Origin of the sequence: Sphingomonas sp. S2M10 (genome assembly GCF_012650175.1) — a bacterium.
Taxonomy (GTDB): domain Bacteria; phylum Pseudomonadota; class Alphaproteobacteria; order Sphingomonadales; family Sphingomonadaceae; genus Sphingomonas.
This window is the reverse complement of the sequence record NZ_JAAILI010000089.1, coordinates 55,546-98,660: the sequence shown is the minus strand read 5'-3', so window position 1 is coordinate 98,660 and position 43,115 is coordinate 55,546. Positions and strand designations below refer to the sequence as shown.

Here is a 43,115-nt window from a genome sequence, read left to right as displayed (position 1 = left end):
TTCCTCAGAGCGCAACGTGCCGGACCGAGCGGGAAAGCTGGCTTTATCAGTGCTTCCCCAAAGGAGCAGGCCGCAGGAGGCGACAATCAGTGATGTCACTTCGTGACATTTACCGCTGAAAGCTACAGAAAGCACGTGGAGCAGATCGTTCCTGCATGTTATCTGGACAGGCGCGGGCTACATCCGTTGGGCAAAGAATAGACGCTCCGCCGGGAGGTCTTCGATTTGCTGCACGGAGATCGTGAATGATTGTTAGCGCTATCATGCTTTCCGTCGCAGCGGTGGACGCGAAGGTAATTGCTAAATTTGACGACTCCGCCGCAGCTCGTGAAGGCATAATAGCTGAGCAGATTATGCGCCAAGCAACAATCAAGGCCGAAGCCTTTGCCGACGCTTTGGTGGAAGCGGAGAATCTAACGTCCTGGAGTTCTCAGGATCCAACAAGCTCGTACCCTAGCAGTCGTTTTAAATGGCGAGCGCGACATGCTGCGGATGGTCGAGAAGTTGTGGTATATTTTGCGCCAGACAAGCGGTCGGTGTGCCGAATCCGTCGGCAACGAGGAGGTTTGTCCGAAGCCCACTGGCGAGCGATCCGATGGTGCGCCGCCTCGCTTGGCATCACGCTGCCTGCAGGGCGCCAACCGCCGGTCCAAGCCGATTGACGACGGTCGCTGAGCTCGGCCGCTGTGGCTGAATTTGGGCGCGACCAGACCAATTAGCCGGCAACTCCACGCCGAAGGCGTAGCGAGGCCCGGGGGCGTCGAAGCCGTGCAGCTGAGCTTTCCATTTGAAGTGCGAAAACAGCTTAGCAGCACGGTCTCCGCAGAGCCATCTTCCGAGCGCGGCGCTCCCCTGCTGTTGTCTTGAGCAGTAGGCTCCTGACCCTGGACCCGCTCAGCACGCAGGGGGCCCGGTCACCCCGCTTCACGCGAACAGCGACAGCGCCCCGCTCTCCAGCGCTTCTGGGATCGACAGCCGCTCGCCGGTGTCCTGCGAGTGGGCGGTCGGCTCCGGCACGAGGTTCCACGGCGTCACCACCGCATCGCACCAGGCCGTGAACAGGCCGGAAGACCAGGCCCGGATGCTCTCTTCCGCCTCGGGCAGCATGCCCATGGCGAGCGTGGGTTCCTGTTGCATCGTCATCGTTCCCGCTCCCTGTCAGCAAGGTCGATCCCGCACTCCCCCGAGTCCCACGTCTTATACCGCAAGACCTGCGAGAATGCACGGTACTGCGATCGTTTAGCCTGCACCCAATCCCGCCGCGAACGCGATTCTGAGCGCCTCGGACAGGCTCTTCGCCCCCAGCTTCGCCATCACGTTGGCGCGATGCACCTCCACCGTGCGCGCCGAGATGCCGAGGTCATAAGCGATGGTCTTGTTGGGGTAGCCCTGGGCCAGCCCTTCCAGCACCTCACGCTCGCGCACGGTGAGCGCGCCGAGCAGCGTCTCGGCGTCCGCGGCGCGTGCCTTGACGTCCTCGGCCGCCTCCAGCCGCTCGAAGCCGCGGTGGATCGCGTCGATCAGCGCGCGGCTCTCCATCGGCTTTTCAAGGAAGTCGACCGCGCCGGCCTTCATCGCCTTCACCGCCAGCGACACATCACCATGACCCGTCAGCACGATCACCGGCAGCGCGATGCCGCGGGCGTGGAGTTCCTGCTGCACCGCCAGCCCGTCCATTTCCGGCATGCGCACGTCGAGCAGCACGCAGCCGGCTTCGACATGCCGCGCTTCCTTGAGGAAGGCGATGCCCGAAGGCCAGGTCTGCACGGCGAAGCCATGGGTCTTGAGCATGAAGCTGGCGGAGCGGCGGACGCCATCCTCGTCGTCGACGATATGGACGAGGCGCTTGTCGGTCACGAGGGCGTTCCTTCTTCTACATGGACGAGGGTGAAGTGAAAGGCGCTGCCGCCGCCGGCGCGCGGCTCCAGCCAGATGCGGCCGCCATTGGCCTCGACGATGGTGCGGCAGATCGACAGGCCGAGGCCCATCCCGTCGGCCTTGGTGCTGTGGAAGGCGCGGAACAGGTCCTCCGCCACCTCGGCTGCCACGCCGGGGCCGCTATCCGCCACCGTCACGCGGACGAAGCCGGGCGATTCGATCCGGCTGAGAACCGTCAGCCGCCGCTCCGCCACCCCCGCCATCGCCTCGATCGCATTGCGCATCAGGTTGATCAGCACCTGCTGGATCTGGATACGGTCGACCAGCACCGGCCCGGCGGCGGGATCGAACCGGAACGCCGCGACGACGCCCTTCTCGCGCGCGCCGATCAGCGCCAGCTTGCAGGCTTCGTCGACGAGATCGGGGACGTGCTCGACGCTCTTCTCCACCTCGCCGCGCGCGACGAACTCGCGGAGGCGCCGGACGATGGTGCCCGCCCGAAGCGCCTCCTGCGCGGTATCGTCGAGCGCCTCGCGGATCATAGGCAGATCCTCCGGGTCGCCCGCGTCGAGCAGGTTCGATACGCCGCGCACGTAATTCACCACCGCCGTGATCGGCTGGTTGAGCTCGTGCGCCAGCGTCGAGGCCATCGTCCCCATCGCACTCACCCGCGCGGCGTGGATCAGCCCCGAGCGTAGTTCCTCGATCCGCTGCTCGGCGCGCTGCTTGTCGCTGAGATCGCGGATGAAGCCGGTGAAGACGCGCTCGCCTTCGGTCATCGCCTCGCCGACCGACAGCTCGATCGGGAAGGTCGATCCGTCGCGCCGCCGCCCGGTGACCATGCGGCCGGTGCCGATGATCCGCCGCTCGCCGGTGTCGAGATAGCGGCGGATATAGCCGTCATGCTGCCGGCCGTCGCCCGTCGGCATCAGCAGGCTGACATTCGCGCCCACCACCTCGTCCTCGGCATAGCCGAACATCCGCTCGGCGGCGGCGCTGAACGAGACGATGTTGCCGCGCTCGTCGATGATCACCATCGCGTCGAGCACGGTCGCCAGGATCGAGCGGAGATGGTTGGCGGCGGCGGTCGCCTGGCGCTCGCTGGCGCGCTGCTCGGTGATGTCGCGGATCACCTTGCCGAAGCCGCGCAGCCGCCCGTCGGGGCCGCGCAAGGGCGTGATCAGCACCTGGGCGAGGAACTCGCTGCCGTCCTTGCGCAGCCGCCAGTCCTCTTCCTCCAGCTTGCCGTCGCGCAGCGCCGCGTCGAGATCGGCGCGCGGCTTGCCCGCCGTCACGGCCGAGGCCGGGTAGAACAGGCGCATGTCGCGGCCGAGCACCTCGTCCTCGCGCCAGCCCTTCAACCGCTCGGCGCCTTCGTTCCAGAAGGACACGCGGCCCTTGGGATCGACGGTGTAGATCGCATAGCCGACCGCACCGTCGATCAGCAGGTTGAGCTCGGCGGCGAGTTCGTCGGCGCGATCGGCACGTCTTCGGGCATCGGCCTCCTCGGCACGCAGGCGGCGGCGCAGCGCGCGACTGTACGAGGCGAGCAGCAGGATCGCTGCGGCCCAGGCCAGCAGCACGCCGACCAGCACATAGCGCTCGCCGCGCGATACCAAGGGCGCCAGCGCGAGGCCGGAGACAAGCAGCAGCAGCGTCGCCATCGCTTCGGGGATGCGCCGCCGCAGCCGATCGCCCAGCGTCACCGGCGCCGGCACGTCGAACGGCGGCAGCGGGAAGTTCATCGCGCGAGGGCGCCGAGCAGTTCGAGCCGGCCGACCGGCTTCTTCACCACCTGCGCGAACCCGGCCGCGCGGGCCTCGTCGTCGAGCTCGGCATGGCTCTGGCCGATCAGGATCGCCCGCCCCTTCCAGCCGCGCAGCGCCAGTTGACGGAGCAGATGGATGGCATCGCCGTCGGACAGTTCGCGCGCGATCAGCAGCGTGCGGATCTGCTCGAGCGTCGCCTCCGCCATCGCGGCGGCGGCGGAGGCGAAGGCGCGCACCTCCATCCCGCAGCCCTGGAGCAGCAATTGCAGCGCGCGGCGCGAATCGTCCTGCGAATCGACCAGCAGCACGCGCTCGCGCGGGGCGCGGCTCGGCATGGGTACGCCCTCCTTCATGCGCGCACCAAAGGCGGCAGGAAGGGGCACGAAAGGCAGACGCTGGAACGCATGGGGCCAAACTATGCAGCCCGCATCTGCAGCGTCATGCGGATAGCTACGTATTGGCGCTCGGCTCAGCGCGAATAGCGTTCCTCGGCCCAAGGATCGCCGCGCAGGTGATAGCCGTTGACTTCCCAGAATCCCGGCCGGTCGCGGCCGATCAGCTCGATGCGCGAAATCCACTTCGCGCTCTTCCAGAAATATAGATGCGGCACCACCAGCCGCGCCGGGCCGCCATGGTCGCGGTGGAGCGGCTTGCCCTCCCAGCGATGCGCGATCAGCGCGTCGGGGGCGGCGAAATCGGCGAGCAGCAGGTTGGTGGTATAGCCGTCATAGCCGTGGAGCATCACGGCCTCGGCCTCGTCGCGCGGCTCGACCATCTCCAGCAGCCGCGCCGTCGCCACGCCCGCCCAGCGATTGTCGTAGCGCGACCAGCTGGTGACGCAGTGGATGTCGCTGACCCGCTCGTCGGTGGCGAGCGCCTCGAAGGCCGGCCAGTCGAGCGTCAGCGGCCGGGCAACCATGCCGTCGATGGTCAGCCGCCAGCGCTCGGGCCGCACCTCGGGCTGGCGGCCGAGATCGAGCACCGGCCAGGTGGTGACGAGATGCTGGCCCGGCGGCAGCCGCTCCGCCTCGGGGCGCGACGTGCGGCCGGTCAGGAACTTGCCCGCCTCGGCCCAGGCGCGCTTGGATCGGGTGAGCTTGCTGTCCTCGTCCATCGGGCGCTTCCCTCGTCAGGCCGGCTTCCGCTCGCCGGCGATGGTCGGCAATAGCTCGGAGACGGTCGGGTGGATATGCACCGCGTGCGCCAGGTCGGTGGCGGTGCCTTGCTTGACCATCAGGTCGAGCACGCCGTGGATCGCCTCGTCGCCGCCGGTGCCGAGGATCGCGCCGCCCAGGATCCTGCCGCTGTCCGCATCGCTGACCAGCTTCATGAAACCGAGCGTCTCGTCCTTCTCCACCGCGCGGCCCACCCGCGTCATCGGCCGGTTGCCGACCTCGATCTTGTGGCCCGCTTTCTTCGCCTCCGCCTCGCCCATGCCGACGCGGCCGAGCGGCGGATCGATATAGAGCGCATAGGCGGGAATGCGGTCGGTCACCTTGCGGTCGGTGCCGTCGAGGAGATTGTCGGCGACGATCTCGAAATCGTTATAGGCGGTGTGGGTGAAGGCGCCGCGACCGTTGCAGTCGCCCATTGCCCAGATGTGCGCGACATTGGTGCGCAGCCGATCGTCGACCTGGACATAGCCGCGCGCATCGGTTTGCACGCCCGCCGCGTCCAGCCCGAGATCGTCGGTGTTGGGCACGCGCCCTACCGCGAGCAGCACATGGCTGCCGAGCACCTCGGGGCTGCCCTCCTGGCAGTCGACGCCGACCAGCACGTCCTCTCCCTGGGCCGCGAAGCGGATGCATTCGGCGCCGGTGCGCACCGCGATGCCTTCGGCTTCCAGGATGTCGCGCACCGCGTCCGAAATCTCCGGATCCTCGCGGCCGATCAGCGTGGGGCCCTTCTCGACGATCGTCACCTCGGCGCCGAAGCGGCGGAACATCTGGCCGAACTCCAGCCCGATATAGCTGCCGCCCACCACCACCAGATGGCGCGGCACCGCATCGAGCTTGAGGATCGTGCTGTTGGTGAGGAAGGGCACCTCCTCCACCCCCGGCATGTCCGGGACCAGCGCGCGGCCGCCGACATTGAGGAAGATGCGATCGGCCTCCAGCACCTCGTCGCCGACGCGCACCCGGTGCGGCGATTCGAACCTGGCCTGGCCGAAGAACAGCGTGCAATGCGCCATGCCGTCGATCCAGCCTTGCAGCGAGGCGCGCGAGTCGGCGGAGATCTTGTCCGCCCGCGCCCGCACCTTGGCGAAATCGATGCCCACCTCGCCTTGGATGGTCACACCGAAATCGGCCGCCCGCCTTGCCATGTGCGCCGCATAGGCGCTGGCGACCAGCGTCTTGGTCGGCTTGCAGCCGGTATTGACGCAGGTGCCGCCGAGCAGATGCCGCTCGACCAGCGCCACCGACATGCCGGCATCGCTCAGCCGCCCGGCGAGCGGCGTTCCGGCCTGCCCTGCACCGATCACGATCGCGTCGAAGCGGCGGCTCACAGCGATGCCGCCACGAACGCCGCGATCCCGATGGCGGCGAGATCCTCGACCAGGGCGGCGGGCAGATCGGTGCCGAACGCCCGCCCCAGCGCCATGCGCGCCGCATGACCGCCATAGGTGCCGAGCACGGCACCCAGCACGCCCGCCGCGACGCAGAGCGGCAGCGAGGAAGCCGCCAGCCCGATCGCCGCACCGCACAGCGCGCCGGACAGGAGCCGTCCGACAAAGCCCGGCGGCGCCTTGCGGCTGGGCGTGGTGGGCAGCTTGTCCGCCACCAGCTCGCCGATCGCCAGCAAGGTGAAGATCCACGGCGTTCCCCACCATTCCATCCAGCCGAGCCAGCTACCCGCCAGCGGCAGCCAGCCGGCAGCGGCCGCCCAGGCGATCGCCGTCGGCGCGGTCATGGAACGCAGGCCGGCGACACCGCCGATCAACAGGGCAAGAACGAGGGGTGGCATCGGCAGGTCTCCCAACAGCGGGACGATTGGAACGCGATTCGGCAGGCGGGCGCAACTGGACTTCCGTATGGGTCCCGCCGCCAACGAAACGAACCGCTACGGGTTGCAACCCGCCACCGATTGAAGGATCAGGCGCGTCAACCAAGCCCATCAGGAGAACCGGCCATGAAGACCCGCGCCGCGGTCGCTTTCGAAGCGAAGAACCCGCTGGAGATCGTCGAACTCGATCTGGAAGGCCCCAAGCCCGGCGAGGTGCTGGTCGAGATCATGGCCACGGGCCTGTGCCACACCGATGCCTACACGCTGGACGGCCTCGATTCGGAAGGCCTGTTCCCCTCGGTGCTCGGCCATGAAGGCGCCGGCATCGTCCGCGAGGTGGGCGCCGGCGTCACCAGCGTGAAGCCCGGCGATCACGTGATCCCGCTCTACACGCCCGAATGCCGCCAGTGTAAGTCGTGCCTGTCGGGCAAGACCAACCTGTGCACCGCGATCCGCGCGACGCAGGGCAAGGGCCTGATGCCGGACGGCACCACCCGGTTCAGCTACAAGGGCCAGCCGATCTTCCATTACATGGGCTGCTCGACCTTCTCGAACTTCACCGTGCTGCCCGAGATCGCGGTGGCGAAGATCCGCGAGGACGCGCCGTTCCAGACCAGCTGCTATATCGGCTGCGGCGTCACCACCGGCGTCGGCGCGGTGGTCAACACCGCCAAGGTGCAGGTGGGCGAGACGGTCGTGGTGTTCGGCCTGGGCGGCATCGGCCTCAACGTGATCCAGGGCGCCCGGCTGGCGGGCGCCGGCCAGATCATCGGCATCGACATCAATCCGGATCGCGAGGCATGGGGCCGCAAGTTCGGCATGACCCATTTCCTCAACACCAAGGGCATGTCGCGCGAACAAGTGGTAGCCAAGGTGGTCGAGCTGACCGACGGCGGCGCCGACTACAGCTTCGACGCGACGGGCAATACCGAGGTGATGCGCACCGCGCTCGAATGCTGCCATCGCGGCTGGGGCGAATCGATCATCATCGGCGTGGCCGAGGCGGGCAAGGAAATCGCGACGCGGCCCTTCCAGCTGGTCACCGGCCGCGTCTGGAAGGGCACCGCGTTCGGCGGCGCCAAGGGCCGGACCGACGTGCCGAAGATCGTCGACTGGTACATGAACGGCAAGATCGCGATCGACCCGATGATCACCCATGTGCTGACGCTGGAGGAGATCAACAAGGGCTTCGACCTGATGCATGCGGGCGAGAGCATCCGCAGCGTCGTCGTCTACTGAGAGGAGAGGAAGTCATGTTCAGTCACGTGATGCTCGGCGCCAATGATATCGAGGCGTCCAGGACCTTCTACGACGCGGTGCTCGGCGCGCTCGGGATCGCTCCCGGCCGGACGGATCCGAAGGGTCGCGTCATCTACATGCACCCGGACGGCCTGTTCATGCTGACCAAGCCGCTGGACGGCGAACCCGCCTGCCATGCCAATGGCGGCACGCTCGGCTTCAAGGCGGCGACCACCGAGGCGGCGGATGCCTGGCATGCCGCCGGCGTTGCTCATGGCGGCACCGCCTGCGAGAATCCGCCGGGCTGGCGCGAAGGCACGTTCGGGCCGCTCTACCTGGCTTATCTGCGTGATCCCGCCGGCAACAAGATCTGCGCGCTGCACCGCAAGCCGGCCTGAGCGTCGGCGTGTCGAACTGGATCCTCACGCTCACCTGCGCCGATCGCGTCGGCATCGTCGCAGGGGTCAGCGGCTTTCTGGCCGAGCGCGACGGATTCATTCTCGACAGCCAGCAATATGCGGATCTGGAGACGGGGCGCTTCTTCCTGCGCCTCGTCTTCAAGGCGGGCGGGCCGCGCTTCCCGGACGGCGAGACGCTGCGGGCTGCCTTCGCTCCCATCGCCGATCGACTGGGGCTGGACTGGTCCCTGACTCCGAGCACCGCACGTCCGCGCATGCTCGTCGCGGTGTCGAAGGGCTCACACTGCCTTGCCGATCTGCTCCACCGCCGCGCCAGCAACGCGCTCGCCGCCGAGATCGTCGCGGTGGTCTCCAATCACGATAGTCTGCGTGGACTGGCCGAGTGGCACGGCGTGCCTTTCCACCATCTGCCCGTCAGCGATGCCGACCGCGCCGAACAGGAGGCCGCCATCCTGGCGCTGATGGCGCAGAGCGACGCCGATTATCTGGTGCTGGCCCGCTACATGCAGGTGCTTTCGCCGGCACTCACCGGGCTATTGGCCGGCCGCTGCATCAACATCCATCACAGCTTCCTGCCGGGCTTCAAAGGCGCGCGCCCCTATCACCGTGCCCACGCCCGCGGCGTCAAGCTGATCGGTGCGACGGCACATTTCGTCACCGCGGATCTGGACGAGGGTCCGATCATCGAGCAGGCGGTGGAGCGTGTCGATCACCGTGCGACGGTAGACGATCTGGTGCGCATCGGCCGCGACATCGAAGCCCGGGTACTGGCCCGCGCCGTGCACGCGGTGGGCGAACACCGGGTATTTCTCAACCAAGGCAAGACGGTGGTGTTTCAATGAGCTTCGAAACGGTTTCGACCAACAAGGCCTTCGGCGGCACGCAGGGTGTGTATCGCCACGCCTCCACCGCTACCGGCACGCCGATGACCCTCTCGGTCTATGTCCCCCCGCACGAGGCGGGCGCGAGGCTGCCGGTGCTCTGGTATCTCTCGGGCCTTACCTGCACCCATGCCAATGTTACCGAGAAGGGTGAATATCGCCGCGCGTGCGCCGAGGCCGGAGTGATCTTCGTCGCCCCGGACACGAGTCCGCGCGGCGAAGGCGTGCCGGACGCGCCCGAATATGATTTCGGCCAGGGCGCCGGCTTCTATGTCGACGCCACGCAGGCGCCCTGGTCGCAGCATTTCCGGATGCGGACCTATATCGAGGACGAGCTTCCCGCCTTGATTGCCGCCGAATTCCCGATGGCGGACATGGCCTCCCAGGGCATCACCGGCCATTCGATGGGCGGGCACGGCGCGCTCACCATCGGCCTGCGCAATCCCGATCGGTTCCGCAGCGTCTCCGCCTTCGCCCCGATCGTCGCGCCAGGCCAGGTTTCTTGGGGGCAGAAGGCGTTGGGCGGCTATCTCGGGAACAATCCGGCGGCATGGCGCGCGCACGACGCGGTCGCGCTGATCGAGGACGGCGCCCGCCTGCCCGATCTGCTGGTCGACCAGGGCGAGGCAGACACGTTCCTCGCCGAACAGCTCCGCCCGCAACTGCTCGCCGATGCCTGCGCGGCGGCGGGCATGCCGCTGACACTGCGGCTCCAGCCGGGCTATGACCACAGCTATTATTTCGTGTCCACGTTCCTTGCCGAACATGTCGCCTGGCATGCCGCGCGGCTGAAAGCGTGATATAGGAATACCACACCGGCGCGGCGCGGGGCTGCGCCGGTTCCACATGGGGGAGGTTCCCGGCGTGAGCTTGAAGTCGTTGTTCGCCGTTGCCGTCGCGCCGCTGGCGCTGCTGTTCAGCCCGATCGCCTTCGGCCAGGCTGCGCCCGCCCCCGCGCCGGCAGCGCAGCCGCGCCCTGCCGATCCCGCGCTGTGGATGGTGCGGGATGCGGATACCACCATCTATCTTTTCGGCACCGTGCACGTGCTGAAGCCCGGCCTGAGCTGGTTCGATTCGGCGGTGAAGACCGCCTTTGACAAGAGCGATACGCTGGTGCTCGAGCTGATGGATCCGGAGCCCGCCGCGATGCAGTCGCTGCTGGTGAAGACGGCGCTTGCCCCCGCCGGATCCAAGCCCGTCGCCGACCAGCTGCCCGCCGACAAGCGCGATGCCTATCTGAAGGCGATGGCCGATATCGGCGTGCCGCCTGCCGCATTCGATACGCTCCAGCCCTGGGTGGCGGGCATCACGCTCAGCGTCGCGGGGCTTCCCAAGCTCGGCTATGATCCCGCGAGCGGCGCAGAAAAGGTGCTGACGCTCGCCGCCCGGGATAACGGCAAGCCGGTGATCGGCCTGGAAACCGCCGAGCAGCAGCTCGGCTATTTCTCGAGCATGCCGCCCACGCTGCAGCTCGCCTTTCTCGGGTCGGTGGTGGACGACTACCCCAAGCTCGGCACCGAATTGGGCAAGATGGTCGATCAATGGGCGGCGGGCGATCCGGAAGCGCTGGGCGCCACGATGAACGAAGGCATGCGCGACACGCCCGAACTCGCCAGGATTCTGCTGACCGATCGCAACGCGCGCTGGGCGAAATGGATCGAGGCACGGCTCCAAAAGCCGGGAACGGTGTTCTTGGCGGTGGGCGCCGGCCATCTGGCCGGTGCCGACAGTGTCCAGGCGTTCCTTGCGAAGGATCAGGTGAAGGTGGAGCGCATCCGCTACTGATCGCTTTGGGCGGGGCGCGTTTCCTCTCCGGTGCGGCGCCCCCGCCGCATCCCCTTTTGGAGCAATGCGAATGGCATCGAATCCCCGTCCCCTGATCGGTCTGCTCGCGGGCGTCACCGCCGGCCTGGTCGCCTCGGCCGCGATGGCGGCGTTCCAGAACCAGGCGGGCAAGCTGATCCCGAAGGAAGACCAGAGCGACGGCGATCCGGCGACGGTGAAGGCGGCCGACGTGGTGGTGGAAGCGGCCACCGGCGACAAGGTGCCGGAGCCGTATCGCGAAGCATCGGGCCAGGCGGTGCACTACATCGTCGGCGGCGTGCTCGGCGGGATCTACGGGCTGATCACCGAATATCGCCCGGAAGCGGCTTCGGGTTTCGGTGGCGCCTACGGTGTGGTCACTTCCGCACTGCTCGACGAAGGCGCGGTGCCGGCGCTAGGCCTGGGCAGCGGCCCGACCGAGACACCGGCGTCGATCCACGCATTCGGCGCGGCCTCGCACCTCGTCTACGGCGTGGTGCTGGAAGGCGTGCGGCGGATCATCGCCGGCGCGCGGTGACCCAGAGACCCCTCCCCCTTGCGGGGGCGTAGCGGGTCGGCCATGCCCCCGGGCATGGCCTGAACAGCGCGGGGCGCTGTTCACCCGCTACGGGGCCCGCTGCCGAAGGCAGTGGGAGGGAGAGGCGCGATTTTCGGCGCAAATCGCGCGGCGGCTGCGCCGCCGCTCACCCTCTCCAAGCTGCGCTAGGCGCGTGCGCGCCAAGCGCCGCTATCCTCCCCCGTGAAGGGGTAGGATATAGAAGGGCACCCCAACCGCCTTGCACGAACCCCTCATTGCTATACCCTCCACGATTGCGGACGAGACTGGACCCATCCGGCGCGCGCCGCGACCCGCAATTGCAGGGGAGGATGTCACTCTATGACGATCGTCTATTTCGCCATCGTCTGCGGCCTGATCGCCGTGGCCTATGGCTTTATCACCAGCCAGCAGGTGCTGCGCGCACCCGCCGGCAACGCCAAGATGCAGGATATCGCCGCCGCGATCCAGGAAGGCGCCAAAGCCTATCTGACGCGGCAATATACCGCCATCGCCGTGGTAGGCGTGGTGGTCGGCATCGTGCTGTTCCTGACCCTGGGGCCGATCCCCACGGTCGGCTTCCTGATCGGCGCGATCCTGTCCGGCGTCGCCGGGTTCGTCGGCATGAACATTTCGGTGCGCGCCAATGTGCGTACCGCCGAAGCGGCGCGCGGCAGCCTGCAGGGCGGGCTCACCCTCGCCTTCCGCTCGGGTGCCATCACCGGCATGCTGGTGGCGGGCCTCGGCCTGCTCTCGATCGCGGTGCTGTTCTGGTATCTGGTCGAGGTGGCGCAGCATGCGCCGGGCGATCGCATCGTCGTGCTCACCCTTTCCACGCTGGCTTTCGGCGCCTCGCTGATCTCGATCTTCGCGCGGCTGGGCGGCGGCATCTTCACCAAGGCGGCCGATGTCGGCGCCGATCTCGTCGGCAAGGTCGAGGCGGGCATCCCGGAGGACGACCCCCGCAACCCCGCCGTGATCGCCGATAACGTCGGCGACAATGTCGGCGACTGCGCGGGCATGGCGGCCGATCTGTTCGAGACCTATGTGGTCACGCTCGGCCTCACCATGGTGACGATCGCGCTCCTCATGCGCGGTATCGATGCGGCGCTGCTTACCCGGCTGATGGCGCTGCCGCTGCTGGTCGGCGGCGTTTGCATCCTCACCTCGATCCTCGGCACCTATATGGTGCGGCTGGGCGCCAACCAGTCGATCATGGGCGCGCTCTACAAGGGATTCTGGACCACCGTGATCCTGTCGGTGCCCGCCATCTACGGCGTCACTTATTATGTGCTGGGCGGCCGGATGCAGGACTCGATCGCGTCGCTGGGCGAACCCACCGCGCTGCTCGACGGCAGCACGCTTTCGGCCGACGCGGTCGCAGCGGCTGCGGCGATGCCGACCGTGACCGGCATGGGCCTGTTCTGGTGCATGATGATCGGTCTGGCCGTGACCGGGCTGCTCGTGTGGATCACCGAATATTACACCGGCACCAATTTCCGGCCGGTGAAATCCATCGCCAAGGCCTCGGTCACCGGCCATGGCACCAACGTCATCCAGGGCCTCGCGATCAGCCTCGAATCGACCGCGCTGCCGACGCTGGTGATCGTCGTCGCGGTGATCGCCACCTATCAGATCGCGGGCATCCTCGGCGTGGCCTTCGCCGCGACGTCGCTACTGGCGCTGGCCGGCATGGTGGTCGCACTCGACGCCTATGGTCCGGTGACCGACAATGCCGGCGGCATCGCCGAGATGGCCGGGCTCGAGGACGAGGTTCGCCACAAGACCGACGCGCTCGACGCGGTGGGCAACACCACCAAGGCGGTGACCAAGGGCTATGCGATCGGCTCGGCGGCGCTTGCGGCCTTGGTGCTGTTCGGCGCCTACACCACCGATCTCGATCATTATCGCGACGCGCTGGGGCTGACCGGGCCGGTCAACTTCTCGCTCTCCAACCCCTACATCATCGTGGGCCTGCTGCTCGGCGCGCTGCTCCCCTATCTGTTCGGCGCGTTCGGCATGACCGCCGTGGGTCGCGCCGCCGGATCGGTGGTGGAGGACGTCCGCGCCCAGTTCCGCGACAATCCGGGTATCATGGCGGGCACCAGCCGGCCCAATTATGCCCGCACGGTGGACATCGTCACCAAGGCGGCGATCCGCGAGATGATCGTGCCCTCGCTGCTGCCGGTGCTGAGCCCGATTATCGTCTATTTCCTGATCGCCGCGGTGGCGGGCAAGGAACAGGGCTTCGCCACGGTGGGTGCGATGCTGCTCGGCGTGATCGTCTCCGGGCTGTTCGTCGCCATCTCGATGACCAGCGGCGGCGGCGCCTGGGACAATGCGAAAAAGTACATCGAAGACGGCAATTACGGCGGCAAGGGCAGCGATGCCCACAAGGCCGCGGTGACCGGCGACACCGTCGGCGATCCCTACAAGGATACGGCAGGCCCGGCCGTGAATCCGATGATCAAGATCACCAACATCGTGGCGTTGTTGTTGCTCGCAGCCCTCGCAGGCGGCGGCACGCATTGACGCAAAGATCCTCCCCGGAACGGGGAGGGGGACCATGCGAAGCATGGTGGAGGGGGAGCACAGCGAGGGACTCGCCCGTGGAAGCCCCCCTCCACCACCACCTTCGGCGGCGGTCCCCCTCCCCGTACCGGGGAGGATCTTGTACGCTTGCCCCCATCTCCCCACATCACACACGAGGACGCGCGCCCATTCCGCGCCGCCTTCCCTTTTTCCTTCCAGCGCTGTAAGGGCGACGCACTTTTACGCGCGCTAATCCCTGAGAGGCATTTTTTGGCCAAAGAAGAACTGCTTGAAATGCGTGGACAGGTTGTGGAGCTTCTCCCCAACGCCATGTTCCGCGTCCGGCTCGAGAACGATCACGAGATTCTCGGCCACACCGCCGGCAAGATGCGCAAGAACCGCATCCGCGTGCTGGTAGGCGACGAGGTGCTCGTCGAGCTGACGCCCTACGACCTGACCAAGGGCCGCATCACCTACCGCTTCAAGTAAGCGGGTGCCGCCCATGCGGCTCGTGCTCGCTTCCACTTCGCCGCGACGGCTCGATCTGCTCACCCGGATCGGCGCCGCGCCCGATCGCGTCGCCGCCCCGGACGTGGACGAGGATGTCCGCTCCGGCGAGCTGCCGCGACCCTATGTGCTGCGCGTCGCCACCGCCAAGGCGCATGCGGTCGACCGTGCCCCGGACGAGATCGTCCTCGCCGGCGACACCACCATCGCCGTCGGCCGCCGCATCCTCGGCAAGCCCGAGGACGAGGCCGATCTGCGCCGGATGCTGGCGCTGCTCTCCGGCCGCCGCCACCATTGCCTCTCGGCGATCTGCGTGATCGGCGTAGACGGCAAGGCCCGCACCCGCGTCTCCGACACCGTCGTCGCCTTCAAGCGCCTGAGCGACGCCGATATCGACTGGTACGTCGCCAGCGGCGAAGGCATGGGCAAGGCGGGCGGCTATGCCATCCAGGGCAAGGCCGAGGCGTTCGTGCGCTTCCTCTCCGGCAGCCATTCGGGCGTGGTCGGCCTGCCGGTGTTCGAGGCCCGCGCACTGCTCGCCGGCGCCGGCTATCCCCTTGGCTGAGTGGCTGTACGAGGCGGGGATCGGCGAGAACCGCGCCGCCCTCGTTTCACGTGGGGTGATCTGGAAAGCGCGGATCGAGCTGGCGGGCACGAAGCCCCAGGTCGGCGCAATCTGCGCCGCGCGGCTCACCGACAAATCCACCGGCAAGGTGACGCTCGACCAGGGCGGCGAGGCGCTGTGCGACCCCCTCCCCAAGGGCATCACCCAAGGCGCGGCGCTGCGCGTGAAGATCGTCCGGGAGGCTATCCCCGAGCCCGGCCGCGCCAAGCTCCCCAAGGCTGTCCCGGCCCCGCCTGAGGGCCCCCTGGGCGACGGGCCGGATCTGCTCGCCCGCATCACCGCCAGCGACCATCCGGTGCGCATCCTGCGCCCCCACGAGGCCGATGCGCTGGAAGAGGCCGGCTGGTCCGAACTGCTCGACGAAGCCTATACCGGCGAGATCGCCTTTCCCGGCGGCGCGCTGCGCATGTCCCCCACCCCGGCCATGACCCTGTTCGACGTCGACGGCTCGGGCCCGCTCGAGCCGCTGTCGATCGCCGCCGCGCATGCCGTGGCCCGCGCGATCGAGCGATTCGGCATCGGCGGCTCCATCGGCATCGACTTTCCCACGCTCAGCAGCAAGGGCGCGCGCAACGCCGTCGCCGAGGCGATCGACGCTGCACTCCCCCAGCCCTTCGAGCGCACGGCGGTCAACGGCTTCGGCTTCCTCCAGATCGTCCGCCGCCGCACCCGCCCCTCGCTGCCCGAGCAGCTCCACGCCGATCCGGTCGGCGCCGCCACCCGCGCCGAGCTGCGCCGGCTGGAGCGTCTTCCCCCGCCGGTGCCGGCTACCCATATGGTGGACAGTCGAATCGCCCGCCGTCTGGCGCGCGAGCCCGGCTGGACCGAGACGCTCGCCCGCCGCATGGGCGGCGCGGTCGAGTTCGTGACCCCCAAGGAGTGACCCCCATGCCCCGCGACGCCTGCCCGATCTGCGGCAAGCCCACCGCCCATGACTTCAAGCCCTTCTGCAGCCGCGGCTGCAAGGATCGCGACCTGCTGCAATGGCTGGGCGAGGGCTACCGCGTGCCGGGCGAGCCGGCGCAAACAAATCTGCAATCGGGGCTGGACAGCCAGGAATTCCCCGACTAACAGGCGCGCTCCCCGGCGGCTCCGCCGGTGTGCCCGGGTAGCTCAGTTGGTAGAGCATGCGACTGAAAATCGCAGTGTCGGCGGTTCGACTCCGTCCCCGGGCACCATCCACCTCTTCGCAGACATCCACGAACCACCTGTCGCTTCCCCGCCAATGGTCGGGATGCGCCATCCCGGTCGCGCCGCGGCGATGCTGACGTATTTGTCGGGGCGGGCAAGATCCGACGCGTTGTGACGACCGTCGTGCCCCCGTCCGGCGAAGAGCCTGTAGATCACCCGGTCTCGATCGCGACGCACGCGTTGCTGCCTGCTTGAAGTCCTTGCCCGAAGTCCCGGCGCTCGGCAGTCGGCGGCTGCAATCTGGTCTAAAGCGCTCATGCATATGGCTTTCCACCAAGTGCATGGCTAATCTGCCGACGCAAATATGGGGAAGAGACGATGCGGTTGGTGCGTTCGGGCGTTTCGGGGGTCGTGCTGGCGGCATTGCTCGCCGGGTGCGGCGGCGGCGGCGGTAATTCTTCGGGCAATGTCGTCCAGCCCGGCGCCAGCACGAGCAGCCCCACTCCCACCGCGAGCGCCTGCTCGCTGCGCGCGCGCCAGGACTGGATCCTCGCTACGATGCGCGAGTGGTATCTGTTTCCCGAAACCCTGCCCGTGAACCTCGACCCGGCAGGCTATAACAGCGCCGACACGTATCTAGACGCACTCACCGCGACCGCGCGCGCGCAGAACCGCGACCGCTATTTCACCTATCTGACCTCCATCGCCGAGGAGGATGCCTATTATTCCAGCGGTTCCAGCGCCGGCTTCGGCTTTCGCCTGAGCAGCGACGGCGCGCGCACCATCACGGTCACGGAAAGCTTCGAAGGTGGCAGCGCGCTGCAGGTCGGGGTGGATCGCGGAACGCAGATTCTCGCGATCGGCACCAGCAGCAGCGATCTCCGCGAGGTGAGCGACATCATCGCGGCGCAAGGGACCGCGGGCATCCAGGCCGCGCTGGGACCGGACACCAACGGCACCGCGCGCACGCTGCGGGTGCGGGATCCGAACGGCAGCATCCGCACGGTCACTCTGGTCAAGTCGGACTTCACCCTCACCCCAGTGTCCAGCCGGTACGGCGCGCAGATCCTCACCGACCCGAACGGGGGGGGACGCGTGGGCTATGTCAATCTGCGGACCTTCATCAGCACCGCCGATCCGGCACTGCGCAGCGCCTTTGCGACGTTCAAGGCGCAGGGCATCGACAAGGTGATCGTGGATCTGCGCTACAATGGCGGCGGGCTCGTCTCGATCGCCGAATTGTTCGGGGACCTGCTGGGCGGCGCACGCGCCACCACCGACGTGTTCGACTATACCAGCTTCCGCCCGGAAAAGTCGGCGAACGACAGCGTGCGCCTGTTCGCTCCCAAGCCCGAATCGATTACGCCGGTGCGCATCGCCTTTATCGGCACGCGCGCCACCGCCTCGGCCAGCGAACTGGTGATCAACGGCATGATTCCCTATTTCCGCGCGAATGTGGGGCTGATCGGCACCAACACCTACGGCAAGCCGGTCGGCCAGGTCGCGATCGACAAGAGCGAATGCGATGACCGGTTGCGCGTGATTGCCTTCGCCACGCAGAACGCCAATCGCCAGGGCAATTATTTCAACGGCCTCGCCAGCAATGTCGAGGCGAGCTGTTCGGCGGTCGACGATGTCTCGCAGCCGCTGGGCGATGTGCGCGAAGCCTCGGTGAAGGCGGCGCTGGATTTCGTCGCCGGGCGCAGCTGCAGCGCCATCGGCATGGCGGGTCTGGCGCGAGCGGCGGCGGCGCCGAGGGCGTTGCTGACGCCCGAACGCCCGACGACCGCGCAGCGTGAGGTGCCGGGCCTGTTCTGATCCCCGGGGCCGGACCCGACTGGCCAAAGCTCCGGGCAACCCAAGGTAAACAAAGCTCAATCCGCAACCATCCCCCGGCTGGCCGGTTACCCCTGCACGGCCAGGAGGGAAGCTATGAAGACGATGATGCTGTGCGGCGCACTCGCGTTGCTCGCGATGACGGCTGCCACAAGATCGGAAGCCACGCGCGGGGCCTCTCTGCAGACCGAGCCCATGGCACCGCCGCAAATGGCGATGCCGCGCGATGCGATGGGTTATGCCCGTCAGGCCGGCGCCGGCGATCTGTACGAGATCGAATCCTCAACGCTCGCACAGCAACGGGCGGGCAGCGGCGCCGTTCGCCAGTTCGGGCAGATGATGATCGAGCATCACGGCATGACGACGCAGCAGCTTACCGACGCCGCCCGTACCGCCGGCATGACCCCGCCGCCGCCCGTCCTCGACGCGCGCCAGCGGAAGATGATCGACGAGCTGCGCGGTCTCTCCGGCGCGCGGTTCGACTCCGCTTATCTGCGCCAGCAGCGGACCGCGCACCAGGAGGCGCTGGCGCTCCATGCCGGCTATGCGGAAAACGGGGACAATGCAGCGCTGCGCACGGTTGCCGCCGCCGCCGTGCCGATCGTGCAGCGCCATGTCGATCTGCTTGCCCGGCTGCCGAAGGATTGACGCCATGCTGCCCCCCATGCGTCTGACCGCATCCGCACTAGCAGCGGGTGCGGCGATCCGGCCCATGTGAGCCGTAAGGTTAGGAACAGGCGTCCGTCCTAAGAATGCCCGTCATGCAATGCCCATCCGACATGCCCGCCGCCGTCCGCATCCTCGTCGTGGAGGATGATGCCCAGCTGAACGCCCTGCTCGCGCGGCAGCTGGCGGCGCTCGGCTATGGCGTGGAGACCGCCGAGGACGGGCGCCCCGCGATCGCCATCCTGGCGCGGGAGAAGTTCGACGTGGTGCTGCTCGATCGGATGATGCCGGTCATCGAGGGCGTGGAGGTGCTGCGCCGCATGCGCGCCGAAGGCGTGGCGACACCGGTGATCCTGCTGACGGCGCTGGGGCTCACCCAGGAACGGGTGGAAGGGCTGGAGGCAGGCGCCGACGATTACGTCGTCAAGCCCTTCGAGATCGACGAGCTCAATGCCCGGATCCGCGCCGTGCTGCGGCGGCGCAGCGCGACCGGCGGCGACACCGCCACGCTGCACGCGGGCGACGTGATGGTCAGCGTTCTGCGCCACCGCGTCACGCGTGCCGGCAAGCCGATCGAGCTGCAGAAGACCGAGCTGAAGCTGCTGGCCGAACTGGTCCGTGAGGCGGGCAGCGTGCTGTCGCGCAAGATGCTGATCGAACGCGTCTGGGGATATGATTTCGTGCCGGCCACCAACATCGTCGACGTTCATATCCTCAAGCTGCGCCAGCGGCTGGAGATGCCCGGCCTGCCCGATCCGATCGCGACGGTGCGCGGCGTGGGCTATATGTTCCGCGCCTGAGCGGTGACGCCACGGCGCCTTCATTCGCTCGGCCGGATCGCGATCGCCTTCGCGCTCGGTCTGTCGGCGGCGACCGCGCTCGCCGGGGTGGGCGTGTACCTCGCGCTGCTCGACGCGATCGACCGCCAGGTGGACCTGCGCCTTCAGGCCGAGGCGCGCGAGCTGCTGGATGGCCGGGCCGGGCCGGCGGAGATCGCGCGGCGCATCGCCCGTGAGCGGAGCGAGCGCGAAAGCGCGGACATCGGCTTTCTGCTGCGTGACCCGCAGGGCCGGATGCTCGCCGGCAACATCGCACCGGCACAGCCGCTGCCGATCGGCGTCTCCACCGTCCGGCGCGATGCCGCGATCCCGGGGCTGAGCCGCGGCAGAGCCTGGGTGCAGCGACTGCCGGGCGGCGGAACGCTGGCGCTGATTGCGGAAAGCGAGCCGATCGACCAGCACGACCACGGCCGCCTGCGCATTCTCGCCATCGGTTTCGGCGCGGTGGTGGCGCTGCTGCTGATCGGCACCGTCGCGCTGATTCGCGCGATCCGCATCAACATCGCCGCGATCGCCCGTACGGCGGAAGCGATTATCGACGGAGACCTGCGCGCGCGCGTGCCGGTCGATCGTCCCCGCAGCGCCTTTGGCGAATTGGCAGTGACGTTCAACCGGATGCTGGACCGCATCGGCGAACTGATGCGCGGCATGCGCAGCATCTCCAACGACATCGCCCATGACCTGCGGACGCCGCTGGCGCGATTGCACGGCCGCCTGGCGGCGCTGGCCGAGACGCCCGAAGCCTTGCCGGTGCGGGACGCGCTGGCCGAGGCCGTGGCGGAGAGCGAAGAGATCCTCGCCATCTTCGCCGCAATCCTGCGCATCACCGAAGTCGAGGGCGGCGAACGCCGGGCAGGGTTCCAGCGGCTGGACCTGGCGGCGCTGGCGGCAGAGGTGGCAGAAGGGCTGGAGCTGCTGGTGACCGAAAGCGGCCGCAGCTTCGCGCCCCCGCGCTCGCACGCCATCGTGCCGATCGATGGCGATCCGCGCCTGCTCACCCAACTGCTCGTCAACCTTATCGAGAACGCTGTCACCCATACGCCTGCGGGAACGGCCATCCGCCTAGAGGTGCGCACGGAGGGCCGGTCAGCCCTGCTTCGCGTTGAGGACGACGGCCCGGGCATCCCCACAGCCGAACGCGAGCGTGCGCTGCGCCGTTTCGGTCGGCTCGACGGCAGTCGGCACCTGCCCGGCCATGGCCTCGGCCTGCCGCTCGCCGTGGCGGTGGCCGGGCTGCACCACGGCCAGTTCCTGATGGAGGATGCCGATCCGGGCCTTCGCGTCACGGTGCGGCTGCCGCTGGCGGAGTGCTAGGTGAGATCCGTGTAATAGGTCGACGCAGCCCCCGCGAGGGACACCCGCCCCCCGCCAAACGGAATAGCGATGCGCTTGACATTCGCAGCGCCGCCAATGACCCTCAGCGCTTCGCCGACATTATAGCCGAAGGTGCTTTCATCGTACCACGCGCGCGGACCATGCGCGCCTTCGTCGATCAATGTTCCCTGAACGATGTTCCATTTCGGCCGGGCGACGCGCTTGGGGACGCCGTTATCCGTGATGAACACACCTGCCGTCGTACCTTTAGCGGTTTTGTCATAGTTCAAACCCGTCAGTGACCCGCCCTTGATGATGTTACTTTTGGTGTCCGGGACACCCGCAACATAGCTTCCGCCGATCGCCACGAAAAACTGCACCGCATCTCTGACGACCGGGCGATAGTAGATGTTGCGGGAAGCGCCGTGAAATATCTTCAATCCGGCGTAGCGGACCTGGCTGATGACGGGGTCGTTGATGATGCAATCGCTGCCAAAGTGATCGATGCCTTCCGCAACCCGCGATATGCGCGCATCGCTGATGGTGTGGAATCGCGAACTGTGATGGCAGATGTTGATCCCGTCGGTCTGATCGTTCACCGCTGCAATCGCGATCGCACCGAAGACTAGATTGTCGATCCGGGGCGAGAGGATCTTGAGCCCTTCCGATGCCAGCCCGTTATACCGTTCATTATCGACCTCGATGCCGGTCATCTGCGCGTCGGCAGAGCGCCATGCCGTGTTCGTGTGGAAGCCGTGGATGTTGCATTCGCGGATGCCGCTCTCCCCGTTGACGGTGCCGAGCGTGATGCCGATCCCCGTCGGAAAGCCGAAGATCTCGATGCCGTTGGCGTTGAAATTATTGACGTTCCGCGCGGCAATGCCCCGGAGATACCGGCCATCGGACACCTCGCTCTCGAGGATCAGATTTTCGAGCAAGATGTTCGAGATTGGCTCGAACCCACCCGACAAGGCTCCCCGCGCGTCGAACAAGAGCGCGTTGCCGTCATAGGACTTGAGCGTCTTGTTCGTGAAGGTCGCCGCGGGCATGTAGAATGTCGGCTTGTCGCCGCGCTCGCATAGAATCCGCACATTGTCGGCCGTGATCGGCACATGGCCCATATTGTACCTGTTCCCAGGGCGGACATGGAGCGTGACGTTCCCCCGAGCGACGGCGGCCGACAGCGCCGCCGCGTTGGCCGCTGCGTTGTTCGACGTGCTGACGCCTACGTCTTCCAGGTAGGTGCGGACGATATGGCGCTGCCGGGTGCCCGATCTATCGTTTTGCAACCAGAGCAGTGCAGCCATTTGTTGTCCTTCGTTGCAGTTGGCCCCGCGCGCCGGAATCCAAGCTTCCGCTTCGTAGCGGCGTCAGCGGCACACATAATCATCCCTGCGGCATGTCCGACCACGCTGCCTCCCGCCCGACCGCGACGATGCAGCGTTCCGTCGCAGTCCGCCGTTCGGCGCGGTTCACATATCCCAGTGATCTTGAGGCTTGGAGGCGGCGCTTGTGCGACGGACGACGAGCGCGGCGCGGGATCCTTCGCGGCGACGTCAGGCATTGCTCGCCCTCGCGAAGCGCCACGCCTCGTCATGCTCGTCCGACATGCCATGCCGGGCGCACCGAAACAGCGCTGTGGCAATGTTGCGAAACCCCTGCCGGGTCCGATGCGGAAGCGAGGTTCGGCCACATCACCCTCCCATCTGTGCGCCACGGCCAATGGAACCACATGCCGGCGATGCTACGGCTTCGCAATCGGTGTGGGCGAATGGATGGGTTATGGGCGGCTGGTGGAGCTGAGGGGAATCGAACCCCTGACCTCTGCAGTGCGATTGCAGCGCTCTCCCATCTGAGCTACAGCCCCGCCGCCGGATCCCGGGCTGGCCCGGGAGGCGCTCCCCTTAGCGAGCCGAAACGGGCGATGCAACCGGCTTGTCGCATCCTCCCGCCGCTTTTGTATCGCCGCCGACGAATTGCCTGCCCGACAAGTTGAATGTGCGGAACCCATCCACCCCTTTGCTCGCTTGGATGACGCGTGACGGCAAGCATGCCGCAGCCGCCGAAATCTCAGCAGGAGAGATACGATGGACGACCGCAACAATCGCTACGGCCCCTATGGCCCCACCGGCTATAACGACAGCAGCCGCCAGGGCGACTATGGCCGGGATTACGGCTCCGGCCGCGATTACACCTATAGCAGCGCGCGCGACTATGCCGCCGCCGGCGAACTCGGCCGCGGGCGCGACCGCAACCAGCGTGACGACGATGGCAATCGCGGGCGCTCGAACTGGCGCGATCAGGATCGCTCGAGCTATGGCGCGCAGGGCTATGGCCAGCGCGACCAGCAGCGCGGCGGCTGGGACGGCGGCGACAATGACTGGAGCGACACCGGTTCGCGCAGCTACAGCAACTATGGCGGCTATTCCGCCCAGGACCGCGACCGCGATTACGGCCAGCGCAATTACGGCAACAGCGACTGGGGCAGCCGCGACAGCTTCGCCCGCAGCTATGGCCAGCAGGATCAGGGCCGCGCGCGCTACGATCGCCAGGACCAGGGCCGCAGCGTCTATGGCTATGACCGTGATCGTGGCGGCAACGACCTGCGCGGCTATGACCGCGACCGCGGTTTCTTCGACCGCGCCGGTGACGAGGTCCGCTCGTGGTTCGGCGACGAGGAGGCCGAACGCCGCCGCCGCCAGGACCAGCGCTATGACGAGCAGCAGGCGCGGAACGAGGGCGCCTCGGACAGCCATTATAGCGAATGGCGCCGCAGCCGCCTCCAGGAATTCGACCGCGACTATGACGAATATCGTCGGGAAAACGCCCAGCGTTTCCACAACGAGTTCGACAGCTTCCGGACCGAGCGGACCGGTCAGCGCGACGCGCTTCGCCGCGTGACCGAGCATATGGAAGTGCTGGGTTCGGACGGCAGCCATGTCGGCACCGTCGACAAGGTGCGCGGCGACCGCATCATCCTGACCAAGAACGACACGGATGCCGAGGGTCGCCACCACTCGATCCCGTCGCGGTGGATCCAGACGGTCGACGACAAGGTGACGCTGCGCAAGACCGCGGACGAAGCCAAGAGCCATTGGCGCGACGAGGAACAGTCGGGCGCGATGTTCGGCGAGGACAAGACCAAGTCCACCGTCACGACCACCGATCAGAACACCACCGGCGACCGGTCGCAGGACTGGAGCACGACGGGGAATCTGAATTCGAGCTTCAAGGGCACCTATTAAGGTCCGTTGACGCGACGAAAGGGGGCCGTCCGGCGATGCCGGGCGGCCCTTTTTCTTGGAAGGCGCCCCGTCCCCCTGGCTGGCGGGGAATCGTATTTGGCCGTCCACCCTCACCCTTCCGCCGCTTCGCGGCTCCCTCCCTCTCCCAAGGGGAGAGGGACCTTCACCCCCTCTCCCCTTGGGAGAGGGAGGGGCCCATCGCGCCAGCGATGGGAGGGTGAGGGTGGTCTAAACGCAAATGCGGTTGCCCCGCGCTGGCGGGGGTAGAAACTAGAAAAGAATGGGGCCGCCTGGCAGTGCCGAGCGGCCCCTTCTTCACCCGATCAAAGGTCGACGCGGTCGGCGTGCATCACCTTGGTCCAGGCCTTGCCGAACGCCGCGACGAATGCCGCCTCGGCATCGTCGGTCGCATAGGCTTCGGCCAGCGCGCGGAGCTGCGCGTTGGAGCCGAAGATCAGGTCCACGCGCGTGCCCGTCCACACGGCCGCGCCGGTCTTGCGGTCCTTCGCCACGAAGCTGCCGTCGCCCTGCGCTTCCCACTTGGCGGTGAAGCTGGTGCTCAGCAGGTTGCGGAAGAAGTCGTTGGTCAGCGTTTCCGGACGATCGGTGAACACGCCATGCTTCGAGTCGCCATGGTTGGCGCCCAGCACGCGCAGGCCGCCGACCAGCACCGTCATCTCGGGTGCGGTCAGCGTCAGCAGCGCGGCGCGATCGACCAGCAGTTCCTCTTCGGACCAGCCCATCGTGTCGCCCGCATAGTTGCGGAAGCCGTCCACCTTGGGCTCGAGCGGTTCGAAGCTGTGTGCGTCGGTCTGCTCCTGGCTGGCATCGGTACGGCCGGGCGCGAAAGGCAGCGCCAGATCATGCCCCGCCTTCTTCGCCGCAGCTTCCACCGCCGCGGTGCCGCCAAGCACGATCAGATCGGCAAGCGACACCTTCTTGCCGCCGGTCTGCGCCGCATTGAACTTGGCCTGGATACCCTCCAGCACGCCGAGCGCCTTGGCGAGCTCGGCCGGCTCGTTCACCGCCCAGTCCTTTTGCGGGGCGAGGCGGATGCGCGCGCCGTTGGCGCCGCCGCGCTTGTCGGTACCGCGATAGGTGCTGGCCGAGGCCCAGGCGGTCTTCACCAGCCGCGCGATCGACAGGCCCGAGCCGAGAATCTCGGCCTTGAGCGCCGCCACATCGGCGTCGTCGATCAGCACATGGTCCACCGCCGGCACCGGATCCTGCCAGATCCGCGGCTCGGCCGGTACTTCGGGGCCGAGCAGACGGGCGTGCGGGCCGCTGTCACGGTGGGTCAGCTTGTACCAGGCTTCGGCAAAGGCATGGGCGAACTGGTCCGGATTCTCGTAGAAGCGCCGTGAGATCGAGCCATAGGCGGGGTCGAAGCGGAGCGCGAGATCGGTGGTCAGCATCGTCGGGCGGTGCTTCTTCGACGGATCATGCGCGTCCGGGATCACCTCGCCTGCATCCTTCGCCACCCACTGGTGCGCGCCGGCCGGGCTCTTGGTGAGTTCGTATTCATACTCGAACAGGTTCTTGAAGAACCCCATGCCCCATTGGGTAGGCGTCTCGGTCCAGGTGACTTCCAGGCCGCTGGTGATCGTGTCACCGGCATTGCCCTTGCCATAGCTGTTCGCCCAGCCGAGCGCCTGCATCTCGATCCCTGCGCCTTCCGGCTCCGGGCCGATATACTGGCTCGGGTCCGCCGCGCCATGGGTCTTGCCGAAGGTATGACCGCCGGCGATCAGCGCGACGGTCTCCTCGTCGTTCATCGCCATGCGCGCGAAGGTCTCGCGGATGTCGTGTGCGGCGAGCAGCGGATCGGGATTGCCGTCCGGGCCTTCCGGATTGACGTAGATAAGGCCCATCTGCACCGCCGCCAGCGGGTTGGACAAGCTGCGCTCGCCCGAATAGCGGCCGCCCGGCTTGTCGCTGGTCTGCAGCCATTCGCGCTCGGGGCCCCAGTTGATGTCGCGCTCGGGCTCCCAGATGTCGGCACGGCCGCCGCCGAAGCCAGCGGTCTTGAAGCCCATCGATTCGAGCGCGCAATTGCCGGTGAGGATCAGCAGGTCGGCCCAGGACAGCGCCCGGCCATATTTCTGCTTGATCGGCCAGAGCAGCATGCGCGCCTTGTCGAGATTGGCATTGTCCGGCCAGGAGTTGAGCGGGGCGAAACGCTGGGTCCCCGAGCCTGCGCCGCCGCGCCCGTCGCCGACGCGATAGGTGCCGGCGCTGTGCCAGGCCATGCGGATGAACAGCGGGCCGTAATGGCCGAAGTCCGCCGGCCACCAGTCCTGCGAGTCGGTCATCAGCGCGAAGATGTCGGCCTTCACCGCCGCCAGATCGAGCTTCTGGAATTCGGCGGCATAATCGAAGTCCGCGCCCATCGGGTCGCCGGCGGGCGGGTTCTGGTGGAGCACGGTGAGGTCCAGCTGGTTGGGCCACCAGGTCCGGTTCGTCATGTCGAACAGGACCGCGTTACCCTCCATCTTGCCGCCATGCATCGGGCATTGGGATTCGGCGTTCATTCGGGCATCTCCTTCAGCGTTCGGGCTATGATCTCCGCACAGCCTCTCACGGCCAGAGCGATCGATGAAATGGATTAGTCCGAGAACACTGATCGATCTTTCCGTTCGTGTCAGTATATCCGATCGGATAGGCCGCAGCCATGGTCGCGCGAGCGAAACGATGCGGCGCTATCGGGGTTGGACATGGGTGGAATGCCTGCCCGAACTGGTTACAATCGCAACCATCTAAGAACACCCACCGGAGAGCCTGCAATGACCGACGCCACCGAAGCCGATCTGACCGGCGGTACGCCCCGTGCCCGTCCCGAGGGCGATGTCGAGAAGATCGGCGACCGCAAGCTCAAGCCGGCGACGATGATGATGGGGCACGGCTATGATCCGATGCTCTCGGAAGGCGCGCTGAAGCCGCCGATCTTCCTCACCTCCACCTTCGTCTTCCCCAACGCCGCCGCGGGCAAGCGCCATTTCGAAGGGGTGACCGGCAAGCGCCCGGGCGGTGCCGAAGGACTGGTCTATTCGCGCTTCAACGGCCCCAACCAGGAGATCCTCGAAGACCGGCTCGCCATCTGGGAAGAGGCCGAGGACGCGCTCGCCTTCTCCTCCGGCATGTCGGCGATCGCCACGCTGTTCCTGTCGATGGTCAAGCCGGGTGACACCATCGTCCATTCGGGCCCGCTCTATGCCGCGACCGAGACGCTGATCGCGCGCATCCTCGGCCGCTTCGGCATCCACTGGCTCGATTTCCCGGCGGGCGCGACGCGCGAGGAGATCGATGCGGTGCTTAGCAAGGCCGCCTCCGGCAATGTCGCGCTGATCTATCTGGAGAGCCCCGCCAACCCGACTAACGCGCTGGTCGATGTGGAAGCCGTCGCCGCCAGCCGCGACGCGATCTTCAAGGGCGATACCAAGCCGCCGATCGCGATCGACAACACCTTCCTGGGGCCGCTCTGGGCGCAGCCGCTCAAGCAGGGCGCCGACATCGTCGTCTATTCGCTGACCAAATATGCCGGCGGCCATTCGGATCTGGTCGCGGGCGGCGTGCTGGGATCCAAGGCGCACATCAACACGATCCGGCTGATGCGCAACACGATCGGCACGATCTGCGACCCCAACACCGCCTGGATGCTGCTCCGCTCGCTGGAGACGCTGGAACTGCGGATGAGCCGGGCGGGCGAGAATGCCGCCAAGGTCTGCGAATTCCTGGCGGCGCACCCAAAGGTGGAGAAGGTCGGCTATCTCGGCTTCCTCGAACGCGGCGACGATCACCGCCAGGCCGATATCTATCGCCGACACTGCACCGGCGCGGGATCGACCTTCTCGCTCTACCTGAAGGGCGGCGAGAAGGAGGCCTTCGCCTTTCTCGATTCGCTCAAGATCGCCAAGCTGGCGGTCAGCCTGGGCGGCACCGAAACGCTGGCCTCGCACCCGGCGGGGATGACGCATTTGTCGGTGCCGGAAGCGCGCAAGCAGGCGCTGGCGATCACCGACAATCTGGTGCGCATCTCGATCGGGGTCGAGGATGCCGACGACCTGATCGCCGACTTCGAGAATGCGCTGAAGGCGGTGTGATCCCTAATTCCCCTCCCGCTTGCGGGAGGGGACGCTTACTTCAGCCCCCGCGCCGCGTCCTCGACCAGATCCGCCATCAGCCGCTGATCCTTCAGCGACGGATGGAAGTGGCAGGCGGTGAACTCCAGTTGCGGCACCGCCACCGGTGTTGCGCCGGTTGCCGCCGCCACTGCACGCACGTCCGCAATGAAGGCGGGCGCGCCCATCAGCAGGAAGCGGGCACCCGGGTTCGCGCCCTGGAGCTTCCGCACAAAGGCGCCGTACCTCGCCTGATAGTCGGCATGCAGCGCGGCGTCGTCCTTCCACGCCTCGCCCGCATGGACCGGCGTCGAGAAATCGTTGGTGCCGAGGTTGATCACGATCAGCTGCGGCTTCCAGCCATCCTGAGTTGCGGGTGCAGGCTCGCCGGGAATGGCGCGCGCATAGAGCACCGGCAGCGTCTCGCCGGGATTGCCACCCGCATAGTTGCGCACCACGCCGCGCCCCGAAAAGGCGATCACGCGATAGTCGGCATCCCATTTCTTGGCGAGCAGCGGCCCAAAGGCGAGTTGGGTGTTGGTGGTGTCGTGCACCACCCCGCCGGTACAGTCGCGCACCGCGGCGGTGTCGCCATAGCCGACGCTGTGCGAATCGCCGATAAACTCCACGCTGCGCGCATGCACCGGCGGCGCCAGCGGCGTGCCGTCGGTGGTGATGCCGATCATGCGGCTATAGCCGCTTTGCGTCTCCGTCAGCTTCTCGACACGGATCACGTGCTCGCCGTCCGCCAGTCCGTCGAAGCGACGCTGCACCTTGCCCGGCTTCTTGAGCACCGCGCGCTCGACGCCGTCGATCAGTACGGCGAGATGATCCTCGCCGGCCTCGACCGACACCGTCACCGACGTGCCCTTGAACCGCCCTTCGAAATAGACGCCGGGCCAGCCGAACCGCCCATCGGTGGCAACGCGGCCGCCGGCGTGCAGCGGGACGGCGGTTTCAGCGGGCGCGAGCATCAGCGCGGCGACAAGGGCTAGGCGAAGCATGGTGCCTGCCTAGCAACGCACCGCGCCCGCGTCAGCCCCAGAGGCGGTCGCGATACGCCTCGAAGCAGCGTGCGCCGCAGCGCAGCCGGATCAGCGCGCCCTCGGCCATCGCGGTGGCGCGGCGCGGATCCTCTTCCACGGCCGGGCGGATCGCCTCGCGGTTCCAGTCCTCGCTATGCTTGATGTCGAGCACCGCGTGCAGCGTGAAATAGCGGGCTTCCTTGGGGCTCAGCCCGACGCGCTTCAGCCCCTCCGCGGTCGCCGCCGAACGGCCCGGCGCGGTCAGCTCGATCACGCCCAGCGCGCCCACCGAATGCCAGGCATAACGGCGGCTGCTCGCCATCGCGGTCATCGCATTGGCCAGGCACAGGCTTTCCCAAACGGTGTTCTCGATTACCGGGGTGACGGCGAGCGTCTCGACCAGCGCATCGAGCATCGGACCATGCATGCCCTTCTCGGTGCCATGCCCCATCTCGTCCCAATAATTACGGGCGAGTTCGAGCTTGGGCCGGGTCGGCAGCTTGACCTGCGTCATCGCGACGAGATCATCGAACCCCGCCTCTCCGGCAGCTTCCTGCTCGAAGAACCATCGGAGCTGATCCCGGTCCGCCGCTTCGGCGAGCCAGGGGAACAGCGGATCGCCCTGCCCCGGCCCCGTCGCCTTCAACCCTTCGAACCAGTCGATAAAGCCGTCGACATCGGTCGGCGCCTCGGCGGCTTCGTCGACAACTTCGGCCCGCAGCTCTTCGAGGAACGCGCCCTGCAGCCGCTCCATGCGCATGTCGCGCTCGAAACGGCGCTGCCAGTCATCGGACGGAAAGCCGGGTTCGAGCCGCTCCCGGTTCCAATGGGCGAGGCCGCGCTGGAAGCTGTCGGTCAGAAACTGCGAACGAATGCGTGGCGCGAAATCGCGCGCGAGCGTTGCCATGGGAAAACTCTCTCCTGCTTGGCCGCTTAAACCCCCCGCCGAACGGGGGAGTTCCGGTCGATTCACGCAGATCAAGCACTTGGCTGTCGCAACATTGTCATCTGCGCTGTGCGTGCGTCGGGTGCATGCGCACCGCCCGACTAGGTAATTGCAACAATTGCACCTGCCTCGGTAGGTCGGCATCGCCGCCGACGAAGCAGCCCTGAGAGGATCCATGACGCGTATCGCCCACCCCGGACTTGCCGCGAAGGTCACCACCGCCGCGCACGCCGCCTCGTTCATCGCCGACGGCATGACGGTGGGGATGAGCGGCTTCACCGGCTCCGGCTATCCCAAGGCGGTGCCGATCGCGCTCGCCGCGCAGATCGAGGCGGAACATGCCGCCGGCAAGCCGATGCGGCTGAAGGTGTGGACCGGTGCCTCGACCGGCCCGGAGCTCGACGGCGCGCTCGCCCGCGTCGACGGCATCGCCGCCCGGCTGCCCTATAATTCCGATCCGATCGCCCGCGAGAAGATCAATGCCGGCGAGATGGATTATGTCGACCTCCATCTAAGCCAGGTCGCCCCGCTCGCCTGGGAGGGTTTTCTCGGCCCGCTCGACGTGGCGGTGATCGAGGTTGCGGGCATTCGCGAGGACGGCGCGCTGATCCCCTCCACCTCGGTCGGCAACAACAAGACCTGGCTCGATGTCGCCAAGCGCGTAATCCTGGAGGTCAACGCTTGGCAGAATCCGGCGCTGGAGGGGATGCACGACATCTATTACGGCACTGCGCTGCCGCCGAACCGCGTGCCGATCCCGCTGACCGCACCCGACCAGCGGATCGGCCAGCCGACGCTGCGCTGCGATCCGCACAAGGTGATCGCGGTGGTCGAGACCGACGCCCCCGATCGCAACCTGCCCTTCGCCGCGCCCGATGCCGGCGCGCTCGCCATCGCCCAGCACCTGATCGAGTTCTTCCGCCACGAAGTCGGCAAGGGCCGCTTGCCGCCGTCGCTGCTGCCGATGCAATCGGGGGTGGGCAACATCGCCAATGCGGTGCTCGCCGGGCTGCTCACCGCGCCGTTCGAGAATCTCACCGCCTATACCGAGGTGCTGCAGGACGGGATGCTCGACCTGTTGGCGGCGGGCAAGCTGCGCATGGCGAGCTGCACCGCCTTCTCGCTGAGCCCGAACGCTGCCGAGCGGCTCAACCAGGATCTCGACCGGTTTCGCGATCGCATCCTGCTGCGCTCGCAGGAAATCAGCAACCATCCCGAGGTGGTGCGTCGCCTCGGCTGCCTGGCGATGAACGGGATGATCGAGGCCGATCTGTACGGCAACGTCAACTCCACCCACATCATGGGCTCGCGCATCCAGAACGGCATCGGCGGATCGGGCGACTTCGCGCGCAACGCCTATATCTCGATCTTCATGTCGCCTTCCACCGCCAAGGGCGGCGCCATTTCCGCGATCGTGCCCCATGTCTCCCATGTCGATCACATCGCGCAGGACGTGCAGGTGGTGGTGACCGAGCAGGGCCTCGCCGATCTGCGTGGCCTGGCGCCGCGCAAGCGCGCGGAGCAGGTCATCGAACGTTGCGCCCACCCTCGCTACAAGCCGATGCTGCGCGACTATTACGAACGCGCGCTGGCCGCCAGCTATGGCAAGCAGACGCCGATGCTGCCGGGCGAGGCATTTACCTGGCATCAGCGCTTCCTCGATACCGGTTCGATGCTGTAGAATTACCTAGGGTCGCTTCCACGGGACGCGCGGGCCGCAACGAGGGGCTATAATGGCCTCGTGCCGCGGCGAAATCCGCTGCGGCAAAGGGCCGCATCGCGTGAGACGACATCGTACGGAACAATATCCCGACCCGCTGGAGAGCGCGCTGCGGCGACGCGTGATCGCGGCATCGTTCGCGATCGTCGTCATGGTGCTCGCCCATATCGTCCACCCGTTTGCCCAGTCGCCGGACGCACGCGCTATCGACGGGGCGCTGGAAATCGGCGGTGCGGTGGTTGCATTGCTGCTGCTGCTGCTGGGCGGCCCGCAGTCGATCCGGGCGCTGCGGCAACGGCGTGAGGAAGCGGAGCGCGCCCATGCCGAGCGCAAGCAGATCAACCATCTGTTCCGCATGACCGAGATGCTGCAGAGCGCCAACGGCTATGCCGATGCCAATGCCGTGCTGGGCGCGACGATCGACTCGCTGCTCGCCGGCTTCGGCGGCGCGCTCTACGTGTTCAACAATTCGCGCGACCGGCTGGAGCTTTCCGCCAGCTGGCACTGGCCGGATGCCGAGACGCTGCGCCCGATGCTCGCGCCCGCACAATGCTGGGCGCTGAAGCGCGGCAAGCCGCATATCAACGCGGATAGCCGGGGGGCGCTGTGCTGCGAGCATCATCTCGGCTCCGCCACGGTGCTCGAACTGCCGATGACCGCGCACGGCGAGATTCAGGGCATGTTGAAGATCGCCACCGACCTTCCCGATGCCGCGGCGGAACTGACGCGCATCCAGCCGCTGGCCACCGCGATCGCCGATGCCATGTCGCTCGCCGTATCCAACATCGCGCTGCGCGAGAAGCTGCGCACCCAGGCGCTGCGCGATCCGCTGACCGGGCTCTACAACCGCCGCTACATGGAGGACGCGCTCGGCCGCTACGCCAGCCTTACGGAGCGCAGCGGGACGCACCTTTCCGTGATCATGATCGACCTCGATCACTTCAAGAAGCTCAACGATGAGTTCGGCCATGCGGCGGGCGATTCGGTACTGCGCGAAACCGCCGCGACGATCCTCGGCGCGCTGCGAACCTCCGATGTCGCGTGTCGATATGGCGGCGAGGAGCTGCTGGTGATCCTCCCCGAATGCCGGCTGGACGAGGCCGTTGCCAAGGCGGAGATCCTGCGCGAGCGGATCGAAGCGCTGTCGGCGATGCATGAGGCCAAGATCTCCGCCTCCTTCGGCGTCGCCGCGATGCCCGAAAGTACCCGCGCGGTGGCCGACCTGCTCGGTATGGCCGATGCGGCGCTGTATCAGGCCAAAGAAGGCGGCCGCAACCGCGTGGTCGCCGCACCGAGCCGCGAAACACCCATGCTGCCGCTCGCCGCCGAGTGACGCGCAGGCGGGCTTCCGTCCTCAGCTTCGCTCGGTTAAGCCTTGGCGATGCAGGGGACCTTCCAGCGCGCCGCGCTCGCACTCGCCGCCACATCGCTCCTCGCGGCACCGCTTGCCGCCCAGACCGGCTATGAGCGTGCCGACCCGCTGGTCGGCACCGGCGGCGAGGGCCACACCTTTCCCGGGGCGGTGGCGCCGTTCGGCATGGTGCAACTGAGCCCGGATACCGATACCGGCTGCGAAATCCGCGCGTGCTACGGCCATGCCGCCGGCTATCGCTATGACGACCCGACGATCCAGGGCTTCTCGCTCACCCATTTCTCGGGCGCCGGCCATTCGGACCTGGGTGACTTCCTGATCGCGCCCGTAGCCGGCGACACGGTGCCGCTGGAGCCGGGCGACCCAACAAAGCCGGGCTCGGGCTATCGCTCCCGCTTCGCCCATGCCGACGAGGTGGCACGCCCCGGCTATTATGCGGTGACCCTGCAGGATCAGGGCGTGCGCGCGGAGATGACCGCGGGCACCCGCGTCGCGGTCGAGCGCTATGCCTTCCCCGCCGGCAAGGCCGCCCATCTGGTGCTCGACCTGCGCAGTTCGCTGTACAATTATCCCGGCAAGATCCTCTGGTCCTCGGTGCGTATGCGCCCCGACGGGACGATCACCGGCGCGCGCGAGACGCGTGGCTGGGCGCCGGCACGCAAGCTGTTCTTCGCGATCCGCCCTTCCGTCCAGCTCAAGGCGCATGCTTTCGTCGATACCGAAGGCAAGCTGCCCTATCGCGGCTTTCAGGGGCCCGGCCGCGGCGACACCAGCGTCATGCAGTTGCAGGGGCGCTCGATCGTGGCGCGGCTCGATTTCGGGGTGCTCGATCGGCCGCTGGAACTCCGCGTCGCGCTGTCGAGCGTCGACGAGGATGCCGCGCTCGCCAATCTCGCTACCGAGGCGGGTGACTTCGATGCCGTCCATGCCCGCACCACCACGGCCTGGAAACAGGCGCTCGGCGCGATCGAGGCGCAGGGCAGCGACACCGCGCTGCGCAACTTCTACTCTGCCTTCTACCACACGCTGATGGCGCCCAGCGTCTTCTCGGACGCCGATGGCCGCTATCGCGGGCCCGACGACCAGGTCCACCAGGCCGAGGGCTTCACCTTCCACTCGACCTTCTCGCTGTGGGATACGTTCCGCGCCGAGCATCCGCTGCTGCTGCTCGTCCAGCCCGAGGCGCGCAACCGCGACATCATCCGCTCGCTGATCTCCAGCCGGCAGGACAGCCCCTTCGGCATCCTGCCGGTCTGGCAGTTCCAGGGCCGCGAGACCTGGACGATGATCGGCTATCATGCCGTGCCGGTGATCGCCGACGCCTATCTCAAGGGCCTGCGCGGCTTCGACGCCAAGGCGGCGCTCGACGCGATGGTGGCGAGCGCCACCTACGGCCCCTATGGCGGGCTCGACTGGTACCAGAAGCTTGGCTACGTGCCGATCGACAAGGAGCCGGAAGCCGCCTCCAAGACCGTCGAATATGCCTATGACGACTGGACCATCGCCCGCATGGCGCGCGCCATGGGCCGCGACGATCTCGCCGCGACCTTCGAAAGGCGCGCGGGCAACTGGCGCAACAGCTTCGACGTCAAGACCGGCTTCCTGCGCGCCCGCAAGAGCGACGGCGCCTATCGCACGCCTTTCGATCCCACCGCGATCAACTATGGATCGGACTATACGGAGGGCAATGCCTGGCAATATAGCTGGTTCGTGCCGCAGGATCAGGCCGGGCTGTTCCGTCTGATGGGCGGCGATGCCGCGGCGGTGCGCAAGCTGGACGCGATGTTCGATTTCGACAATTCGAAGATCGACTACAGCCATGCCGAGGACATCGCCGGACTGATCGGCCAGTATATCCACGGTAACGAACCGAGCCACCACGTCGCCTATCTTTACAGTTATGCGGGCCAGCCCTGGCGCACGCAGGAGCGGCTGCAGCAGATCGTCGACAGCCAGTACAAGCCAACCCCGGATGGCCTCGCCGGCAATGACGATCTCGGGCAGATGTCGGCCTGGCTGGTGTTCACGATGCTGGGGTTCTACCCCGTCGCGCCGGGCTCCAACCAATATGTGCTGGGCCGGCCTTTCCTCGAACGCGCGACGTTGACGCTGCCCAACGGCAAGCGCTTTACGGTTACGGCGCCGGGGCTGTCGAAGACGAACCGCTATGTCGGCAGCGTCACGCTGAACGGGCGGAAGCTCGACCGGCAATATGTCACGCACGAGGAACTGATGCGCGGCGGCGAGCTGCGCTTCGCGATGCGGGCGACGCCGGACCGGGCGGTGGTGCCGGTGGCGGCGCGGCCCTATTCGATGTCGCGATAATCCTCTCCTTTGAGGGAGAGGATAGCGCCCTTAGCGAAACACTTTCGTCATCCCCGCGAAGGCGGGGATCCATTGGCGCTGAAGTTGCGGTTCTTCCCCCCAGAGTCGAGGGCAATGGATTCCCGCCTTCGCGGGAATGACGGAGGTAGCTGAGGCAGACGGGAACCTCCCCCTCCTCCGCGGAGAGGGGTTCATGGGCCTAGCCGTCGCCGACGCGCTCGATATCCGCGCCAACCGCCTGCAGCTTTTCTTCCAGCCGCTCATAGCCGCGGTCGAGATGATAGACCCGGTTCACCTGCGTCTCGCCTTCGGCCGCAAGGCCGGCGAGGATAAGGCTCATCGAGGCGCGCAGGTCGGTCGCCATTACCGGCGCGCCGGTGAGCCTCGGCACCCCGCGCACGATCGCGGTGCGGCCATGCACCTCGATGTCCGCACCCATCCGCGCCAGTTCGGGCACGTGCATATAGCGATTTTCGAAGATCGTTTCGGTCAGCGTGCTCGCACCGTCCGCCTTGCACAGCATCGCCATGAACTGCGCCTGCATGTCCGTTGCGAAGCCCGGGAAGGGCGCGGTGTTGAGCGTCAGCGGGTGGATGCCGTTCTCGGCGGCCACACGCACGCCGTTGGCGGTCTCCTCCACGGTGATGCCGGCCTCGACCAGCGCATCCAGCGTCGCCCGCATGTCCTCGGCCGAAGCGCCGACCAGCTCGACGTCGCCGCCGGTGATCGCCGCCGCACAGGCATAGCTGCCCGCCTCGATGCGATCGGGCATCACCGCATAGGTGGCGCCGTGCAGCCGATCACGCCCGTCGATCTCCAGCGTCTCGGTGCCGATGCCGCGGATCACCGCGCCCATCGCGACCAGCAGGTTGCACAGATCGACGATCTCGGGTTCGCGCGCCGCATTTTCGAGCACGGTGGTGCCGCGCGCGGTGGAGGCGGCCATCAGCGCATTCTCGGTGGCGCCCACCGAAACCACCGGGAAGCGGAAACGGCCGCCGGAGATGCGGCCGCCGGGTGCGATCGCCTTCACATAGCCGGCGCTCAGTTCGATCTCGGCGCCCATCGCTTCCAGGGCCTTGAGGTGCAGGTCAATCGGGCGGTTGCCGATCGCGCAGCCGCCGGGCAGCGACACCGTGGCTTCACCCTCGCGCGCGAGCAGCGGACCCAGCACGAGGATCGACGCGCGCATCTTGCGCACGATGTCATAGGGGGCCACCGTCGAGGTCAGCCGGCTGGCACGCACCGAGAGCACCCGGCCGAATTCGTTCGGGCGCGTGCCCTCTACCGAGGTCGAGGCACCGAGCTCATTCAGTAGATGTCCGAAGCTGTCTACGTCTGCCAGCCGTGGCAGATTTCGCAGCGTGAGCGGCTCGTCAGTGAGCAGCGCACACGGCATCAGGGTTAGGGCGGCGTTCTTCGCCCCGGAAATCGCGATCTTGCCGGCAAGCCGATTGCCGCCACGGATGAGGATACGGTCCATGGCGAGCTTCTAGCCGCTCTGTGCGTGCGCGCAAGCGGTGGGCTGCCGGAGGGGCTTGATCGATTTTAATGCACTGATTTCGTTGCGCTGCTTTGCAGGATGGGCCCGGGGGAAAGTGCAGAGCGTGTCAGCTAGTTGTTTTGCCGATGTTTTGAGCGAGTTCATCACGCTAACGCAACGAGAGCGCGAGGCGCTGGATTCGCTCGAGGTGCGCCAGCGCCATATCCGGCGCGGCGCGATCCTGCAGCGTGAGAACGAGCCATGTGGAGAATTGTTCATCCTCCGCAAGGGATTGATGATGAGTTACGTGCTGCTGGACGACGGCAGCCGGCAGATCCTGCGATTCCTGTTTCCGGGCGACATGCTCGGCATCTCGTCCGCCATCTATCACGAGGCGCCCGAGACGCTGTGTGCGCTGTCCGACACGGTGGTCTGCCCCTTCGATCGGGCCGCGCTGTCGGACATCATGCAGCAGCATCCGCGGCTATCGGCGATGATCCTGGTCTATAGCCAGATCGAGCGCGTGGCACTGACCGACCGACTCGCCGCACTGGGGCGCACCAGCGCCAAGGCGCGGGTCGCGGCGCTGCTGCTCGACCTGCGCAACCGGCTGCGCGCCACCGACAAGGCGATCGATCGCGAGTTCACGCTGGGGCTGACGCAGGAGGAAATCGGCGACGCGACCGGCCTCACCGCGGTGCACGTCAACAGGATGCTGCGCCAGTTGGAGGAGGAAGGCATGATCGCCCGTGAGGGCGGCCGCGTGACCCTGCTCGATCGCGGTGCGCTGGCCGGGGCGGCCAACTACGTCAATCGCTATGAGGGGCTCGATCTCCGCTGGCTGCCCCCGGCGCGGTGAGCGGGCGCGGCGCTACCGTCCTCGCCCCACGCCGTCGTCCTTCCCGCGAAGGCGGCAATCCATGTGCGAGGACGCTCGCGGAAAGAACCGACAATGCAGCGCCAATGGATCCCCGCCCTCGCGGGGATGACGGGCATTATGCCTGGAGAATGGTGCCTCCGGCCGCCACGGCGTGTCGGAAGGCGCTTACGCCTTCTCCAGCGTGCACTGCAGCGGGTGCTGATTCTGCCGGGCGAAATCGATCACCTGCGAGACCTTGGTTTCGGCGACCTCGTAGCTGAACACCCCGCAGACACCCACGCCGCGCTGGTGGACGTGCAGCATGACCTGCGTCGCTTCCTCGATGTTCATCCGGAAAAAGCGCTGCAGGACGAGGACCACGAACTCCATCGGCGTATAATCGTCGTTGAGCATCAGCACGCGATACGGCGTCGGCTTCTTGGTGCGCGTGCGGGTGCGCGTGGCGATGCCGACGGCATTGTCATTGCCGCGGTCGTCCTGGTCGCCGTCCTCGGCCATCCGAATCTCAATTGTACGAAGCTCGACCATAGGCCGGGCAAAATATGTCGCACCGCCCCCAAGGGCAAGGCGTCGTGCGGGAAAGGCCGCATTTTGTCGGCATGAAAAAAGGGGCGATCGCCTGTGCGACCGCCCCGATTTCATCCCATCGCTGGTCGGCAGGGCCGATCAGGCGTTGGTCTTCACCTTCTCGACGGCGACCGCGAAGCGGTTCGAGATCGGCTGCGCGGCGTCGCCGGCCAGCTTGATCATCGCTTCGGTGTGCTTCGAGGCTTCGGCGACATAGGCGTCGAACGCGCTGCGCATGTAATCGCTCTGCAGCTTGAAGAAGTCGGTCGGCGACTTCACCGAAGCGAGGTTCTTCATCGCGGCGGTCGCGCTCTCGAACGAACGGCGGCTGTAGTCGGCGGCTTCCTGACCCAGGCTCTCGAAGCCCTTGGCAGCGATGCGGCCGGATTCGACCAGCGCTTCGATGTTGCCCTTGGTGAATTCATTGGCTTCTTCAACCATCTTCGTCGACTTTTCGACGGCGGCCTTGGCGCGCTCGTTCATGTCGCCGAACATGTTGTGGGCCTGGGTGGTGGCGTTCGCGGTGGCGTTCTCGAAATTGGTAGCCATGGTGGTCATTTCCTTCGCGGTGCTGGTGGTGACCGCCGGCGCGACGGTCTCTGCGGCTTCGATCGCCGTTTCGGCTACGGCCTGGGCCGTTTCCGCGGGGGCGGCGATCGCCTCTTCAATGTTGGTCTTCACGTCCTGCGGTGCAGCGGCTTCGACGGGCGCCGGTACCAATGCCGCAGCCGGGACGATCGTCTCGGCAACGGGAAGTACGGGCGCGGGCGACTCCGCGGCAGCTTCGGCCAGAATCGCGGGCTTGGGAGCGCCGCGTGCCGCCGTTTTGGCGGCGGGTTTGGCCGTCGTCTTGGGTCCCTTGCTGGCCATGTGACTAGCTTCCCTGCCTATTGCTGCACCGCAACATATAGCGAGATGGCGTCAGATTTGCAAGGCTTCATTGTGCACTGCACAAAAAGTTACAAATCCTTATATTTTCGGCCGCTTTCTCAGCGAGACTTTACATATTCCCCCGGCGCTTCCGCAATTGCACAAAGGTTTCCACCACCTGGAACACGTGCGCCGTCCACCGCAGTTTCGGCACGATTGACCGCGCGGATCCATTCGAGCCAATCCGGCCACCAGCTCCCGGCATGTTCTGTCGCCTGCGCAACGAAGTTTTCCAGCGACTCGGCCGGCTCCGCGTTGGTCCAATATTGATATTTCTTGGCCGAAGGCGGGTTGATTACACCCGCGATATGGCCCGAGCCGGCCAGCACGAACTTGTGTGGCCCGCGGAAATGTTCGGTCAACTTCCACACGCTTTTGGGCGGTGCGATATGATCTTCGCGCCCGGCTTGGATATAGGCGGGTGTTTCCACCTTCGACAGGTCGATGGGCGTGTCGCCGATGCGCAGCGCGCCCGGCGCCACCAGCTTGTTGTCGCGATAGAGGTCGGTCAGATAGCTGAGATGCCACGCCGCCGGCAGGTTGGTGACGTCCGAGTTCCAGTGGAGCAGGTCGAACGGCGCATATTCCTGCCCCATCAGATAGTTGTTGGTGACGTAGTTCCAGATCAGGTCGCGGCCGCGCAGCAGGTTGAACGTCGCCGCCATGTAGCGCCCGTCGAGAAACCCGTCGGCGCTGAGGCTGCGGATCATCGCTAGCTGGTCGTCGTCGACGAACACGCGCAGGTCGCCCGCATCGGCGAAATCGACCTGGGCGGTGAAGAAGGTCGCGCTCGCCACCTTCGCAGCCTGCCCGCGCGCGGCGAGCACCGCCAGAGTCGCCGCCAGCGTGGTACCCGCGACGCAATAGCCGATCGTATGCACGCTCTCCACGCCGAGCAGGTCGCGCACGGTATCGATCGCGTCGATCTGGCCGCGCTCGACATAATCGTCCCACACCACGTCCTTCATCGTCGCATCGGCCGAGCGCCACGAAACGATGAACACCGTGATCCCCTGCTCCACCGCCCAGCGGATGAAGCTCTTCTCGGGCGTCAGGTCGAGGATATAGAAGCGGTTGATCCACGGCGGGAAGATGATCAGCGGCGTCTCCAGCACCGTCTCGGTGGTCGGCGAGTACTGGATCAGTTCATAGAGCGGCGTGCGCTTGATCACCTTGCCGGGCGTCATCGCCAGGTTACGGCCCAGCTCGAACGCGCCCGCGGCGGTCTGCGTCATCTGGCCCTTGGCCATGTCCTGCAGCATGTGCTGCAGGCCCTTGAGCAGGCTCTCGCCCTTGGTCTCGACGATCTTCTCGATCACCTGCGGATTGGTCGCGGGGAAGTTGGTGGGGCTGATCGCGTCGATGAAGCCCTTGGTCGCGAAGCGGATCTGGTCCCGCTGGCGCTCGTCGACATGCTCCAGCGCCTCGACCTGCTTGAGCATATGGTCGGCGATGACGAAATAGCTCTGCCGCAGGAAATCGAACACCGGCTCCTCGCGCCATTGCGGCGCCTTGAAGCGCTTGTCGCGCGCCTGCTCGGGCGATTCAACAAAGGGCTCTGCATGGGCGGGATCGAGGAAGCGTTGCCAAAGCTGCATCGTGTCCGCCCAGAAATCGGCGCTCGCCCGCATCGCCGGCGTGGGATCGAGCAGCATGCCGAAGGGCGTCGCGGCGGGGACATGCTCCATCAGGTCCAGCCCATGCTCCAGCATCATCTGCTGCGCCCGGCCGAGCACCCAGGTCCAATGCTGCAGGTCCTCCAGGCGGGGCAGGGTCGGCGTGAGCGTATCGGCCATTCGGTCCTCTCCTTTGCCTCGCTTTAGCGCGTGCAATGCAATGCGTCATTCCCGACTACGGTATTATGACGTAGAACGGCGCCACGGCACAATTTTGTGTCGCACGTCAGAACCCTTGAAAGTCGAGGAAATGTCCGAAGAATTCTACCGCATCAAGCGCTTGCCCCCCTATGTCATCGCCGAAGTGAACGCGATGCGGGCAGCCGCGCGAGCGGGCGGAGAGGACATTATCGACCTCGGCATGGGCAATCCGGACCTGCCGCCGCCCGACCATGTCATCGAAAAGCTGTGCGAGGTGGCGCGCAAGCCCGACGCGCATGGCTATTCGCAGTCCAAGGGCATTCCCGGCCTGCGCCGGGCCCAGGCCAATTATTACGGTCGCCGCTTCGGGGTCGAGCTCGATCCCGAGAGCGAAGTCGTCGTGACCATGGGTTCGAAGGAGGGCCTGGCCAGCCTCGCCACCGCGATCACCGCGCCGGGCGACGTGGTGCTGGCGCCCAACCCGAGCTACCCGATCCACACCTTCGGCTTCATCATCGCCGGCGCCACGATCCGTGCGGTGCCGACCACGCCCGACGACGCCTATTTCGAAAGCCTCGAGCGCGCGATGAACTTCACCGTGCCGCGCCCCTCGATCCTCGTCGTCAACTATCCGTCGAACCCGACCGCGGAGACGGTGGACCTCGCCTTCTACGAGCGCCTCGTGGCCTGGGCGCGCGAGAACCAGGTGTGGATCCTCTCCGACCTCGCCTATTCCGAGCTCTATTTCGACGGCAAGCCGACGCCGTCGATCCTGCAGGTGAAGGGCGCCAAGGACGTGGCGATCGAATTCACCTCGCTCAGCAAGACCTATTCGATGGCCGGCTGGCGGATGGGGTTCGCGGTGGGCAACCGCCAGCTGATCGCGGCGATGTCGCGGGTGAAATCCTATCTCGATTACGGCGCCTTCACGCCGATCCAGGCCGCCGCCTGCGCCGCGCTGAACGGCCCGCAGGACATCGTCGAGAAGAACCGCCAGCTCTACCACAAGCGCCGCGACGTGATGGTGGAGAGCTTCGCCCGCGCCGGCTGGGAGATCCCCTCCCCGCGCGCCTCGATGTTTGCCTGGGCGCCGCTGCCGCCCGCGCTGGCGCATCTCGGCAGCCTGGAGTTCTCCAAGCAGCTGCTGACCCATGCCAAGGTCGCGGTGGCGCCGGGCGTGGGCTATGGCGAGAATGGCGAAGGCTATGTGCGCATCGCGATGGTGGAAAACGAACAACGCCTCCGCCAGGCCGCGCGCAACGTGAAGAAGTATCTCCAGTCGATGGGGGTCAACACGCCGGCGGCGAACGCGGGGTGATGACGGCGATGCGGCAGTTCTTCTATACTGCCGCTGCGAATGACATGGGCTTCCCATGATGCGAGCCCCCGCTGCTGCAACGGCGGGGGCTCATTCCCTGCCTTTCTCAAATCCCATTGTCATTCCCGCGAAGGCGGGGATCCATTGGGGCTGACGCTGCGGTTCCAGCCGCGAGCGCACTGGCGAAGGGATCCCCGCCTTCGCGGGGATGACGACGGGTTTGTGGATGGCGCCGGTCTCCAGAAACGGCACGCCCGCATGCGCACCCCGCACTTGCGAACCGCCCCCCGCTCGGGGCAAAGCCCGCCCCCATGTCCCGCCCCGGTTTCCCCTTCTCCACCCGCTTCCGCGTCCGCTATTCCGAGATCGAC

At 66.9% G+C, this 43,115-nt stretch carries 38 protein-coding genes and 2 tRNA genes (1 of these 40 running past the window's edge); 24 read left to right on the top strand and 16 right to left on the bottom strand.

What is annotated here, in order from left to right; all coding sequences use genetic code 11:
• Window positions 1-924 precede the first annotated feature (924 nt).
• From S2M10_RS22345 to S2M10_RS22315, 7 genes are all read right to left on the bottom strand, one after another.
• On the bottom strand, window positions 925-1,143 hold the full coding sequence (locus S2M10_RS22345) for a hypothetical protein (protein ID WP_211091229.1): 219 nt from the start codon (window positions 1,141-1,143) through the stop codon (window positions 925-927).
• Between the two features lie 96 nt (window positions 1,144-1,239).
• Window positions 1,240-1,857: a response regulator gene (locus tag S2M10_RS22340; protein ID WP_168848063.1), complete on the bottom strand. Its 618-nt coding sequence runs from the start codon at window positions 1,855-1,857 to the stop codon at window positions 1,240-1,242.
• The gene (locus S2M10_RS22335; protein WP_168848062.1) at window positions 1,854-3,623 is read right to left on the bottom strand and encodes a PAS domain S-box protein; all 1,770 of its coding nucleotides are present in this window, start codon (window positions 3,621-3,623) and stop codon (window positions 1,854-1,856) included. Before S2M10_RS22335 ends, S2M10_RS22340 begins: the two co-directional genes overlap by 4 nt.
• A complete protein-coding gene (locus S2M10_RS22330) occupies window positions 3,620-3,982 on the bottom strand; it encodes a response regulator (RefSeq protein WP_168848061.1) in 363 nt (120 codons plus the stop codon). The genes S2M10_RS22335 and S2M10_RS22330 overlap by 4 nt, the downstream gene beginning before the upstream one ends.
• A 134-nt stretch (window positions 3,983-4,116) precedes the next feature.
• Entirely contained in the window at window positions 4,117-4,761 is a 645-nt protein-coding gene (locus S2M10_RS22325; protein WP_168848060.1) for a sulfite oxidase-like oxidoreductase, read from the bottom strand.
• Between the two features lie 15 nt (window positions 4,762-4,776).
• A complete protein-coding gene (locus tag S2M10_RS22320) occupies window positions 4,777-6,153 on the bottom strand; it encodes an FAD-containing oxidoreductase (protein ID WP_168848059.1) in 1,377 nt (458 codons plus the stop codon).
• Entirely contained in the window at window positions 6,150-6,611 is a 462-nt protein-coding gene (locus tag S2M10_RS22315; protein ID WP_168848058.1) for a DUF4126 domain-containing protein, read from the bottom strand. Before S2M10_RS22315 ends, S2M10_RS22320 begins: the two co-directional genes overlap by 4 nt.
• A 165-nt stretch (window positions 6,612-6,776) precedes the next feature.
• On the opposite strand from S2M10_RS22315, the gene S2M10_RS22310 reads away from it, so the two are divergent.
• The 16 genes from S2M10_RS22310 (at window position 6,777) to S2M10_RS22235 (ending at window position 20,998) form a co-directional block, all read left to right on the top strand.
• On the top strand, window positions 6,777-7,889 hold the full coding sequence (locus S2M10_RS22310; RefSeq protein ID WP_168848057.1) for an S-(hydroxymethyl)glutathione dehydrogenase/class III alcohol dehydrogenase: 1,113 nt from the start codon (window positions 6,777-6,779) through the stop codon (window positions 7,887-7,889).
• A gap of 14 nt (window positions 7,890-7,903) precedes the next feature.
• The gene (locus S2M10_RS22305; RefSeq protein WP_168848056.1) at window positions 7,904-8,287 is read left to right on the top strand and encodes a VOC family protein; all 384 of its coding nucleotides are present in this window, start codon (window positions 7,904-7,906) and stop codon (window positions 8,285-8,287) included.
• 8 nt (window positions 8,288-8,295) lie between these two features.
• Window positions 8,296-9,150 carry a formyltetrahydrofolate deformylase gene (purU, locus tag S2M10_RS22300; protein ID WP_348770661.1) on the top strand — a complete coding sequence of 285 codons (855 nt, stop codon included), beginning with the start codon at window positions 8,296-8,298 and terminating at the stop codon, window positions 9,148-9,150.
• Window positions 9,147-9,989: an S-formylglutathione hydrolase gene (gene fghA / locus S2M10_RS22295; protein WP_168848055.1), complete on the top strand. Its 843-nt coding sequence runs from the start codon at window positions 9,147-9,149 to the stop codon at window positions 9,987-9,989. The genes purU and fghA overlap by 4 nt, the downstream gene beginning before the upstream one ends.
• A gap of 64 nt (window positions 9,990-10,053) precedes the next feature.
• Window positions 10,054-10,974, top strand: coding sequence for a TraB/GumN family protein (locus S2M10_RS22290; RefSeq protein ID WP_348770660.1), 921 nt, complete (start codon window positions 10,054-10,056; stop codon window positions 10,972-10,974).
• A 70-nt stretch (window positions 10,975-11,044) separates the two neighbouring features.
• Entirely contained in the window at window positions 11,045-11,530 is a 486-nt protein-coding gene (locus tag S2M10_RS22285) for a DUF1440 domain-containing protein (RefSeq protein ID WP_211091228.1), read from the top strand.
• A 360-nt stretch (window positions 11,531-11,890) separates the two neighbouring features.
• Window positions 11,891-14,080 carry a sodium-translocating pyrophosphatase gene (locus tag S2M10_RS22280; protein WP_168848052.1) on the top strand — a complete coding sequence of 730 codons (2,190 nt, stop codon included), beginning with the start codon at window positions 11,891-11,893 and terminating at the stop codon, window positions 14,078-14,080.
• Between the two features lie 270 nt (window positions 14,081-14,350).
• Window positions 14,351-14,569 carry a translation initiation factor IF-1 gene (gene infA / locus S2M10_RS22275; protein WP_003049127.1) on the top strand — a complete coding sequence of 73 codons (219 nt, stop codon included), beginning with the start codon at window positions 14,351-14,353 and terminating at the stop codon, window positions 14,567-14,569.
• A gap of 13 nt (window positions 14,570-14,582) precedes the next feature.
• Window positions 14,583-15,152 carry a Maf family protein gene (locus S2M10_RS22270; RefSeq protein ID WP_168848051.1) on the top strand — a complete coding sequence of 190 codons (570 nt, stop codon included), beginning with the start codon at window positions 14,583-14,585 and terminating at the stop codon, window positions 15,150-15,152.
• The gene (locus S2M10_RS22265; RefSeq protein ID WP_168848050.1) at window positions 15,145-16,095 is read left to right on the top strand and encodes a ribonuclease; all 951 of its coding nucleotides are present in this window, start codon (window positions 15,145-15,147) and stop codon (window positions 16,093-16,095) included. The genes S2M10_RS22270 and S2M10_RS22265 overlap by 8 nt, the downstream gene beginning before the upstream one ends.
• A gap of 5 nt (window positions 16,096-16,100) precedes the next feature.
• Window positions 16,101-16,283, top strand: coding sequence for a DNA gyrase inhibitor YacG (yacG, locus tag S2M10_RS22260; RefSeq protein ID WP_168848049.1), 183 nt, complete (start codon window positions 16,101-16,103; stop codon window positions 16,281-16,283).
• 31 nt (window positions 16,284-16,314) lie between these two features.
• Window positions 16,315-16,390, top strand: a tRNA-Phe gene (locus S2M10_RS22255).
• A gap of 331 nt (window positions 16,391-16,721) precedes the next feature.
• The gene (locus tag S2M10_RS22250) at window positions 16,722-18,161 is read left to right on the top strand and encodes a S41 family peptidase (RefSeq protein WP_168848048.1); all 1,440 of its coding nucleotides are present in this window, start codon (window positions 16,722-16,724) and stop codon (window positions 18,159-18,161) included.
• 114 nt (window positions 18,162-18,275) lie between these two features.
• Entirely contained in the window at window positions 18,276-18,827 is a 552-nt protein-coding gene (locus tag S2M10_RS22245) for a DUF4142 domain-containing protein (protein WP_168848047.1), read from the top strand.
• 131 nt (window positions 18,828-18,958) lie between these two features.
• A complete protein-coding gene (locus S2M10_RS22240; protein WP_247650966.1) occupies window positions 18,959-19,645 on the top strand; it encodes a response regulator transcription factor in 687 nt (228 codons plus the stop codon).
• 3 nt (window positions 19,646-19,648) lie between these two features.
• Complete coding sequence (locus S2M10_RS22235; protein ID WP_168848045.1) at window positions 19,649-20,998, top strand: ATP-binding protein; 1,350 nt, start codon at window positions 19,649-19,651, stop codon at window positions 20,996-20,998.
• Here the strand turns inward: S2M10_RS22235 and S2M10_RS22230 are convergent.
• Entirely contained in the window at window positions 20,995-22,305 is a 1,311-nt protein-coding gene (locus S2M10_RS22230; protein ID WP_168848044.1) for a hypothetical protein, read from the bottom strand. The two genes, S2M10_RS22235 and S2M10_RS22230, sit on opposite strands and share 4 nt — an antisense overlap.
• A 484-nt stretch (window positions 22,306-22,789) precedes the next feature.
• Window positions 22,790-22,865, bottom strand: a tRNA-Ala gene (locus S2M10_RS22225).
• Window positions 22,866-23,085: 220 nt separating this feature from the next.
• Between S2M10_RS22225 and S2M10_RS22220 the strand changes: the two genes are divergently transcribed.
• Window positions 23,086-24,243: a DUF2171 domain-containing protein gene (locus tag S2M10_RS22220; RefSeq protein ID WP_168848043.1), complete on the top strand. Its 1,158-nt coding sequence runs from the start codon at window positions 23,086-23,088 to the stop codon at window positions 24,241-24,243.
• A 323-nt stretch (window positions 24,244-24,566) separates the two neighbouring features.
• On the opposite strand, the gene katG is transcribed toward S2M10_RS22220, so the two are convergent.
• Window positions 24,567-26,774: a catalase/peroxidase HPI gene (gene katG, locus S2M10_RS22215; RefSeq protein WP_168848042.1), complete on the bottom strand. Its 2,208-nt coding sequence runs from the start codon at window positions 26,772-26,774 to the stop codon at window positions 24,567-24,569.
• Window positions 26,775-27,026: 252 nt separating this feature from the next.
• On the opposite strand from katG, the gene S2M10_RS22210 reads away from it, so the two are divergent.
• Window positions 27,027-28,343, top strand: a complete 1,317-nt coding sequence (locus S2M10_RS22210; RefSeq protein WP_168848041.1) for a cystathionine gamma-synthase family protein — start codon at window positions 27,027-27,029, stop codon at window positions 28,341-28,343.
• A 35-nt stretch (window positions 28,344-28,378) separates the two neighbouring features.
• Here the strand turns inward: S2M10_RS22210 and S2M10_RS22205 are convergent, their stop codons facing one another.
• Entirely contained in the window at window positions 28,379-29,365 is a 987-nt protein-coding gene (locus S2M10_RS22205; protein WP_168848040.1) for an SGNH/GDSL hydrolase family protein, read from the bottom strand.
• A 31-nt stretch (window positions 29,366-29,396) separates the two neighbouring features.
• Window positions 29,397-30,293 (bottom strand): iron-containing redox enzyme family protein, encoded by an 897-nt coding sequence (locus S2M10_RS22200; RefSeq protein ID WP_168848039.1) that lies wholly within the window; start codon window positions 30,291-30,293, stop codon window positions 29,397-29,399.
• Window positions 30,294-30,507: 214 nt separating this feature from the next.
• Here S2M10_RS22200 and S2M10_RS22195 point away from each other — a divergent pair, with 214 nt between their 5' ends.
• The 3 genes from S2M10_RS22195 (at window position 30,508) to S2M10_RS22185 (ending at window position 35,749) form a co-directional block, all read left to right on the top strand.
• On the top strand, window positions 30,508-32,013 hold the full coding sequence (locus S2M10_RS22195; protein WP_168848038.1) for an acetyl-CoA hydrolase/transferase family protein: 1,506 nt from the start codon (window positions 30,508-30,510) through the stop codon (window positions 32,011-32,013).
• A gap of 100 nt (window positions 32,014-32,113) precedes the next feature.
• Window positions 32,114-33,385, top strand: coding sequence for a GGDEF domain-containing protein (locus S2M10_RS23170; RefSeq protein ID WP_168848037.1), 1,272 nt, complete (start codon window positions 32,114-32,116; stop codon window positions 33,383-33,385).
• Between the two features lie 48 nt (window positions 33,386-33,433).
• Window positions 33,434-35,749: a GH92 family glycosyl hydrolase gene (locus S2M10_RS22185; RefSeq protein ID WP_168848036.1), complete on the top strand. Its 2,316-nt coding sequence runs from the start codon at window positions 33,434-33,436 to the stop codon at window positions 35,747-35,749.
• Window positions 35,750-35,948: 199 nt separating this feature from the next.
• On the opposite strand, the gene murA is transcribed toward S2M10_RS22185, so the two are convergent.
• Complete coding sequence (murA, locus tag S2M10_RS22180) at window positions 35,949-37,232, bottom strand: UDP-N-acetylglucosamine 1-carboxyvinyltransferase (protein WP_168848035.1); 1,284 nt, start codon at window positions 37,230-37,232, stop codon at window positions 35,949-35,951.
• Window positions 37,233-37,383: 151 nt separating this feature from the next.
• Here murA and S2M10_RS22175 point away from each other — a divergent pair, with 151 nt between their 5' ends.
• The gene (locus tag S2M10_RS22175; protein ID WP_168848034.1) at window positions 37,384-38,091 is read left to right on the top strand and encodes a Crp/Fnr family transcriptional regulator; all 708 of its coding nucleotides are present in this window, start codon (window positions 37,384-37,386) and stop codon (window positions 38,089-38,091) included.
• 186 nt (window positions 38,092-38,277) lie between these two features.
• On the opposite strand, the gene clpS is transcribed toward S2M10_RS22175, so the two are convergent.
• The 3 genes from clpS to phaC form a co-directional block, all read right to left on the bottom strand.
• Entirely contained in the window at window positions 38,278-38,610 is a 333-nt protein-coding gene (gene clpS / locus S2M10_RS22170; RefSeq protein WP_064310916.1) for an ATP-dependent Clp protease adapter ClpS, read from the bottom strand.
• Window positions 38,611-38,778: 168 nt separating this feature from the next.
• On the bottom strand, window positions 38,779-39,549 hold the full coding sequence (phaP, locus tag S2M10_RS22165) for a phasin family protein (RefSeq protein WP_168848033.1): 771 nt from the start codon (window positions 39,547-39,549) through the stop codon (window positions 38,779-38,781).
• A gap of 119 nt (window positions 39,550-39,668) precedes the next feature.
• The gene (gene phaC / locus S2M10_RS22160) at window positions 39,669-41,405 is read right to left on the bottom strand and encodes a class I poly(R)-hydroxyalkanoic acid synthase (RefSeq protein ID WP_168848032.1); all 1,737 of its coding nucleotides are present in this window, start codon (window positions 41,403-41,405) and stop codon (window positions 39,669-39,671) included.
• 130 nt (window positions 41,406-41,535) lie between these two features.
• Here phaC and S2M10_RS22155 point away from each other — a divergent pair, with 130 nt between their 5' ends.
• A complete protein-coding gene (locus S2M10_RS22155) occupies window positions 41,536-42,744 on the top strand; it encodes an LL-diaminopimelate aminotransferase (RefSeq protein WP_168848031.1) in 1,209 nt (402 codons plus the stop codon).
• Between the two features lie 311 nt (window positions 42,745-43,055).
• Window positions 43,056-43,115 carry the 5' portion of a thioesterase family protein gene (locus S2M10_RS22150; RefSeq protein ID WP_168848030.1) on the top strand. The gene runs 363 nt beyond the window's last position, so only the first 60 of its 423 coding nucleotides appear in the window; the start codon lies at window positions 43,056-43,058; its stop codon lies off the right edge, out of view.

What these genes read in the sequence shown, in the direction of transcription:
- S2M10_RS22155 (WP_168848031.1), top strand. Translation starts at nt 41,536, where the DNA reads ATGTCCGAAGAATTCTACCGCATCAAGCGCTTGCCCCCCTATGTCATC.
- yacG (WP_168848049.1), top strand. Translation starts at nt 16,101, where the DNA reads ATGCCCCGCGACGCCTGCCCGATCTGCGGCAAGCCCACCGCCCATGAC.
- murA (WP_168848035.1), bottom strand. Translation starts at nt 37,232, where the DNA reads ATGGACCGTATCCTCATCCGTGGCGGCAATCGGCTTGCCGGCAAGATC.
- S2M10_RS22270 (WP_168848051.1), top strand. Translation starts at nt 14,583, where the DNA reads ATGCGGCTCGTGCTCGCTTCCACTTCGCCGCGACGGCTCGATCTGCTC.
- S2M10_RS22345 (WP_211091229.1), bottom strand. Translation starts at nt 1,143, where the DNA reads ATGACGATGCAACAGGAACCCACGCTCGCCATGGGCATGCTGCCCGAG.
- katG (WP_168848042.1), bottom strand. Translation starts at nt 26,774, where the DNA reads ATGAACGCCGAATCCCAATGCCCGATGCATGGCGGCAAGATGGAGGGT.
- fghA (WP_168848055.1), top strand. Translation starts at nt 9,147, where the DNA reads ATGAGCTTCGAAACGGTTTCGACCAACAAGGCCTTCGGCGGCACGCAG.
- S2M10_RS22310 (WP_168848057.1), top strand. Translation starts at nt 6,777, where the DNA reads ATGAAGACCCGCGCCGCGGTCGCTTTCGAAGCGAAGAACCCGCTGGAG.
- phaC (WP_168848032.1), bottom strand. Translation starts at nt 41,405, where the DNA reads ATGGCCGATACGCTCACGCCGACCCTGCCCCGCCTGGAGGACCTGCAG.
- S2M10_RS22335 (WP_168848062.1), bottom strand. Translation starts at nt 3,623, where the DNA reads ATGAACTTCCCGCTGCCGCCGTTCGACGTGCCGGCGCCGGTGACGCTG.
- S2M10_RS22205 (WP_168848040.1), bottom strand. Translation starts at nt 29,365, where the DNA reads ATGCTTCGCCTAGCCCTTGTCGCCGCGCTGATGCTCGCGCCCGCTGAA.
- S2M10_RS22185 (WP_168848036.1), top strand. Translation starts at nt 33,434, where the DNA reads ATGCAGGGGACCTTCCAGCGCGCCGCGCTCGCACTCGCCGCCACATCG.
- S2M10_RS22325 (WP_168848060.1), bottom strand. Translation starts at nt 4,761, where the DNA reads ATGGACGAGGACAGCAAGCTCACCCGATCCAAGCGCGCCTGGGCCGAG.
- S2M10_RS22245 (WP_168848047.1), top strand. Translation starts at nt 18,276, where the DNA reads ATGAAGACGATGATGCTGTGCGGCGCACTCGCGTTGCTCGCGATGACG.
- S2M10_RS22210 (WP_168848041.1), top strand. Translation starts at nt 27,027, where the DNA reads ATGACCGACGCCACCGAAGCCGATCTGACCGGCGGTACGCCCCGTGCC.
- S2M10_RS22200 (WP_168848039.1), bottom strand. Translation starts at nt 30,293, where the DNA reads ATGGCAACGCTCGCGCGCGATTTCGCGCCACGCATTCGTTCGCAGTTT.
- clpS (WP_064310916.1), bottom strand. Translation starts at nt 38,610, where the DNA reads ATGGCCGAGGACGGCGACCAGGACGACCGCGGCAATGACAATGCCGTC.
- S2M10_RS22230 (WP_168848044.1), bottom strand. Translation starts at nt 22,305, where the DNA reads ATGGCTGCACTGCTCTGGTTGCAAAACGATAGATCGGGCACCCGGCAG.
- S2M10_RS22220 (WP_168848043.1), top strand. Translation starts at nt 23,086, where the DNA reads ATGGACGACCGCAACAATCGCTACGGCCCCTATGGCCCCACCGGCTAT.
- S2M10_RS22315 (WP_168848058.1), bottom strand. Translation starts at nt 6,611, where the DNA reads ATGCCACCCCTCGTTCTTGCCCTGTTGATCGGCGGTGTCGCCGGCCTG.
- S2M10_RS22305 (WP_168848056.1), top strand. Translation starts at nt 7,904, where the DNA reads ATGTTCAGTCACGTGATGCTCGGCGCCAATGATATCGAGGCGTCCAGG.
- S2M10_RS22280 (WP_168848052.1), top strand. Translation starts at nt 11,891, where the DNA reads ATGACGATCGTCTATTTCGCCATCGTCTGCGGCCTGATCGCCGTGGCC.
- S2M10_RS22195 (WP_168848038.1), top strand. Translation starts at nt 30,508, where the DNA reads ATGACGCGTATCGCCCACCCCGGACTTGCCGCGAAGGTCACCACCGCC.
- S2M10_RS22330 (WP_168848061.1), bottom strand. Translation starts at nt 3,982, where the DNA reads ATGCCGAGCCGCGCCCCGCGCGAGCGCGTGCTGCTGGTCGATTCGCAG.
- S2M10_RS22285 (WP_211091228.1), top strand. Translation starts at nt 11,045, where the DNA reads ATGGCATCGAATCCCCGTCCCCTGATCGGTCTGCTCGCGGGCGTCACC.
- S2M10_RS22240 (WP_247650966.1), top strand. Translation starts at nt 18,959, where the DNA reads ATGCCCGCCGCCGTCCGCATCCTCGTCGTGGAGGATGATGCCCAGCTG.
- phaP (WP_168848033.1), bottom strand. Translation starts at nt 39,549, where the DNA reads ATGGCCAGCAAGGGACCCAAGACGACGGCCAAACCCGCCGCCAAAACG.
- S2M10_RS22250 (WP_168848048.1), top strand. Translation starts at nt 16,722, where the DNA reads ATGCGGTTGGTGCGTTCGGGCGTTTCGGGGGTCGTGCTGGCGGCATTG.